Below are 53,417 nucleotides of genomic sequence, written 5' to 3'. Positions count from 1 at the left end.
ACGGAACGATATAGGTACATCCATTGACCTTTGACTTTCACATACGTCTCATCGACTCGCCAAGAATCATTGGTTGGATTAAGATGACACCTTAATCGCTCATCTAATTCAGGGCCATATTGATGAGCCCAGCGCATGATGGTTGTATGAGCAATAAATAGCCCGCGTTCTTCCAACATTTCGACTAAATCACGAAAACTGAGATTGTACCGTAGGTACCATCTTACAGTTAATAAAATAATATCAGGTTGATAATGCTTCCACTTGAATAGATTTTGCTTTTTCATACTGATCACGTCCTTTTTTAGAGTACTAGTATCAGTATGTCCAAGTTTGGGAGATTACTTCCAGATATTTTGAATTTTTTGCACCAGAACCCCCTAGATATGTTACTAGGACATCCCTTTTTGTTTTAATAAGTTTTAATCTAATATGATGTATAGGGTACTTATTGTATGTATTTTTTATCATTAAATCACTTCATGATTAATGACAATCGCTTATGTCTTGAAAAGCTATTCAGTTATTTGAAATATAGTTTCATCAGGTCTAGAGAATCCATACAATTTCCTTGCGAACTTTAAAATGCCTTCTTCGCTCTCTGTTAAAGTTTTAATATCGTTTTCATAATAACGTCCTATGATTTCTAATTCAGACAATCTTTTCTTTTCTTTATTTAGTGTAATTTGTTTTTCTTGAATCATTTGTTCTTGCTTATAAATGGAGATTTGAATGGAAATAACCATAGGTAGCATAAAAGCAAGTGCTAATAAAAGGCGACGTCTTAGCTTTTTATTCGTTTGTGGATTCTTGTTAGGATTAATTTGTATTTTTGAGATTGATTGTTGTGGTAGTGAATTTGGGATACTCCCCATTTTAATGCCTCCATTACCTATGTATAGAATTTAAACTGCTTAAAAGTATTATATATGCTAAATAGATAATTTTGAACTTATTTGTGTAAAGAGAAGTTTTATGAAATTTAAATAAAATCCTTATTTAGTTGCAAATAAAAAGCACCATAAAAGGTGCTCAATGACTACCTCTTGAGTTGATCATGATTATTTTACGTATGTTCCTGATAAATGTGCATTTTTGTATAAAAACCTTATTTTATTAATTTGTAGGTTGATACAGCTCCCCAAACAAAAAGAACCAAGTAAAAAAGTCTTTGTAGTAGACCTGCAGGTAAGGGGAAAAGAAAAACAAGTGAGATAAGGATTGTTATTACTATTAAGCTTAGTAAACAGAAATATGTCCATTTTCCAGCTTTTTTAAGATTCTTAGCAAAAATAAATAATCCTGGAAATACAGTAAGCATACCTATCCAAATTGGAATAGAATGTCCAATTAGGTTTATATCTGCAGGAATTAATCCTGAAACTATAGTAGAGACTCCTATTATAAGTATAAAAAATGTTGCTATTTTATTAATTTTTGTTTTTTCTAGATGTTGTGAAATATAAAGTACTCCAATACAAAATGTTATTCCATTAAGAATAAAGAGTAAATTCATCCAAAAGTGATTAGGGGAGCATATTTCATAAGGCGCTATTTCGTAGGTGAATTCTCCGCAGGTTGTTACACCTAGATCATTCATTGATTCATTGCATGATGCAAATAGTTATAAGGTGCTGTAGAAGTGAAAATAAAGAAAGGTTCAATTAAAAAGTATAGGCAAGTTGCAATCCAGCTTAATAAGCCAATCCTATTTGATATATACATTAGATTCCTCCCTTGAAAAAGTATAGTTCTATTATAGATGGTTACATTATTGAAAGTGAAAAATTGTAAGTTGAGAGTCGATAATTCTGTTCAATAATATAGGATTTTCTGGACAAATATGCTTAGCGGAAAGACGTATAAAAAATGGATGGAGCAAAACTTAACAAAATAGTTATTTGAAAATAAATAACGGCAAAAACGTCAGGCAACCAATTAAGTTGCCTGACGTTTTTGCACGGTAAAGGATAGATTGCTCTACAAAAGGGAGAAATAAAGAAAAATGTTTTTAAATGAAATTCATAAAAGATTGATAGGCACTACCGAGGGAAAATACCGTAGCTACCGCATGGGCAGTCCATTTAGGCATATTTAATTTTAATATGGTGTTGTATAAGATTCCGTATACGATACAAATGATCAATACAAATGCAATTAATTGAAGTGCTAACAAAAATAGTGGTTGTTCTAAAGCACTAAATTCAAGTTGTTCCATTAATTTATCACACCCTTTATTTAATATATTAATATAATCAAATTGGAAGTAAAGGTTTTTTCTATAAAGTTTCAAATCTGTAGATATTTGACGGGCGATAAGTGAATGTTAACCAAAACCCTACTGTATAAAAAAAGAGAAGCGCTTAATCGGGACGCTCCTCTTAATGCCAATATACAATAACTATTCCATTATAATGTATAAGCGTAAAATATTTAACAATTAGCTATGTGGTAAAAATTTCATTTTGTGTTAGTTTAAAAACAAAAAAGAGCACTTAATAAAGTGCTCTCGTGACGAGATTCATTTTGTAAAGACTATTTTATAAAGAAAGGAACACTGAATATTATATGTGCGTGCAGTTAATTGTGTTCGTTTTTTACAAAAAAAGAGCAGTTAGTAAAAGCTAACTGCTCCAATCATGGAATATGGTTCGAAATGGGTTGTCTATATTATTGACGGAATATTGAGTTTTATTCAGGGGTACCTAAAGGTTTTCTTTTTAACTTAATCCACATCCCACAAACAAAATAATGGCTAAAAATACAGATAATGAAAATGTCAGAAAGACTGTTATTATACTCCTGAGCATCGCTTTCAAGTTGCTTACTTTAGTTGTGTTCTGCCATTATGCTGAGATTTGTAATTCTATTAAAAATAGTAACAGCTTGTCCAAACTTATCTAATCTATCTTACATAGTATGTAGTAATAAATTTAAAGGAGGAATCTAGTATGTCTTATTACTACGATGATTATTGTAAGGATTCCAAAAAGAAATATCATGATTGTCATAAAAGCAGTAAGAGTTATGACAAATGTGATAAAAAACATGAGGAAAAGCCTTGGTTTAATGTAAAAGTGAATTGTTGTTCTGATGATAACGGATATAATCTTGTAAGAGCATCTGCTTTTAGAGCTGTGAGTACAGTTAATCTGAACTTGCCAGCAAATACATTTGTTAAAGTTTTATTCCAAAATGAACAATTTGATTTAGCAAATGAATATAACCCTGCAACATCCATTTTTATACCAAAGACAAGAGGTGTTTACTCTGTTATTGGAACAATTGCGTTCATTCCCAATAATCTAAACGTAAACTATAGAGCGCGGGTTGAAATTCGAGTTAATGGAAATCCGGCAATTGCAATAGATAATGATTTTTTTGGCCCAATAAACTTTGCTAATGTTGTAGCTGTTTCATCGATAATTCAATTGAATGCAGGGGATATAGTTGAGGTTTTTGCACAAAGTAGCGTAGCTGGAGTTATTTCAAATGTAGAAAATAGTACGCATTTTGAAGCTGCAAGATTCCCGTCTCCACAAGTATAAGTAGTATGAAATCTTGTCAGTAATTTTATCTAAGTAAAGTCCCTAATTTATATTTGACCTGCATAAATGCAGGTCTTTTTTTTCGATAAAAAAGGGATGTTTCCACATCGCTATCAAGCTAAGCTTATGCAAAGTTAATTTTAGGCGAGATTGTTTCTTTTTCTAAAGGGAAAGTGTAGATGATTGAAATATTTACATACGAAATAAACCCTAATGGGTTTCACTTTTTTGAATTAAGCGGCTTGATTATCAGACATGGTACAATTGTAAACGACACCTAATATATCAAAGACCGTTTTTTTCTCATATCGATGAGATTTCCGCCCGTTTTGCTGTAGGAGATTGAACAGGCGAAGTAACACCTTTGATAGCTCTTGGGTGTTTTTTTGTATAGTTTGGAATAGAAGAAGAAAATAGTCTCTAATCATATATATGGCTTTATACTCACTAAGCTCTCGTTTTTTCTTCATGAGGAGCAATTGGCGCATTTGAAACATGATAGAAGAACAGAGTAGGATGGCAATCAATTGACTATATAAATGGCACTCCAATCGTTCTGGCTTTATCTTTTTACAATGATGGATTTGAAAGAATGACTTCCACGTTTTAAATAAAATTTCGATTTGCCAACGCAAAGAATACCAGTCATGTACCTGTCCCATCGGGACAATATCTGTAGAGGTATTTGTCATATATACATTGATACCACTGAGTCGTTTACTACGAGAAGAATACTTCATTCCTTTCTTTTTTTCTCTTACAGCTTGATCTTGTAATCGTTTTTGTTGCTGTTGTTTTGTTGATCGATGAACAATTACACGAGCTGGCACTTTATCAATCATTCCTACATAAGCATCAGCTATTTCACATGTTTGTCCTGGTTGAAGGGAGTTCATTAACGTCTCCATATCTATCTGTATATACTCCGTACCTTTCTTAATTCTTCCATCTTGAAAATAATCAGGGTTAGGATTTTTTTGATAAATACGTGTATTCGACTTGATACGAGAGATATAGTAGGCCTCTTTATCTTGTATATATTGAAGATCTTTTAAATGAAAATAGCCTAAATCTCGGATACATAAATCATTCGCTGTCACAGTTTGGGCACACAGAGAGCCGTAAGTGCGATCATGTTGTTTACCTGGACCTGTATGAATATGTAGGAACTGTCCACTTAACAAATCATACTCAAGTTGAATTTTTATGCCAGCTGTATGGCTGCATCCACCTGCACCTGGATAAACCGATGAAAATACATCCGGGAGTTGAAATGCGGTTGAATCTAAAATACGAATACGCTTGAAAACAGAAGTGTATGGAGAAGAAATCGGCATAGATGCGGCCAATTTTTTGTTTAGTAGTTCGGCTAGTAGGTGTTGTAAAAGTTGGACGGCCGCCTTATTAAACCGTTGATTCAGTCCCTCAGGACTGATGAGTACTTCTGTTGATGCTTCTAAACAGCTAGATAACTGAGTTAAAGAAGTCATAGCTACATTTTTGCTCACCCATACACATAAAGCTACTAAATCTTTTGCTTGATACTTACTGGTTCGTTGTACAAAACCAACATCTCTAGCAAGATCCCGTAAGGTATTTGGAGATAAAAAGCTTTGAATCTCTTGAGCAAATAGTTGTAATTCGTCAGACACAGAAACAGACATAAAAAACGCCATCCTTTCCTATGATTCTACAGAAAGCATAGCGTATTTTTTCATTTTAGGGGGTATTTTGTTTTGTTAGCTTGATAGTGATGTGGTATACCCCATTACGTAAGTGTGATAATGAATCAAATCCCAAATTTGTATTGTTTTTGTTAAAGAAAGAGTACTGGTAGTATGAAGAGAAAATAGATTTCTAAAGTAAAAGAATATGTTATTAAAAGTAAGGATTTTTTATTTATTTGAATAAATAGGTAAAATATGATAATATATCCATCTGGTTTAAAAGATGTAAGGGGGGAAACGGTATGCAAATACTATTAATTAGGCACGGGGAATCGGAAGCGGATATTTTAAACGTGCATGAAGGAAGAGCAGATTTTGAATTAACGGGAATGGGTAGAAGACAAGTGGAAGGTTTAGTATATAAAGTGAAAAATGACTTTCCACCAGATTTTATATGGGCAAGTACATTAAAGAGGGCGCGAGAAACTGCTGAAACATTAGCGAAAGCCATTGGTTGTCCAGTGAAATTTGAAGAAGAATTAATGGAATTTAATAATGGTATACAGGCTGGCATGTCTTTTGAAGACGCGAAAAAGTATCCGGAGCCAAAATTTCTTCATGATCGTTTTGAAAATGGGGAATCATTCATTGAGTTTCGAATGAGAATTGAAACGATATTTTCTAAAATTGTGACAGAAAATAAGTATGAACGGATTGCGATTGTAGCTCATGGCGGGGTAATTACTAGTATATTACGCGCTTTTTTCCAAATGCCAATTAACATGGATTACTATTTTAAAATAGGGGATACAGGGATTAGTATGATTGAACTTACGGATAAAGAAAAAGTAATTCATTTTATCAACGATACGAATCACTTAGAATGTATATAGGCGAAAATTCCATTATATTTTAGGGATACTTGACATTTGTTTCATTCATCATATTGAAGAGAATATAGTTGGGAAATCAAAACACATTGGAAAATGGAACAACGTAGCAAATCATTGTTAGAACTGGTACCGTAAAAAAAATGACCATTTTTGTTACATTAATAAGTTTATTGCGAGTGGTGACAGCTTCGCTGGTACTATCCCATGCCCATCAAGCTAATATTTTGAAACATCTCCATTACGAGAAATTTACTTTTTTACAGTTATTTATGAGAATTCGACTCATTTTTTTCGTTTTGGGGGACAATCAATTTCTTAAGATGATGGCGATGGGGCGGTACCCCTATTATTAGTGATATTATCAACAAAAGAAAACAAACAATGTAATTAAATCATTTTATCATATTGTACATACTGCTCAGTAAGACCATAAAAAATATTTTGGATAAGTTAGAAACTTCATTGAAAAATATCCCTTTTCTTTTAATATTTATTATCAATATGAAATAATTGGTAAATTAACTTTGTGGTTCTATCTATGTATATAGTTAAACATCTGTAATTGACGAAAAAAATATATATTACATCTTTACACTCACTATCAAGGAATCTATTTTGTTATTTTACAATGATAATTTGATGTTGAAATAACTTGATTAAAATAGATCATGATGTATTTAGGATTTGTTTCAGAGAAAATCAAAGGAGAATATACCAAGTACTTAATAATATCTCTCAGATCCCCATATATACTTTTGACATAAACAGAGAACACAATCCGCATGATTATTGTTTAAACCCACCTGCTTTAAGCTGGTGGGTGTTTAAATCAGTTCTCTAAAAAGAGTTAAATAACAATAATTAATAGAAAATAGATAACTGATATTGCCTATATTTATTGAAAAAAGGTTTATAGTATTTATCATCCATCGTTGATTAATAAAAGTATTATTATATTAACACCCTTGAATTTGACGTAATATTTAATCTCATAATAGTTATTAGACAGGAGTATGGTATGAAAATTGAAGAAAAAATAAGTCCTAGACGATCAGACATGTTTGAAATTTATCGTTGGTTAGTTTCATTTATAAAACCATACAAAGTTAATTTTATAATTCTTATCTTTTGTGGTTTATTAATATCCATTAGTAGCCTTTTAATACCTAAAGTAATTCAAATTTTAATAGATAACTCGTTAGTAAACAAGAATTTGACAGAGTTTTATACTATTTTAATAGGGATTATGTCCATCGTTTTAATTATAAATTTTATAATTATTCCAATTCAAAATGTTAAACAACGTAAACTACGAGAATATTGTTCCCGAGACTTACAATTACATATTTTACAACACTTAAGAAAATTAGATATACACTATTATGAAAATAACCCTTCCGGAAGACTGCTGTCTATTTTAAGTACTGAAGTTAAAAATGTCCAAAAATTATATAGCTCGTTACTTCCTATGTTTTTTCAACAACTATTATTCGCTGTTGTTTCCTTGGTTTTCATGTTAATAACTAGCGTTAAATTAACATTAATTATTATTCCAACTTTATTGATATATTATTTATTCGGACCTTATATTGAAAGAAAGGCATCCGTTAGTGGGAAAAATATGTCTAATGCCAGGATTTCTTTAAATCAAAAAGCATATGAGAGTATATCAGCTATTAGAGAACTAAAAATCAACAATGCACAAAAATGGGACTTAGAAAACTTCTTGACCAAACATAACGATTTTAACAAACATCTGATACATATGTATTTTTTCTCTTATTTAAGAGGTACAATTCGAAGAATGTCTTACTATTTAGGAGCTATTGTTTTAATTATATTCGGGTATTTTTTAATTAAAAATAATGATATTTCCCTAGGTATATTTGTAGCATTTTTTCTATACTACTTTATCGCAATTCATAGAATTACTGCGGTAATAACATCTATTACTGAACAGAAAGTTTTAATGTATCAGGCAATAAATCTATATAAGTTTTTAAGCGAAAAACCTAAAGTACAAAATTTCATCACTGAATCTAATGATTCTACAATTTTTAACAAAATAGAATTTAAAAATGTAAGTTTTAGTTATAATTCAAATCAGCCTATATTAAATGACTTTAATTTGACAATAAAAAAAGGGGAACGAGTTGCAATTGTAGGTAAAAGCGGAATTGGTAAAACAACTATTTTCAAGTTACTTATGAGAGCCTATGATTCAGAAAGCGGAGATTTATATTGGAATGGTAAACCTATTGATCAAATTTCATTTTTGAATCTAAGAAATTCTATAGGATACGTGCCTCAAGAAACTTATTTGTTTGGATCATCCATCTTAGATAATATTAAGTTTGCAAATCCGAAAGCTTCTGATAAACAAGTGATAGAAGCAGCAAAATTAGCTAATGCTCATGAGTTTATAAATAAGCTAACCTTAGGCTATAAAACGTTACTAGGCGAAAGAGGAGTTAAACTATCCGGGGGGCAGAAACAAAGGATTGCATTAGCAAGAATATTTTTGAAAAACCCAAGCTTAATTCTATTAGATGAGGCAACCTCTTCACTAGACAATACTAGTGAAGAAAAAATATATTCTTCACTAAACAATTTGTCTACAGAGAAAACTATAATTGCTATTGCTCATCGAATATCTTCTATAAAGAATTTCAATCGTATTATTGTTGTAGATAACGGACAAATCGTGGAATCTGGTACTTATGAAGAACTAGTACATAATCAAGGATCTTTTTCAAAATTAATCAATAGCGACAATGAGTGTCTGGGGGTATAAATGAATAGTCTAGTTTGGGTTTTAAAGAGAGTTGTTAATAAGAAGTATCTATATGCATTTTCTATTATATTATTATTTTTAGAATCCATTGCTTATATTTCTTCTACTGTTTTACAACAAAAATTAATAGATAATGTATTTATAAAGAAAGAATATGATCAATTTCCTTATATTCTTTCTTTAATTGTCCTATCTTACTTAAGCTATTCTTTGCTGTTTACAATAAGTTCATATTTTTTAGTGAAAAATATGTCTCATTTTTTATTATCTTTATCTAAAGATTTTATGAAGCACCTTTATAAAATGCAAACAGTACATTTCCAAAGAAGGCGTGTAGGGGAATATGTACATCATTTCACTGTTGACATAGGAAAGACAGCACGTTTATTATCGTGGGATATCCCACGATTGTTACAACAATTACTTAGTATAGCACTTTTAGCTTTAATAATTGGTTTCACTAATATATATGTATTAATATTTATTATTTTATTTAACATTCTTTATATATTACTAGCTAAATACCTAACAGGAAAACTAAGAAAAATATCTAGAATAATAAATAAAAAAGAATCGAAAATATTAGTTCGCTTAGAAGAATGTATATCATCTACTAGAGAAGTACTTAGTTTTAATCGAATGAAATGGGAACAAGAAGTTTTAAAAAATTTATTTGAACGTTACTACGTTCATGCTTTTAAAGAAGAAAAGATTCGAAGTAAACAATTAGTTGCAAATGAATCTCTTAAATGGCTTACCAGCTTAATAGTACTTATAGTAGGAGCTTTCAAAGTATACGAAGGCTCAATGTCTATTGGGTCATTAATTGTAGTTTTTCAATTATCTTTACAACTAGCAGACGCAATGAAAAGTATGTATGATTTGATTTTTACAACAACTAGAGGTGTTGCATCTATCGATAGTCTTAAACAAGAATATAATAGAAATAACAACCAAGAGACTATTCGAAATGACATGTTATTACATAGCGACGAAATCAAAATAAGTTTAGAAGACATATCTTATAATTATACTAATAACAATAGCTATTCATTGCATAATTTATCACTGGAAATATCCCCTGGGGAAAAAATTGCATTTGTCGGATTAAGTGGTTCTGGTAAATCAACTGTCGTTAATTTATTGTTAAAGTTTGATTTCTTAAATTTTGGAGATATAAAAGCTAATAATCTATCAATAATGAAGATGAAAAATGAATCATGGTTTAAAAATATAGGAGTAGTTTTCCAAGAACCATATTTATTCTCAAATTCTATACGAAATAATATCACTCTAGGAGCTACTGTTTCACGTGATAAACTTGAAGAAGTTATTAAAATTGTTTGTTTGGATGATTATATAAGTCAATTACCAAATGGTTATGAAACGATTATAGGAGAAAGAGGCCTAACACTTTCAGGAGGCCAAAGACAACGTTTAGCAATGGCTAGAGCATTGCTAAAGAATCCTAATATATTAATCCTGGATGAAGCGACTTCAGCATTAGATATTGCTACTGAAGAAAAAATAATGAATAATATTGATAATATCCGGAAAAATAAAACTACTATCATTGTTGCACATAGATTATCAACAATCGAAAATTCTGATTATATATGTGTGTTGAAGGATGGAATACTCGTAGAAAAAGGAAAACATCAAGAATTATTGAAAAATAACTCATTATATACAGAACTAGTAAAAAAAGATATGAGTGGGAATACAAAAAATGTGGTGAAGCTAAAAAGCTAGACACACTTTTTTAAAAAATTGTGAGAACTAAGCTCTGTATGAGCTTCCCACTATCAAGTAGAAAGACTAAGCAGACCATCGGGGACTCGATACTCTATAGGAGCTCGATGAGCATGGGGCGGTACCCCACATCCATCAACCTAAGGTTTTGGTGGTGGCTTCGCCTTATTGGTTGTGCTCTTTATTTTATTAATTATAGTTGGAGCTAGCTGTTGTGGCGGTGGATTTGCCTGCTAAAGAGAGACACTCTTGAGAGTGTCTTTTCTTTATTTCTAAACGGATCTGCTCATTCTGTTCATAAAAAAATAAAATAATGTGAATCCATTAAAATAATAACGTACCCATTGTTCTATCTCCTAATTGAAGGAGGAAAAAATATGAGTTTTGGCGGTTCTTGTGGTGGCTTTGGCGGCGGATTCGGATAGTGAAAAAAGCAGGCGCTCATTTGAGTGTCTGCTTTACAATTTTACATACTATATCTGATTGATAAAACCAATCTCAGACGTTCCTAGATAGTACTACTGATAAGTGGGGTTATGTTAAGTTGATGGGCATGTGGTGCTACCCCATCGCTATCAAGCTAAGATTATACAATGTCAAGTATAGTAGAGATTATTTCTTTTTTCTAAAAGCCAGGCTTAGAGAATTTAAAGGTTTGCATGCGAAATAAACCCTATCGGGTTTCATTTTTTGAATTAGGCCGCTTGATCTTCAGAAATGGTATAATTGTAAACGACACCTAATATATCAAAGACTGTTTTCTTCTCATATCTGTGAGATTTCCGCCCATTTTGCTGTAGGAGGTTGAACAGGCGAATGAGAATCTTTGATAATTCTTGGGTGTCTTTCTGTATGGCTTGATAAATAAGAAAAAAATAATCTCTAATCATATATATGGCCTTATATTCACTCAGCTCTCGTTTCTTTTTCATAAGAAGTAATTGACGCATTTGAAACATAGTAGAAGAACAGAGGAGAATGGCGATCAGTTGCCCATACAAATGGCATTCTAATCTTTCTCGTTTTATCTTTTTACAATGGTGAATATGAAAGAATGATTTCCATGTTTTAAATAAAATCTCGATTTGCCAACGTAAAGAGTACCAATCATGTACTTGTCCCAACGGGACAGTATCTGTAGAGGTATTTGTCATATATACATTGATACCACTGAGACGTTTACTACGAGGGGAATACTTTATTCCTTTCTTTTTCTCTCTTACAGCTTGATCTTGCAATCGTTTTTGTTGTTGTTCATCTGTAAGTCGATGAACAATCACACGAGTTGGTACTTTATCAGTCATTCCTACATAAGCATCGGATATTTCATAGGTTTGCCCTGGTTGGAGAGATTTCATTAATGCCTCCATATCTATCTGTATATACTCTGTACCTTTCTTGATTCTTCCATCCTGAAAATAATCAGGTGTGAGATTTTTTTGATAAATACGTGTATTGGATTTAATACGAGAGATATAGTAAGCCTTTTTATCTTGTATATGTTGAAGATCTTTTAAATGAAAATACCCTAAATCACGGATACATAAATCATTTGGTGTTACAGTTGGAACACACAGAGAACCATAGGTTCGATCATGTTGTTTTCCTGGACCTGTATGGATATGTAGGAATTGTCCACTTAATAGGTCATATTCAAGTTGAATTTTCATCCCAGCAGTATGGCTACATCCTCCAGCCCCAGGATAAATGGTTGAAAATATATCTGGAAGCTGAAATGCAGTGGAATCTAAAATGCGAATACACTTGAAAACAGAGGTATATGGAGAAGAAAGTGGCATAGATGAAGTTAATTTTTTATTTAGAAGGTTAGTCAATATATGTTGTAAAAACTGAACAGCTGATGTATTAAACCGTTGATTCAGTCCTTCTGGACTGATGAGTACTTCTGTGGATGCTTCTAAACAGCTAGATAACTGAGCTAAAGAGGTTGTAGCGATATTTTGACTCATCCATATACATAAAGCGACTAAATCTTTTGCTTGGTATTTACTAGTTCGTTGTACAAAACCAACATCTCTAGCAAGATCCCGTAAGGTATTTGGAGATAAAAAACTTTGAATCTCTTGAGCAAATAGTTGTAATTCATCAGACACAGAAACAGACATAAAAAACGCCATCCTTTCCTATAATTCTACAGAAAGGATAACGCCTTTTTTGCTTTATGGATAGTGTAAAACCTTAGTTTTATAGCGATGTATCGGTACCAAATAGCCATTTAATAATTATTTATGCTACCTTTATATATCTATATGATTAAACATTATTACTCATTTTTAATTGCTCTAAAAGATAATCACAGACATTCACAAAAATACATTGTTTTTTTAAACTTAATAATAAGTACTTTAATTCAAATTCTTGATAAAAAATCTTAGTGATATATAGTTTAAACTCATCTAAATTAGGCTTTTCTGTGTTGTATAGCATATCTAAAGGAAGTTTAAATTTAGAAAATAAATGATCGTTTTGGGCAAAAATCGAAACTTCTTCTCTATTTAATCGATCATTAAATGCAATTAAAATTTTTCTTAAGGCATTTACTTGTTCTTCTTCAAATTCATGATCTATAACAAATCTATAAAATGGGAATTCATCTGACTGAATCATACTTTGCATAAGTCTAAATTGATATCTTAATAAAGTCACTTCTTTGATTAAATCCATATTTCCCCTCCTTTATTTCCCTAAATTAACCAGTTTATCATAACAATTTATAACTTGAAATACAAATAATTATGATATATCACTCATACAGTTTTTATTAACATAACCTATCATTATCAATAGTTAACGATGCATAAAATTTTCGTTATGGGGGTAATTAAAACTATTAGCTTGATAGCGATGTGGTGCTACCCCATCGCTATCAAGCTAAGCTCATACAACGTCAATTATAGTAGAGATTGTTTCTTTTTTCTAAAGGTTATGTGTAGGGAATTTAAAGATTTGCATACGAAATAAACCCTAACGGGTTTCATTTTTTTGAATTAAGCTGCTTGATTATCAGACATGGTACAATTGTAAACGACACCTAATATATCAAAGACTGTTTTCTTCTCATATCGATGAGATTTTCTCCCGTTTTGCTGTAGGAGGTTGAACAGACGAATTAGAATCTTTGATAATTCTTGGGTGTCTTTCTGTATGGCTTGATAAATAAGAAAAAAATAATCTCTAATCATATATATGGCCTTATATTCACTCAGCTCTCGTTTCTTTTTCATAAGAAGTAATTGACGCATTTGAAACATAGTAGAAGAACAGAGTAGAATGGCAATCAGTTGCCCATACAAATGGCATTTCAATCGTTCTCGTTTTATCTTTTTACAATGATGAATATGAAAGAATGATTTCCACGTTTTAAATAAAATCTCGATTTGCCAACGTAAAGAATACCCCTAAGTTGTTTACTACGAGGAGAATACTTCATTCCTTTCTTTTTCTCTCGAACAGCGTGATCTTGTAGACGTTTTTTTGTTGTTCTTCTGTAAGTCGATGAACAATCACACGAGTTGGTATTTTATCAGTCATTCCTACATAAGCGTTGGATATTTCACATGTTTGTCCTGGTTGAAGAGAGTTCATTAAGATCTCCATATCTATCTGTATATACTCTGTACCTTTTACACTTTAAGGGGGGAGTGAGAAAAAAATCCAAAAGAAAAGTCGATTTCCAAAAAGGATTTTGAATACTTGATAAAATACAAACCTAAAAATTGTTATTATTTTTGAATATTACCTACTCCTTTATCTAATCCTTTTACTAATTCTTTCTCCGAACCTTTATCTAATCCTTTTACTAATTCTTTCTCTGAACCTTTATCTAATCCTTTTACTAATTCTTTCTCTGATTCTTTTACTAATCCTTTCTCCGATTCTTCATTCTTCTTACTATGCCCCTCTAACATTCCCACTAATATTTCTGTTATTATCGACATAGGTACACCTTTATCCAATAACATTTTAAGAAATTCAAATATAGAGAGACCTTGTGAGCTAATTGAATTATATTTGTTATTAATATGTTGTTCTATATTTTTTTCAGAAAGTTGATTATCCCTAGTTTTATTTTCAGGAATATGTTTTTGATTATTGTTCACTATACGTGAATTTGTAGTACTTGGAGCTGTATTATTTAAAACTGTAGTATTTAAAGGGTAAGGCCTGTTATTTATGCTTGAACTGATTTTCATCTCTCATTTTCCTCTTTCTTTTGTGATAAATTTAATATGAAAGTGTCACTCCTAGCTAATACAAACGTATAAACATTTCATATTCTCTTTATACATATTCTTTATGCCATAGTGTTATATCGCATATCTGCTTATTATAATATAAATTACGTTTAAACTAAATAGAACAGTATATAAATGTATAATGTTCTATTTTACAATGTTTTAAAAATCACTATAAATAGATTAAATTCCATTCTTATTTGAAGGAAACCTATAGGAATGAAATGCGTTTGAATCTAAAATACAAATAGGTTTAGAATCGATATTTATTGGTTCGTTGTACCAAACGAAATCCCTAGCAAGATCTCGTAAGGCATTTGGAGATAGGACACTTTGAATCTTTTGAGCAAATAGTTGTAATTCGTTAGACACAGAAACAGACATAAAAAACGCCATCCTTTCCTATGATTCTACAGAAAGAATAGCGTATTTTTTCATTTTAGGGGGCATTTCTTTTTATTAGCTTGATAGCGATGTGGTGCTACCCCATCGCTATCAAGCTAAAATTTTATAGTACCCCCCATAATGAAAATTCTATTCATTATTAACTACTGATAACGAGAATTATGTGAAATATGCCCTTTTATAAAAACTATTAAGGTAGGATTTTTATTTTTGGATATATAAACCATTTATTTGAAGGTATAATATGGTTTATATTCTATGGACTGGGGTTGAATGAGTGAGTATTATAAATACAAAAGGTAAAATTAAAAAAACAAAAAGAAAAGTATTAATAACTATACTTACTATGTTAGTAATTATAATTGGATTTGGATATTGGAAATTTTTTAGTTTGCAAGGTGTTCCAAAAGGTGAATTAATTCGAACAGTGAAATCTCCAGATGGAAAATATCTCATTAAGACTTATTTTCATAATGCAGGATCATTAAGTGCGGATGCTGTTAGGGGTGAATTAGTTAACCTTGATACAGATTCAGAGAAAAATATATATTGGAACTATCCAGATACGGATCCATATATCCAATGGGTAAATAAGAATATTGTTAGAATTGGAGATCAAACTTTAGATATTTCACAGAAAGAAACCTATGATTGGCGTGATGATGATAAGCACGTTAAAGAAATGCCTAAACAATTTATTAGATAAAACAAGAAAAATTAAATTTATTCAATTTTATTTGTTTAACCATAGATAGGATTATATGAGTGAAAAGTCCCTTTAGATCTTCTAAATGGACTTTTTTAGGTTTCTAGATACGACTACTGATAAATTGATGTTATATTAAGAAGTCTCGCTACATCGTCATCAAGCTTTGAAACCGATGGTTCCCCAAAACGAAAAAACGAGCTAACTTCTCATAGTTAACTGTGGAGAGATAATAATTTTGTTTTGTGAGTCCTTCAAAATATTGAAAAAATGGAGATGGTGTTATTTGTTGTTTAAGTTGATGACTCTAAGATACCAGGTTAATTGACCTGATAGCGATGTATCTGTATTCCTAAAAAATTTACCTTTGACATTAGGAAATTTTTTAGGGGAATAATTATTACAAGTGGATTAGGTTTCTTGTGAATTTTAAATTAAAGGTCTTATCCAAAGTTGAGAAAAATCCACATACCCAAAATATTTCATCTTAATATTCGTTAAATCTGATGAAAAAGGAATTTGACGTGTATCATAGTATAAGGGAATCATAATAGAGGATTCTATCAATTCTTTTTCAAGATTCTTATTTAATAAAGACCACTCTTCAAAATGTGTATGTTTGTATTTAGATAGTTGTTTTCTTAGTGATTTATTTGTTTTTAAAACTTTAGCCAATGGTGAATATCTAGCTGTTAAAAAATAATAAAATGATATCTCTTGATTCATCTCGAATACTTCACCATGAATAAAAAGGTCGACTTGTTCATTAAGTTTTTCATCACTAAGATAGTTTTCAAATGGAACCCATTTAACTTGAAAAGGTATATTTTCTTTTTCTAAGATATTCATTAACCATTTTGTAGTTGCTTCTGTATACTGAGTAGCTTTTATAATAAGTGGTTCTTTAAATTCGGGACGTTTTCTTTTTGGAATATTGACTTGATGATCTATGTTTTTTAAACAGCTTTTAATATTTGGTTTTTTTTGAGAATCATATTCATGAATATGATTTATATTGTTAGCGATAATAGAATGTAAGTAATTACGAACAGCTATGTGCTGAATTGAAGAATCGCGCCAAGCATTCATAATTATAACGCCAAAACCGGAATTCCTTTCTACTTGAAAAGTAGAATTACATTTATGGTGTTTGGAAGATTGATAAATAGTATCAAATTCTAGAGGGACCTGAATGAATTCTACCGTATCTAGCAAAGGTCTTTCTTGAAAATAATCATGAAATGCTATCAATGATGTTTTCTCCAGATTATTCTCTCCTATATAAAAACCACCGGTTCCTATGATTTGACCGTTATTTTCTTTATAAATACTTGTATTTATCATACATAACATTTGTAAACAATAACTACACCCCTTTGGGTAATGTATATCAATAATTAATGGTGATACAACTTCTATTTTTTCTATGGGTGCCCATAAATCTTTATAGTATGTATGACTGCGTAATTTTGAGAGACATATTTTCACATCAGACGCTGTTAAGATGGATCCATCATGAAATTTTATAGACTTTTTTAAATATAGTCTAAGCGTAGATTGAGTTAAATCCCAACTATGAGCTATTTCAGGGAGTATGTTCCCCTTTTCATCCATATAAACAAGTCGATTGAAAACATTTGCGACAATATGTGCACTATGTACATCGGCAGCCTCGAGCGGATGTGTTGTTAAAAAGGGCTTTCTTCTAGGAATAATTAATTTATCATCTGAATTATGTATATAGCCAAATTTTGAATGAAACTTAGTCATTAAGCGTAGTTTACTGTTTGGAGACCAATTATATAGTAAATATTTACTACTTTTTTCAACAGGCTGTTGGTCCATAATTTCCATTACTTGTAACTCATAGATTTGTTCTATATTTTTCAACCATTGGAGAGAGGAGTGATTTCCTCTACCTTTTCCAGAAATGAAAGTCAGCCAACCTTCATCCATCCATTTATGTAAGTAACGTACTGTTTGCTTTGTACTTAAATTTAAAAAATCTGCTAGGTCTTGTATTTTTATATTTCCTGAAGAAAATGATTGCCATAGATTCAGTAAAGTTTTATCCATTTTCCTATCTCCTTTTATAAGTGGACATGTTTTTCTGAAGTTGTCCATTTTTAATTTGATAAGTCTAGTTTAATATAACATTAGACAAGGGGAGGAGATACGATGAATTGGAAAGAATTTGAGCAAAATATAAAAGTACGCTTAATTACATCATTTTTTAATCGTGCTGTTACATCAGCAGTAATGCCTTTTATGGCATTGTTTTTTGCTCAAGAAATAAATAAAGTATGGGCCGGGTTATTTTTAATCTTAACGGTTATTTTAAGTTTTTTTTCAAATTTAATTGGAGGTTACATTTCAGATCGATTTCAGCGAAAGACAATCTTATTGTTAACTTCTTTTTCTAGTACTTTGATGTTTTTATTCATGACTTTAAGCTTATATCCGAAAGATAAGATGATTTGGTTATTTGCAATCGCTTATGTAGGTTTTATAATAACTAGCAGTCTTGGGCGACCATCCATGCAAGCTATCATCATAGACTCAACTACACCGGAAAATCGAAAGGCTGTCTATACAATTGACTATTGGCTTATGAATCTTTCTATGGCAATTGGTGCAGCATTAGGTGGTTTTTTATACATTAATCATCAACAAGAGTTGTTTATACTACTGACTTGTGTCTCTGCTACAGTACCGATTGCTTATAAAATTTGGCTAGTTACAGAAGTTAAAGAGTGCTTAGAAAAAAGGCAGGAAAATATAGTACTTGATCTAATTCAAAATTATAAAATTGCTATTCAAGATAGAGCATTTTTAAGAGTTGTAATAGGGTCTACCTGCATATTTGCGGCAGAGTTTTCTTTAAACAGTTATATTGGTGTACGACTTTCAGAAACATTCAATCCAATAAGCGTTGGGAACTTTGAAATAGTAGGAGTGAGGATGCTAAGTATTCTTAACATACAAAATATGCTTTTAGTAGTATGTTTAACATTTATTATAAATAAAATTACAGATCATCTAAGTGGGAAAAAAGCGTTACTTTTAGGTCTTGTGCTCTATGGGATAGGCTATGTGGCAGTAACATCTTCAAACACTTGGTACGTACTAATTATTTTTAACTTTATTGCTACTGTTGGTGAACTTGTCTACTCACCAATCAGAAATGCAGAACAAGCTAATATGATTCCGGCTGACAAGAGAGGATCATATTCAGCCTTTGCGGGTCTATCAGATATTGGGGCGGACCTAATTGCAAGAATGACTATTATCGTCGGTGCATTCTTAATTCCTACGATGATGTCTGTGTATATTGGTATGATTGTAATAATAGGTGCATTTTTCCTATATAAGGGTCTGTTTGCTAGAACTAGTAGTCAATCACAGGGAAGATTGGATAAAATTTCAATATAATATAATGCCTAAAATGAAATATACACTATTCTTTTTATAGAATCGTAGGATAAGTGTGTAAAGAGGGGTTATACAACTTTGGAGGAATTATCATGGTAAAATATATTTCGATTCTTGGTTCAACTGGCTCAATTGGTACGTCTGCATTAGATGTAGTCACTTCTCATCCGGAACATTTTAAAATTATTGGTTTAACAGCAAATCACAATATTGAACTTCTTGAACAACAAGTACATACATTTCACCCTCGAATTGTAAGCGTGAGCACAAAAGATTTAGCAGATGTACTTCGGAAGCGAATTTCTACGGACACAAAAGTCACATATGGAACAGATGGATTAATTGAAGTTGCCACTTACCCTGATTCTAATCTTGTATTATCTTCAGTTGTCGGTGTCTCTGGTCTCCTTCCAACAATTGAAGCATTAAAAGCGAAAAAAGATATAGCAATTGCGAACAAAGAAACATTAGTTGCAGCAGGGCATATTGTGACAGATTTAGCGAAACGAAACGGCTGCTGCTTAATTCCAGTAGACAGTGAGCACTCTGCCATTTTTCAATGTTTAAATGGGGAAAATACTCAAGAAATCGAGAGGCTTATTGTTACTGCTTCAGGCGGTGCATTTCGAGATAAAACGCGTGAGGAAATGGAAATCTTACAAGCTAAAGATGCCTTGAAGCATCCCAACTGGTTAATGGGATCAAAACTAACCATTGATTCAGCTACATTAATGAACAAAGGCTTTGAAGTCATGGAAGCACGTTGGTTATTTGATATTCCGTATGAGAAAATTGATGTTTTAATTCATAAAGAAAGTGTTATTCATTCTTTAGTTGAATTTATAGACGGATCCATCATGGCACAGCTCGGTGCCCCTGACATGAGAATGCCGATTCAATATGCATTCCATTATCCAACTAGATTACAATCAAACTATAAAAAATTAAATCTACTAGAGATAGCTAGCCTACACTTTGAAAAACCAAATTTCAAAAAATTCCCTTGCTTACATTATGCGTATGAATCAGGAAAAATTGGTGGTACAACACCTGCTGTCTTAAATGCAGCAAATGAAATTGCAAATGCGCTATATTTACAAAATAAAATTTCATTTTTTGATATTGAAAAAACAATTTATTCTACTCTTGAAGCTCATCATAGCATTGCAAATCCAGATTTGGAAACAGTATTAGATGCCGATCATTGGGCTCGTGAATATGCAAACGAATTATTAATTAGAAAATGAAAAAAAGAGCTAGAACAGAATTCGTCTTTTTTAGCTCTCCATTCTACGTGTTCTTTTGTTTTAATACATTTACGTTCACGGAATTGTAAATTAATGTATTTAAGATATCGCATGCAGAAGGATTTATAGTAATTATTAGTTATGGTCATTGGGAAAGTCCATTTTATTAATATAAGCTATATACGGAATAAAGAAAACTAAAATAAATGGAGGGAATTATGAAAACTTTCATATATATGGTAAGACACGGGGATTCACCAAAGTTTGGAAAAGAAAAAACAAGAGGATTAACTGAAAAAGGAAAATTAGATGTTCAACGAATAACAGATGCATTACAAGTTGAGGGAATCGACGTTGTTATCTCAAGTCCATACAATCGTTCAATTCTAACTGTTCAGCAGTTAGCGAAGCAAATAGGACAAGAAGTTTTAGTATTTGAGGACTTAAAAGAGAGAATTTTTATTGCTGAAGAGGAACGAATTTCGGATAAAGAATTATTCCCTTTGATAAAAAAGTCATTCTTAGACCCCGACTTTGCTTTAATGGGAGGAGAATCTAATGGCGACTGTCAGAAACGTGCTATAAAAGTCTTAAAAGAATTATTAAACACCTATCGAGGACAGAAAGTAGTATTAGGCACTCATGGAGCTATAATGACTTTGATGATGGGGTATTATGATAGTAAGTATGACTTGAATTTTTTACTACAGACATCAAAACCAGATATATATAGGATGGAATTCAATGGACAGGAATTGGTGGAGGTTAAAAGATTGTGGGAAATTTCATAGATTGACTTTATTCATCCATAGCTTCTCCCAATGACGTGTATTATAAAAAATAGGGTTACTTCGGTAACTCTTTTTCTTATGGAACTGATGGGGGATTGAGTTCAACAATCTAAAAATTTCGGTTCCTTAGCGCACAAAATTCACGTTTTGTTCTTGCTATCCCGAGATGAAATGGGAGGGAATGTTTTTTGGGAAAGGTACTTTTAAAGTTATTTTTTAAATCAATCCTATTTTTTTTCTTATGCAGTATGGTTGTTTATTCTATATTTCAGATTATTTTTGTCTTGAGTGTTTCGACAGGATTAGGGAGGGATGATATAGTCGGGTTTTCTGATAATAAGTATGTAATTGGCCGTCCACCTGTTAGCTATAATTTATATAAAAAAGATAGTGGAAAAACTATATTAGATAATGTTATTGGTTATAAAAAGGGGAAAACCAAAAGCTATGTTCGGAATGAAGTTGAATTTGTAGTGATAGATGAGATAAAGGGTAGCTATGAACTGTATAAAATAGAAAATGCTTCAGAAAAGGATATAGAACGGCTGAAAGAAATGAAGAAATTAGAATAAGATTGAAAGAGATACTTTGAAAATTTTAGAAGATCATAGTGATGATATCTATCTCGAACAATTCAAGGGTGCATATATTGAGCAACATCCAGAAGTAGTTCAAGTGATGAAACAAGTCATAAAAAAATATGGGATAATAAAATATCCTGATAAAGCAGACCAAGAAGAAAATGGTCCTATTCGTATATTTCCTTTTGACAACATTGAGTTTAATATAAATAATTCTCAAGAGCTACTTGATGATTTTAAAAAGACTCAAAAAATTGATACTACTAAACTATTACCTACATTAATACCAAGTGATCCTAAAAGTGAGAAATATAATAGCAGGCATGAAGGTGTGGTGAATTTTCTATTTAGATTTGATATGAATAAAAATAAACATCCTATTCCAAAGGCCAAAGATCTAATTGAGGACTTCCAAAAAAATGGGGTATTAACAAAGGGGATATACAACATAGATATGTTTGTAGATGATTCAAATCCAGATCACTTTGTTGGATGGGAATATAATAACGTGGCTTTGTTTGAAGTCGATGAAAATGGTAAATATACCGTAATTGCTACTCCTAATTATGATGAGATACGTGACACTTACATTTATGGTGATTACGCAGCTAAAAAAAATATAGAATAGAATTTTAGGTTGAATTATCCCAAAGTCCAATCGCTTATTTAATTATGTAGACGAAATAATTATTTTCCTTAAAAAGTATTGGGGACTTAAGGGGATAGAATGAATCTTCTTCAACAATTGGGCGCTATTTTTGAATAAACCTTAGATTTTTAAACGACTTTATTGTTATATTTTTGAGTACAGTTAAGTGTCTTATATCGAAAATTAAACAACTATATTTTAACCCCCTCCTAAATTTAGAACGGGGTTATGTTTGTTTTAGGTTTTAAAATTTAATAGCTTTATTGTCTTTTTACATCGGTAATGTATTAAGCAATGTATGATGCTGATGTTAGATATCTTTATAATTTACGCCAATCAATCTATTGGTAAAGAGCCAGAAAAGACAAACTATGAATTTCGTGAAAACTTCATATATAAAGAGAAAAATAGCAGGCAAAAAGGACAATCAAAAACGAAGAAAGTTCTTTTACTAGTATACAGACTGTAGTTAATAAGGAATATGGATTGCTCGAAGACTTTAAACCATAGGATCTAGTTGTACCAAATGTACCATTCTCATTCAGTGGAACGTTAGAAAAGAACCACCTTCTTAAAAAGGCAGCAGAAGCACTAGAAAAGTTGTTTGATTTAGCAATGTAAGAAGGAATCCAGTTGAATGCCGTATCAGGACTTAGTTCCTATTTATCAAGAAAAACTGTATGCAAACAATGTAAAAAGAAAAGGACAAGAGCATACATAACGATAAAAGGAGCAAATTAATTTGCCCCTTTTTCACTTGAATTCTACATAAAATTTAGTATCAATGATTCCAAAAGCAACTATACATGGGAACGGATTTCTCCCTGTTGAAGCAGCACACATACATGAAAGTACCCAATATTCCAATTCTACAGGTAAGCGGAATGCTTGGATACTACCATCATTGTTTTTTACTGTTACGATCGGTGTATTTGCCCTAGTTGTAGCGAAACCATCTGTTGTTATACTTTATGTATGTCGCACAATTAAGATGGCTTCCTGCCATCCCTTGTTCGAAGCCAATTCATCTCCCACCTACTCACTTCGCGTTCCTTGAGGAAGGAGTCTTCTTGGCTAAAATGATAAAAGCTTCGAAAATCAACACATAAAATGATTCTATTCGGTAAAATTGAATAGTCATACACTATAACTCCTCCTAACAAAATAAGAACGTTTGTTCTTATTTTGTTCTTATTATACACGAACTTACATTCTTTTATGAAGTGATTTTTGAAAAAATATTTAATTATATGTAGTAGAAATAAGTAGAACGACAGAGAGAAGTAACGGCCAAATGTTATTGAAATTTCTAGGATATAAGCTGTATTATTTATATTGGTTAGTACAGGAAGAAAATGATGGGAGGATGTAAGGTATATTATCCTTTCAAAAAGTGATAGTAATTTATCGTAAAAAGAGGTTTCTATTACGAGATTATGTGAAAATATAATTTTAAATAATAGATTTAAGGAGAATGTTTCATAAATGGAGCAGGTTATACAAGAGTTTTTTTCTCCAAGTAAAAACTATAAGGTTCAAATCATTAAAAGAAAAGATGGGCTATATACGGCAGAAGCTTATAGATGGATGGAGGATTGTGGATATGAATTTTGGAGTTATATATCACAAGGATTGACTTTGATAGATAGTGAGGAACATGCGCGTAAAATTGCTATGGAACAACTAAAGGAATGTTCAAAAGATGAGTTTTAATAATACGCTATTTTATTTGTAAAATTATAAGGGAATATGATATTTTTTGAAAATATAGAAACAAAATTTATTTAATCTTATTTATTTTATAAGAATTGTAAGGTATACTAAAAGTAGGTGCAAAAATGCACTATTTGAAAAAGAGTGCAAGTCAAAAAGGAATCCGTAAAGGATTCCTTTTTTGTTTTTTAGAAAATGGAGCAACTTCCTAATTATTTCTTTTTTATTTATGAGTGTATGACCTTCCGTTTTATAAAAATAAAAGGTATTTTTGGAAAATTGCCATATTCCTGTAACAAAACACAGGTATGTTATGTGTGTAAAATATAAAGAGAAAGAAGGAAAAGTTGTGAAGAAATTTTTACCAATTGTTGCGTTGTTAGGCATGATGAATTTTGGAGTACAGGAAATGAATGTAAGAGCTGATACCTATTACAAGAGCGATTCAAAAATTAGTTTTTGGGATTCAAAAAGGAAAGGTACTAATTTCATGAATAGTACGTCATTACCTGAGAACTATAAAAGTGCAAAAGAAGCTAATATTGAATATGTTCGTTTAGCACCTGATAAATGGGCAAAGGATAAAGATTTTTTATTTGAGGATAAACCAGATACCTCTGGAAAGGATTTTCTGATAGGTAATGCAGATAACTATCAGGGATTAGTAAAGGAGGATTTAGAAAAATTAAAAGCGGATTTAGATGCCGCGCAATCGCAGGGAATGAAAGTTGTTCTTACAATGTTATCCTTGCCTGGTGATCGATGGCGCCAATTTAATAATAACAAGAACGACGACAGAATATGGGAAGAAGAGAAATATCAAGATCAAGCAAGTCAATTTTGGAAAGACCTTGCATTTGAGCTAAAAGATCACCCTGCAGTGGTCGGTTATAATATTATAAATGAACCGCATCCAGAAACAGCTAAAAATAATAGATATAATGACTTTTGGACGGAAGATTACGAGAATTGGTATGCAAAAGTGAAAGGAACGACAGCAGATTTAAACAGATTTTATGAAAAGGTGATCAATTCCATTCGAGAAGTGGATCAAGAAACACCGGTTATATTAGATTCAGGTTTATATGCTACTCCATGGGCCTTTAAATATTTAAAACCAGTAGAGGATAAAAAAACACTTTACGCATTTCATATGTATGAACCATATGAATTAACGAGTCAAGGTGAAAAACAAAATAAGGAATATCAATATCCAGGATTAGTAAAAGTAGGAGATTTAGAGAAACCTGTAATGTGGAATAAACATGGATTAGAGAAATTTTTAAAGCCGATTCAACAATGGTCTAAGAAAAATCGTGTACCATCTAATCGAATTATTGCAGAGGAGTTTGGAATTAATCGTACCGTTCCAGGAGCTACCCAATACATGCAAGATCTTATTTCTATCTTCAACCAAAAAGGTTGGCATAAATCATTCTATGCATTCCGTGAAGACACATGGACGGGAATGAATTATGAATTGGGAACAGGAAAAATAAAATGGGACGAAGAGGGTAAACCGATACGTCAAGATAATCCACTATGGGATGTAATAAAAAAAGATTTACAGGGGCATAAGTAGTTTAGAATGCTTGGTTTAAGAACTAAATGTAAGCATCTAATTCAAATAGAATTAGATGCTTTTTATATCAAAAAAGGCGGAGTCATATTAAAAATTCCGCCTTTCTTTTACATATAGAGTAGCAACCTGGTTTATTTACAATAAATAATAGGATTCTTAGAGAATAGCTTAGAAAAAAGTTGAGGAAGTTTAAATAAAAGTGGTTGCAACTATTTAAACCTTTGAAGTTAAAAACTTTTATGAATTTTTCGCTAGATTATAAGCTTTAAATGTTGAAATTCATTTACTTATTTCTCCAAATTAATACATTTATACAATTAGATGGAAGTTAAGGGTGTTAAATCAAAACATAATAGTTTGTTATTTTAATAATACGTATGCGAGTATCAAAGTACAGAATTCATCCGGTAGTGTTGTGTACAATAAAGAAATAGTGGGAAATAGACAGCAAACGGCTGAAAGCCAAACTGTGCCAGTCAAAATGGGAGATTATATTGAGTTTACCCATATAGAAGGGGAAGCAGTGAATGAAAAGACTTGGGCTACACTTACTAACCTTGAGAATAATAAACAAGAATATATAGGCAAAAAAAGAATCTATCAAGTTACTTCAACGGGATTAAACAAAATAGATTAACATGAAAAATATTCAAATTTTTAGTTAGATGCTTAATAGTCGTTCATTATGAACGGCTATTTGGCTTTTATTTAAAATAAAGTGAAATTAATTTTAAAAATATGTTTGAGGACCGAGTGATGTTTAGGTGCTATAGATTTGAGAAAAAAGAAACAGAATAATAAGGTATTTGTTGATAAAGACTCTCTTGTATTACAATATTTTACATATTTGGTATGATGTATATGAGTGTTATATATTAAGGGAGGAATGGGAATGAAGAGGTTCATAACTCATGCAAATGGTAATAAGATCTTTAAAAAGTTGGTTTTAATGGTGTTGCCAATGGTTCTAATGATAATGATGATAACCCCATCGAATGATGCATTGGCAGCCAACCAATCAAATGCAAGTTCACTAAAAGGTGTGAATCTATTTAATGGAAGCTGGACTGTTGCTATACAAGCTGCAAATTTACAATATGTGTCTGCTGAGCCATCGGGAAATGTAGTAGCAAATCGTAGTGTAGTTAATGAATGGGAGAAATTTGAATTAATTCCGACTGGGGAATTATATACGTTTGCTTTAAAAGCGAAAAGTAATGGAAAGTACGTTTCGTTTGAGCCAAATGGTAGAGTAGTAGCAGATCGTACATCAATTGGGGCGTGGGAAAAATTTATTTTATATAATGGTGGAGACAATAGGATATATGTATTACAAGCGTTAAGTAATGGTAGATTTATATCAGCAAATGGTGGTAGAGAATTAACAGCTAATAGTTATGTAGCTGGAAGCTGGGAAAGATTTGTTATTGTGTACTTCTAAATTTGGAAGTGTTATATTTCTAAATGATAATGACATGTTTAGTTAATAATAATGCATAATAAATAAAGGATTAAGTACTTAAGACAAGTGTATATTTAGGTACAAAAAGGACTACAAGTAATTGTCAGTCCTTTTTGTATGTTAAATAAGTAACTGCTGTAGATGTAATAAGAAGAAAAAGAACCCTATAGGGTTCTTTTTCAAGGCATATTAACTGTAAGGAGAATCATGAAATGCTACTTCAAATCTTTATTAGGGGAAAGATTTTGAAAAAGCTTAACATACATCTATTTTTACATAAATGTAAGATATAGTAAATTGATAATGTTTATACTTACTATTATTAATATTCAATTAAAATAGTTAACACTATGCTTATAGTGTTAACCGGTGTTTAGTGAAGTATACATTGAGATATCTAGTATTAGATTACAATTTTCAAAAAAGCTAATAGATTTATCATTTCAAATTTTAACTAAGATTTAAACGATTTTAATTGAAATTGGGTGTGTATTAACTCTTATAAGCCAATGAAAGTAAATAAAATCAACAAAGACCCTGTAAAAAATACAGGGCCGGATACAGGGTTAAGGGAACACATAGTTTCTTAAAAACATAATAGCATATATTTTTTGTATAGCTATATGAGGATTTTGACAAAATTAAGAACAAGACAGAAAATCTTTGAGAAAGCAAATATAGTAGTGGAAATATGATTTGGAAGTGAACTAATAACATGTTGATATTGATGAAAATTCTTAAGCATACTGATCAAAATGTTTTTAAATAAGAGGTTTAGGTTTGTGAGATCATTGAATCTTCCTGAAAAAGAAAAATGTTTTTAGATTATAAGAAGAAAAGACACCTTTCGGGTGTCTTTTCTTTTGGTATACAGCTCACATATTGTTGAATTAGATACAAAACCATAATTCGACTATGAAATAAACAACATAAGAAATTTTAACATAATCTGGACTGAACAGAATATGTAATAGTACATTTTTAGTTTTCATTTGGTTTATTGGATAGAGAACAGCAATATAAATAAAAAAGGGCATGCAGTCGTATCTGCCGCCCTTTTTTAGGAGGAATTTAAGACACCAATAGGACACGTAATGGTAAAAAGGCTCAAAAATAGTATATGTAAAAAGAAAATGTCCTATACCAAAAGTGGACTGAGCTTTATCTTTTTTACTTATTCAAAATCAAATTCCGTCCTTTTCAAAATCAGTAAAGCAAACGTATGGTTTGGAATGAAATTAGAAAAAGTATACATGAAAATGGCAGACAACAATTTTGTTGCCTGCCAGTGCCAATGGACTGAATGAGTTAGTCAATTACTATAAATTGCAACCCCATATCAGAAGAGTGAAGCCGCTAGTTCAAACGGCTTAAACCTAGTTTGCCTAATAAAGAGAAAATTATGAGAGGAAATTTTGTTTGCACTATATGAAAAGATAAATAGATATTCATCAGACAAGGATAATACAGCATACCTTGAATAGGGTGTAGGAACGAATTAAGGAAAAGAATGTAATGTTATTAGGGAAGGGATTGAATCAGGAGTGGGAATTTCGGACAGGATTTGGGGAGCCGTGGTTGCCTTTGGTATTGCGACTAATATCACTGCTTGTATAATGGCAGTATACATTCAAAAGTATGAGCTAATGATAAACTGCCTTATAAATATTTTATTTTTAATACTTATAGCTAAAACGTTTATTAAGATGAAAATTAACAAATGGATGGCATTAGGATTTACGTTGGTTGTAATAGAAAAAGGTATTAAGGCAGGTTATGACTTCTACACACATAATTATTATGGTGTCAGTTGGAGTTTAGCTATCATTGTTTATTGCATATACGAGATGGAAAATTATTATGTTGAAACAAATAATTAGCCCCCAAAATAAGTGTTAGTAGGTGGAATTCTTGTTAAAGTATACAATTTTTTTGAACAATGATATTACGGTCCTGTTTTTTACTTCAAGAGAATAAAAAAAGACGCCATAAGGCGCCCCCAATTGGGTAAATGAGGTTTTAGCTTTTTAATTTAAAGAAATTATGTATCAGCTCACAATGAAATTATATCATAATATGCAATCAAAGTAATATGCATTATTACATATCTGAATTTAACAAATGTAAGATGAGAGTAAATCAAAATATTATAAAAAAGACACTACAAGAGTGTCTTTTTGGGGAAAATACTCTATAATTAGCTTTGGGGAAGGTAATGTTAGAGTATTCGTTTAGCATTATCTTTATATTTGATAAACCATGAAATCAAAAGATTTTGTGGTTTATTTTTTGAACAATAGATATTACAGTATTGGCAGTGCGCTATTGATCATTATAAGAGGTAGGATTAAAAATCTAACATCGAATAACGGTTCCAGAATATAGCGTTACAAAATGATTTCCCATATCCAAAACGGTACTTGCCTGTATATAGCCCTTAAAACCTTCTGAAGAATAATAAATTTCTTTTGGTATACTTTCTTTAGATTGGAAATGTGTTTTAGAGTATTTTACATAATGGTTTTTAATAACTTTTGATTCTGGAACAATAGTGTTTTTTTGTTCCAATGTTTGCCTAGCACTAGAAGGTGGTATGAAACTTACAGTGTCTTGGTAATTATGATCTAAGGTGTCAGCCTGTACACTGTGTGACGACACAAAGACGCTTAAACTACTTCCCACAATTAATGTTGCAAATGCTAACTTTGAGAATTTTGTTAATCTAATCATTTTATAATCTCCTTTTCATTATTTTGCAAGGTACCTCCTTACACCTCACAGTCTATATCCACTACATAAGGGTGTACATACATATTGATAGACAAAATTCTACAAAATACTTCGTGTTTTTTGGTTTGTGAATAATAATTCAATGTTCAAGAATTTATCAGAAGTGAAAATGTAGGCCTTATATAAATGAAAATGAATAATTTATGCAGATCTTGTATATAAAATTATTGTTCAAATATTCTAAAATGAGTTGATAAAGATGATGTGGTATTATTAGACAATAATTGATTCGATAGGATGATTTTGAAAAGTGAATTCTCTTTTTGAGTTTTTATCATTTAAAATAACTAAAGAATCAAGACCACAATTTAAATAAAAAAAGTGAGAAAAATGATACACATTTTTCTCACTTTCATCAATTAGGGTGGCATATACATAAATATGCGTTTAAGAGGATTTTTGGATGAAAAATCCTCATGCATAGTATAACAGAATATTTAAGACTCTTCGCATGTAATATTGCATATGAAGAGTTGGTAGATATAATAGTTAGTCTATTTTTATTATTTAACGGATTTTCCGAAAGAGTTCTCCTGTCTTAAGAGAGTGCTGGGTGATAGATGAGAGAAGAATTTTGGTTTGGCGTAGCCAAAAAGAACAATACATATTTTGATATTTAAAGACCTTCCAAATGGAGGGTCTTTAAATACACTTATATTAATTTTGTTGTGGTGCACCACCATGATCGCCAACACTATATGAAGGAGCAGGATAATGTCCATGGGTAGCAAGCTGATCTGTTTTAGAAAACTGAGAAATTCCCACCGTTAGAACCCCAATAAAAGCAACACCTGATAATAATAGGCTGATTTTTTTCATTATTTGAACACTCCTTTTTCAATTGATTTTCTTCTTGCTTGGTAACAAATATGGAAATAGTCACTTACCTTTTGGTGGTTCTCTAATTGTCTACATTTTGTAGCAAATAATTCAGCGTATTCGACAACAAATTCCCATAATTCTTCTTCCTCAAAGTATAAGATTCCTTCTTGAATGATTTTTTCTAATTCTTCCAATGGAATATTTTCGTTTAATCTTTTTAAAATAGAGAAGTGGTGTGTGTATTCTTCGTTATGAATTCCTCTGCAGATTTGTAATCCCTTATCAATGAGTTTGTTAGCTGTCGATTGTTCTCCTATTTTATAATGTTCCTTAGATTGTAGGAAGATAGCCTTGAAGTGTGTAGGGATTTTCTCTGTTACTTCTGAAAGGTGACGAATAGCTAACGTAGACATACTTTGATCAGAATACAGCCACCCCATAGTACTTTTTACGTATAACACAGAATCTTCTTCCTTATTCTTTTGTAGTAATTCAATTGCACAATGTAGATATTCTTCTGCTTGTTCGTACTGCTTTAAATAGATACAGCAACCACCTAGCAAACTATTACAAAAGGCTGTTTTTACTTCATAACCTTCATACTTCAAAAAGATTGCTTTCGATTTATTTGCGTATTCGATAGAAGCTAGCATGTTATAGGTATGGTGATAAAAAGTAGCAATTCTATAGTAGAATTCAGCGTGTTCAATTTCATCTGGAATGTCTACTAATATCTTTTCTGCCAGTTTATAATGTTCCTCTGCCTCAGTAAAACTTGATATAAAAGTGGAATGAATGGATTTAAAAAAGTGATAATAGAAGCGTAGAAAATGGTCTGTAGGCATATCATAATCACTAATAGCATCAAAACTATTTTGTTGAATACCGAGGCTATCTGTTAAGACCGTGTAACGAAATTCAAGTAGTGAGTAATAAAGTAACAAATTTTGATCCTGATGTTCTTGATTTGACTCAATGCTTAACTTATTAATTTTTTCATCAATTTTCTTTTTCAGATTAGTAGCTTTTATAACTTGTTGAGATAGCATAGATCGATACCAGTCGTTCAATAGAGAGGTTAATTCTTCATTTCTCTTTAATGAAACACTCATTATATACTCCCCCATCCTATAGAAATATCCTAATCCAATTTAATTGTAACTATCATAGCAAAATAGTAGGGAAAATGAAGTGATTTTACATTTTTTTCAATAATTTTCAGAAAACAATCAATTGTTGTCGAATGTACTTATAATTTAAGTTATTTGTTTGGTAAATGTCATCAATTTAACATGATTAATGTTCATAATAATTAATCTTTTTTATATACAGTATACGATTAATTATTTTTTACTTTATTGTTAGAATGGATACCAAATGATAGGGGGTGATTAACATAATTTACAATTCAACCCTTTCAAGGATTTCATTTACAATTAAGGGAGGGAAAAAGATTGCAAACTAATATATTTTTCTTTGATTAGATTAGTTAACAAAATAATAAAACATATATTTTATCTTTTGTATATAAAGAATAAAAGTTTTATGGTGTGAAGTATAAAAGGGAGATGCTTATAAATGAAAATACCTTGTTTTATCATGCGAGGAGGAACGTCAAAAGGCTTCTTTTTTTAGATAAAGATTTGCCTTCCAATCAATCTATTAGAGATGAGATTATTTTAAAAGCATTAGGGGCAGGGAATGCAAGAGGTGTTGATGGAATGGGTACATTAGATCCTTTATCAAATAAAATTGCGATTATTCGGGCGTCTACTACACCAGGGATAGATATCGATTATTTATTTTTGCAAGCAGATCTAAAGAGAATGATATTAGATGATAGCATAAACTGCGGAAATATAATTGCAGCTGTTGCACCGTATGCAGTAGAGAGTGGACTGATTAAAGTTGGATCAGGAGAAAGAACCATAATGATACGAAACCTAAATACAAATGTAATCGTTGAATCGACAATAGCAACTAAAAATGGAAATGTTGTATATGAAGGAGATATTAAGATAGATGGTGTTCCAGGGACGGGCGCTCCTATTGCTCTGAATTTTAAAAATTCAATAGGATCAGTTACGGAGAAATTATTTCCTACCGGAGAAAAACTGAATGTTATTAATGGAATTTATGTGTCTTGTATCGATGTATCTGTACCTTTAATTATCATTCGGGCCAATGAATTGGGTATTATAGGAGATGACCCCCCCGAGGTGTTAAATTCGAATAAATCATTTTTACGTAAGATTGAATTGATTAGAAAAGAAGTAGCTTATCTTGCAAATTTAGGGGACGTATCTAATAAAGTTATTCCTAAGATTGCAATCGTTTCAAAGCCAAGGAAATCAGGAACCATAACATCTAGATATCCCAATGTCATAGTACTCATGCAGTAACAGGATCGCTTGCATTATCAGCAGCTATAAATATTCGTGGTACAACTGCATATCATGTTGTACATAATAATTATCAAAACAGAATGCTAAAACCGAGCCAAATTATAATAGAGCACCCAGCTGGGAAAATTCAAACAGAATCTGTTGTTGAGGAATCAAATTGTGGATATGTAATTAAAAAGTCTAGTGTTACTCGGACAGCAAGATTACTTTTTACAGGAGAATTAATATTGCCGTAATTTCTGAGGAATCTTCCTCTGGCATTAATAGAAATCTTACATTACTTTAAGACCGAGAAATATAATAAATCTGTTTCTCGGTCATTTTATTTACCAGGTGTTTGAGAAGACAACATTCTATAAACACAGAGTAAAAATGGGAATTCAATGAGGAGGCATAAATCGAATGGATAGCCTAAAAAAAGCGACCTTTTTTATGATTCTTTCAGGCATTAGTTTTTCACTATCAGGCTTCTTCGCAGAACATGCTATTGTCTCGGGTTATTTCTTTTCAACTCTTACAGCAAGGTTTTTAATTCCTTTTTTATTATTAATTCCTTTTATTATAACAAGAATGAAGAAAATCTCCTTTTGGATAAATAGTTATAAACAATTACCAAGAGCTTTTTCTATTACATTATCACAAGCATTATTTTTTCTATGCGCGGCTAAGACTTCACTTTTCATAGCAATGGTTTTATATAATACAGGACCAATTTTTATTTGCCTTATTACACTTTTTTCGAAAACAAAGCGTGTAACAGGGCTAGAAATAATAGCGGCATTTGTTGGCTTTTTAGGAGTCTTTCTAATACTAAAAACAGGTAGTATAGATTATGAATCCTTCTTTTATTTAGGAATAGGAGTATTTTCAGGAGTATCTTTAGCATTTTTTTTACATAAAAGTGCACAAACGGATGATAATTTATCAATTATGACCTATACGTATTTATATGGAACAATAATAGCAGGTATACTATCTGCATTATTTTCAAAGGAGAGTTATAGTGAAGTATTTACTACTACTCCAATCGTACTCTTATTTTTATTTCTAATGGCAATGGGAAGTCTAGGAAATCAATGGTTTAGAGGAAAGGCATATAAGTTAACAGCAAGAATATCAAATTTGTCTGCATTGTTATATCTAAACATTTTGTTCTCATTGATACTAGATATAATATTTAATAAAAGCATTCCATCATTTATTCAAATTACAGGTGCAATTTTTGTGATGGGTATCGCTGTTATTCCAGTTATACAACGCGGAAATAAAAAGAACACAGAACAAAGAAGAGCAGTCAGTTCATGACTAATAATATTTATCATTTTAGCCAAGAAGACTCCTTCCTCAAGGAGCGTGAAGGGTCACAGCTCAGTGAGTAGGTGGGAGCTGAATTGGCTTTGAACAAGGGATGGCAGGAAGCCATCTTAATTGCTCGACATACAGAAGGTGTTACTTTACTATCTATCGAATATATGTTTGGTGTATAATAGTTATATACAGAAATGGAGGTGAATGAAATGATGACCAATAAAGCCTATAAGTTTCGTATCTATCCAAATCAAGCACAAGCAATTCTAATCAACAAAACGATTGGTTGTTTTCGCTTTGTATTCAATCATTTTCTATCCCTATGGGATTACGCATACAAAGAGACAGGAAAAGGCTTGACATATGGTACATGCTCTGCCAAACTCCCTGCCATGAAGAAAGAGTTTGTTTGGCTAAAAGAAGTGGATAGTATTTGGTTATCTCAAATTGCTTACTTTACGCCACCTTCAAAAAAAGAACCAGTGTTTTCTGATGTGAAAAACCATCCGTATGCACCACATATTCAAAAGTTATATGAAATTGGTATTTTATATGAAAAAGAAGGGGAACAATTCCATCCAGACCGTGCAATTACTAGACAAGAAGCAGCATGGATTACCTGGCAGTATTTAAAAATGTTAGGAGCGCCATCTGCAGATGCAACATTAAAAGGAGAAACTGATGATTGGGCAATAGAATCCGTGAAAAACATTGTAGGTCATCGTTTAGTAGGGCCTGAGGTTATATATAATGAAGATGGATCAGCAGATTATCTATCAAAACAAAGTATGAAACGACAAGAGGCAGCTGCATTGTTATTTTACGTTTTGTTATCTAGTTAATTTGTTTTGAGGTAAATTTCACAAAAAGAAAAAATCCAAAAAGCTTGAAATAATACACAGAAAAAGAATAGTCTTCGACCAATGATTTATCGTAACAAACAGGGGTGGATGAGTTATAACCATAATCCAAATCCTAAGTATAGCTGTTATTAGAAGGATTTCTTAAGTGTTTTGTAATGTAAGGAGCTCCTTTCAGGGGAGCTTTTTTCATTTTATTATTAATAATTTCATGTACCGTAATTATTAATAATAAAATGAAAATACATCAGGGATTTGAAATGCAGTTGAATCTAAAATACGAATACGCTTGAAAACAGAAGTGTATGGAGAAGAAATCGGCATAGATGCGACCAATTTTTTGCTTAGTAGTTCGGCTAGTAGGTGTTGTAAAAGTTGGACGGCCGCCTTATTAAACCGCTGATTCAGTCCCTCAGGACTGATGAGTACTGCTGTTGATGCTTCTAAACAGCTAGATAACTGAGTTAAAGAAGTCATAGCTACATTTTGGCTCACCCGTACACATAAAGCTACTAAATCTTTTGCTTGGTACTTACTGGTTCGTTGCACAAAACCAACATCTCTGGCAAGATTCCGTAAGGTATTTGGAGATAACAAACTTTGAATCTCTTGAGCAAATAGTTGTAATTCGTCAGACACAGAAACAGACATATAACACGCCATCCTTTCCTATGATTTAAAGAAAGAATAGCGTGTTTTTTAATTTTATGGAGAACTAATTATTTCTTTTTTTATAATAAGAAAGGAAATTTATTATCATATTAATTAAACATATAAAGATAAATGAGTACTTAAAAATAGTACTTTTATAGTTTCCAAAAAGCAAAAATAGTATAGCTAAAAGTGATAGTATGCTAATAATTAAATGATACAAATATTGAGACTGTTTCTTCATTAATCATTCCCACTCTTTATTTAATATAAAAATATATAGATTATATATTATCATAGAAGAAATTAAAGTAAATAGAAAATGCCTAATTGCATATCTAAATAGCAAGATACCACCACATATCTCATTAACTAAAAAAATAAGCTGACCTTTCAAAGAAATTACCTGTAAAAAAAGAAAAATTTTATTTAGGGGGTATATCAAAAACTTAGCTTGATGGCGATGGGGTAGCACCACACATCCATCAACTTAAGGATTTAGACTATTTTTGAATTTAAAAGCACGTTATTATTTTCTTATGTTAATGAGAAAGGGTGACGTGCTTTTTATGAATATGCACCAAAAACAAGAGTTATCTTTATTTGCCGAAGAGCTATATCAATATATGTCTCCCGCTACACTTAATCAATTAGCTATAGAATCAGGCGGGATGAAACGAAAACGTAAGTGCCATGGGCACCATTTCTTATCTTTGTGTGTATGGTTAAATCAACAAATCGCTACTATCTCTCTTACTCAACTTTGTAGTCAATTAGAAACTTCAACAGGAATTTTATTAAGTCCAGAGGGACTTAATCGACGATTTAATTCGGCTTCTGTAACCTTCTTTCGCACTGTATTTACTACACTTCTACAAGCTAAAATTGGAGGAGTATCTAAGATTTCTCATTTTCTTTCTTCTTATTTTGAACGGATTCTCGTCCTTGATTCTACAACCTTCCAAGTTACAGATCGATTCACTACTTATCCTGGTGCCGGAGGATGTAGTCATACAGCTGGTGTGAAAATTCAATTAGAGTATGACTTGTTGAGTGAAAAATTTTCTGATGTGGAAATTGAACCAGGAAAATGAAGTGATCAGGCATATAGTGCGACTCGAACAGGCATGGCATAAAAGAATGAACTGTATATCAGTGACTTAGGATATTTTCGTCTACAAGACTTTAAGTCTATTCAAGATAAGCAAGGATATTATTTATCACGTCTTAAGTTACCAACTAAAATATATAGAAAAGAATTCGAAACAGTCGTATTTAAAACAAAACCCGCTTAATTGAGACCGGTATATATACAAATTCATTTGGAAGACTTCATGAAACAATTACAACCTGGCCAAGTGTATGAATTACATGATGTATATGTAGGGAGTAAAGACAAACTGCCTACTCGCATTGTGGTTTATAGATGTACCGAGGAACAAAAACATAAACGCCTACGTGATCGAGCTATTCGCGAAAAGAAAAAAGGAATTACATATACAGAGCGTACAAAACTTTTACAAGGTATTACGGTATACTTTATGGACAACTCATTAGTATTCTATCATGTTCTTCTACTATGTTTAAAATGCGAGAACTCCTGTTGCGTAAGAAACAGAAAGAGCTAAGTGAATATAAAGCGATGTACATAATTAAGGATTATTTTTTACTTTTTTACCAAGCATTACACAAAAACAACCAAGAATTATCAAAGGTTCTCCTTCGTCTGTTTAACTTCCTACAGCACAACGGACGAAAATCTCATCGATATGAGAAAAAGACAGTCTTTGATATTTTGGGTGTTGTATATGAGTATACAACTTCTACTCATCAGGTAGCATAGTAAAAAGATTAAATCCCGTCAGGGTTTATTTGATATACCCACTTTTATAAAATCTATAACAGATAATAAAAAACTATATGGAAAGACCACATTTTGTATAAAAATATACCTTAAGTTGATGGATGTGTGGCAATACCCCAGCATACAGTATAAATTTCAAATTCGTACATAATTATGTACGAAAATTAGAAATTTTCGTTTTATCTATTTTTTCCGAATAACATATATTGACAAAGCAACAGTGACGATATAGAATTGGTTTTGTTCACCGGTGAACATTAAGCTGGATTTTTGATTAGTATCATTTTTATTAATCTTATATAACATCAAGATATTCTATCTCTATTGTATGTAGTTTGATATATTATTAGTTATTTAAAATCAATAAAACGGTTTATATTGATAAAATTATTTAAAGGGATGATTGTATGACAAATGCTATAGCGGTAAGAAAGGTTCAAAAGTTTAGTTCTCACCCCTTATCTACTAATTGTGCTGAGATATTTAAACGTAGTAACCATGCATTAATAGGTATTAGTCCGTTTAATAGTAGATTTTCAGACGAATATATTAATAGACTGATTGAATGGGCATTACATACTTTTGATGATGTCAGTGTTTTATTAGCTGGAAAAGAAGCTGCAAATTTACTTGAGGCTTTAGGAACCCCAAAAGGTAAGGCGGAAAGAAAGGTTAGAAAAGAAGTATCACGAAATAGAAGATCAGCTGAAAAAGCACTAAAAGAGCATGGGGGTAATGTAAATGCTATCCATACTTTTTCTGATTTTAGTGATAATTATGCATATAACAGCATGAGAGCAGAAGCGGAACATACCTTTGTAAACGAAACTCATTTTCGAAATGCTTGTTTAGAAATGTCACACGCTGCCATTCTAGGTAGGGCAAGGGGTACCAATATAGATATTGATCAAATTTCAAATGACATGCTAAATATTGCAGTAGAATATGTCATTGCAGAACTTCCATTTTTCATTGGAGGAGCTGAAATTTTGGGAACTCAAGAAACTGTACTTATTTATCATAAACCATGGGAACTTGGTGAACAGATAGTTAGAAATGATTTTTCTATCAAGATGAAACCAAATCAAGGATATTTGATGGTTCAAGAAACGGAAGATTTATCTTAATAAATATTAAGTATCCAATACAAGGGGGAAGTAATATGTCAAATACAGTGCAAACGGTAAATATATTATCAGAAGAATTTCAAGAAAATCCATATAAGTATTTTTCATACCTACGTCAGAATGACCCAGTGCATTATGAACCTGAGATTGATAGTTATTTTATTAGCAGATATCAAGATGTTCGTAATATATTAAATGATACTGATACATTTACAACAAAATCATTAGCTGAACGTGCTGAACCAGTAATGCGTGGGCCAGTATTAGCACAAATGCGTGGAAAAGAGCATGTAGCTAAAAGAAAAATTGTTTTAAGAAGTTTTATGGGAGATGCTTTAAAAAAATTAATGCCCTTAATTAAAAAGAATGCAGAAGATTTACTATCTCCAAACCTTCCAAATGGAAAGATAGATATAATTAATGATTTTGGCAGAACATTTGCTGTTTATGTAACAATGGATATGATTGGATTAGATAAGAAAGATCATAAGAAGATAGGTGAATGGCATAGCGGTGTAGCTGAATTTATTACCAGTATAAATCAACCACCGGAGGCAAGAAAACATTCTCTCTGGTGTAGTGAACAGTTAGCTAATTATTTAGAACCGATTATTAAAGAGCGGCGGTTAAACCCGCAGGAAGATTTAATTTCTAAATTATGCAGTGCTAAATATGAAGGCATAGCTATGACTGATACTGATATTCTAGCATTAATTTTAAATATACTATTAGCTGCAACAGAACCTGGTGATAAGACTCTTGCTTTATTAATCTATAATTTAATTAACCAACCGAAACAATTGCAAGATGTATTAAATGATCGTTCATTAGTACCCTTGGCTATTGCTGAAACTTTACGTTATAATCCACCAGTGCAATTGATTCCTCGTCAATTAGCAAAAGACACGGAAATAAGTGGTATCCAATTATCAAAAGGAACTACTGTATTCTGTATGATTGGAGCGGCGAATCGTGATCCTAACGCATTTGAAAGACCTGATGAATTCAACATTTATCGTCCAGATCTTGATATTAAAAAGGCATTTAGTGGTGCTGCAAGACATCTTGCATTTGGATCAGGTATTCATAATTGCGTAGGGGCAGCGTTTGCAAAATCAGAAATTGAAATAGTTGTAAATGTAGTCTTAGATAATATGAAAAACATTAAATTGGAAGAAGATTTTCAATATGTTGAAAAAGGACTTTATACACGTGGACCTATTTCTATGCCTATTCTTTTTGATAAGTTAGTTTAAAAATCATTGCTATTTTGATTGTTAATAAAATCCGATTTTTGCTAAGGGGCTAAAAGCCCCTTAGTTTTTCTATTTTTATGGAAAGGTTAAACATATATACTTTTTAAGCTGAAATAACAAAGCATTAAATACATTTTTTCCAAGCTTCTAAAAAATTAGTTACAACTTGTAACTCGGAGTCATTAAATTGTTGGAATAACTCATTGTAACGTTCATGTGCAATTTTGTGTAACCTCTTATGAACAATAGCTAACTGAATTCCTTTATCAGTTAAAGTATAAAAGATTTCCTTTTTATTATCTGCATTTTGATGCGGTAATAAAATTTTATCATCTATAAGAACGCGAATAGCTTTAGAAATAGTTGCTTTAGAAATATTTAATTCCATAGATAATAGAGTGTTATTCATTTGTTGTTTATTCTCATGAATTACCGAAACTATATGTAGTTGCGTCAGAGTCCAATTTTTATTTATGTTCTCAGATTCACTAACTAATTCTTTTATCATTTCTTGAGATGCATATTTTTTCTTTTCTCTTGTTATGACAAAATCTTCAATAGCTTTTAAGGTTTGTTCATGGACAATATTTATCATTATAAATTCCCCCTATCTAGGATTATTGTTTACCGGTTAACTATATATAAAGTTTACCAGTAAACAATAATCCGGTCAAGAATTTTAAAAAGTGACTTGTATGCATTAAAAATAACTTTTATAAAATAATAGAACTTTATTAAGTTTGTTTATGAAAAGGGTATACAGTTAAAATGCTTATGTAATAAGATAAATTCTAATTTTGCAATTGACAATTGTTAGGTGAAGATATAAAATCAAAATAGTTTACCGGTAAACAAAAAAGATAAAGAAGGGTAGAAGTATTTAAATGAATAAGGGCATAAAACAGAAAATCTACGATAATTATTTACATTTATTACATCTCAATGAACAAAAGGCAGATAAGGACGTTGAGACTTTTTTTAAGCAGGCTAAAATGGAACAAATAGAACATGTACCGACAAATATGACAAGTATACACGTAATAGCCTGTATTGGTGAAAACCAACCAATAAATAATATTACAATTGCAAGGAAAATGAATTTATCTAAAGCGAATATCACAAAAATTAATACCAAATTAATAAGAGAAAATTTAATCACTCGTTTCCAGTCGATTGATAATAAGAAGGAGGTATATTATGAACTAACTCCAGCAGGACAATCACTTTGTGAATTGCATCAGAAAATCCATGATCAGAAAGAGAATGAATTTTATCAGTTTGTCGATTCATTTTCCGAAATAGAACAAAATGCAATATTAAAATTTTTACAGAATACAAACGAAAGAATGTTGGGGAAATAAAGTTATTTCACCTTAAATTAGTTAGCTGATTATTAATAATCTTTTAGGAGGGATAGTATGAATCGCGTTAAATCAAGTACTTCTTTTCTTTTATATTTGTTGTGTATTAGTGCTTTTTTCGCTTCTTTAAACCAAAATATTTACTCTCCAATAATCCCAATAATTCGAGATTCATTTCATGTTTCTATAACAATGGTTAATCTTTCAGTCTCAATATTTATTTTTATTACGGCAATTATGCAAATTGTTTTTGGTTCTATAATTGATTTTAAAGGGGCTAGGACTATTCTTATTCCTAGTATTATTTTAACAATTATAGCGAGTATTGGTTGTGCGATTACAAGTAACTTTACAGTGTTTTTAATTTGTAGAATTTTACAGGCTATAGGAACAGCTGCAATACCACTTATTGCGGCAACTACAATTGGCTCTATATTTCAAGGAGAACAACGAGGAAGTGCAATGGGTACATATCAAACAATGTTATCTATTGCGCCTGCTGTTGCACCTGTACTAGGAGGTTTTATTGGCGGAAAATATAACTATCCGGGTGTTTTTTGGCTACTTGTAGCAGTATCTTTAGTTCTGTTTATTATTAATTGGTTATATTTTCCGAAAGATCAGGTGGAGAGCAATAAAGCTTTGAATGTTAGAACTTTACTATCGCACTATGCTTCTATATTTAAAAGTAAAGTGGGAAGTTCTATATTAATATTAAGTTTCTTTGCATTTTTTCTCTATTTTTCTTTCATCGTTTACTTACCAATTTTATTAACAGATTATTACCAATTAAGTTTACAGATAGTAGGTTTACTTTACTTACCGATGGCAATAAGTTTAATAATTGGCAGCATGACTTTTAAAACTATTCAATCTAAAATTTCAATAACTAAACTTTTTATAACTGGAAATGTAGTCTTATCTTTGAGCGCTATATTATTTGCTGTGACACACTCGAATACTTTAATTGGCGTAACAATTGCTTTAATTCTCCACGGAATATCAATTGGTATCCTCACTCCTTTATTTGCTACTATGATTGCAAATGAATTTGAACATAATAGAGGAAGCGCGATGGGAATGTTTAACTTTATTAGATATATGGGAATGGCAGTAGGACCAATTGTTTCGGGGGTATTATTAACATATTTCCAACCTACATTTGTATTTGTTATATTTGGAGGGTTTTTTATCTTCCTCACTTTTGGTATGCTTATTCGAATTAAGAAGAGATTTATTAAAATTGTGACAAAAGAAGAAACTCTAAAATAAGAAAAACATTTAAGATTCCAGCATAGAAAGTGGGGTAGTTGGTAGTTCCAGTTGATCTTTCTTTAATCTGTAATAACTGTTATAAATTAATTTTAATCATCTTATGAATTAGGAGAAATAATTATAAGTTATAATTATTAATTGTTTTTTTGTTTTACTTGTTCTTTTAATTCATCAAGGTTCTTACTGCTAATATTGTCAGTAATAGTTTCATGTCTTTCATTTTTTAATACAATTGTTTTTCCGACAATTTGTGCCTTAGAAGACATCTTATTTTCATTAATAGTTTCTATGTTTGTCTGAAAATCTGCTTTGTTATTTTCAGCAAAGATAATGGCGAATGGTTCAATTGATCCGTAGTAGTTTCCAAATAATTGATTCTTTTTCAAAAACATCATATATTTTTTATTAACTTTAGGTTCGATATATAAAGGATCCTTATTTTGAACATCTTTAGTAGTTACCTTAGTAGCTTTTTTTGTAACTGTGCCATCTGGTGCAACAGCTGTAGGAAGACATAAAAGTCTAAACTCAAATCTCATGAACAATCGTTGATAAATAGCCATTATCATAAATTTTGTAGGTATTTTCTTGTCTCAATAACGGGACATGAAAGTCTAAACCTTTTGAACATAGGACAATAAACTCTAAACTACTTAGCCAATAATAATAAAATGCTCATGAAATGTTTTGATTTTAATTGTATGCACTAGTATAAAAATCAAGTGTAAATAAATCAGAGTATGCTCTAATCAGTCTGCATTATAGAGGTATTACATACGACATTCATTTTAAAAATCATATTCACTTATATGAGAGATAAAAGCCCTCCTACAATTAGGAGGGCTTTTAAATACCAACATATTAAATATTTTGTAAAAATTTATAAATTTTTAATCAATGATGACTGTATTCCAATAATATCAATACCTGAAATATGGTACGATTTAAAGAGGGAGATATATGAGAATGATACAGGAAGATATGTATACAGAAATAATAGATACAAAAAGAACGGTTACTATATTTTTGAAAAGTGGTGTTCCGATACGAGGACAAATACTTTCAATGGATACATACTCTGTTCTTGTAATGGTTCATAATAAACAACAATTAATTTACAAACAAGCCATTTCCACTATTACTAAGTAATTTTTGATAGCTAAAAAATTTTAAATAACAAGATGAGAATTACCCGTAAATTGCACTAACTAAAGGAGTGGTTACCCATATGGAAAATAAGTTAAACTCTGGTTCAAGACCACCAAAAATATTCATATCATATGCTTGGACATCTCAGGAATACCAAGAGAAAGTCATCAGATTTGCACAGCGTCTAAGGGAAAATGGTATTGATGTTGTGGCAGATTTTTGGGATTTAAATCCTGGTAATAGTCTGTTTGCTTTTATGGAAAGTATGGTAACAGATCCTACGATTGATAAAGTATTAGTCTTATGCAATAAAATATACGCTGATAAAGCTGCTGCTTATACCGGTGGAGTCGGTACAGAAACACAAATAATAGGACCACACATATATAACCAAGTGCGACAAGAAAAGTTTATTCCTATTATTTTAGAAAGAGAAGAATTAGATACGGAGTATATTCCTGTTCATATGAACGTTTTAATATATATGGATTTAGATCGAGATTTTGAAAAGGGTTTTGAAAAATTACTTCGCTTATTGTATAACAAACCATTATTACGAAAACCAGAATTAGGAACGGCTCCAAGCTATTTATTTGAGGAAAAAAAACGAGATTTAGGGTAGATGGAATTTTATCCTCTATGCAGGATGCTATTATTCACCGACCTGGAAGAATAGCATCCTTGTCTTATGACTATAAAAGAGCTTTTTTAGAGGATTTAGAAGAATATAGAATAATGGAATTATCCGAACCATATGATGAGCAAATTTATAACCTAATTCATGAAATGATTCCCTTGAGAAATAACTATATTAAATTCATTGAGTTATTATGTAGTAATCATACATTATTTGATACTAAAACGCTGATCGATTTTTTGAAACCCTGTATGCTTATTCTGGTCCATATGGAACAACAGGACCCGTTCAATTTGAACATTATAGATATTTTATTCATGAGCTATTTCTATATACTACAACAATATTAATTTGCAGAAAAATGTATGAGAAACTCAATGAAATTTGTAAGCATAGATATTTTGTAGAATATCTGAATTATAATGAAATGCAAGATGGAAGTTATGGATTCTTCTATTTTTATTTACATAGCCTAGTAGACACCCGAAATAGAAGATTACAATTAAACCGTACAAGTGTACACGCTGATTTAATTAGGGAGCAATCTATTTCCTCCGGATATTCATGGGAGAATCTAATAGAAGCGGACTGTATGTTGTATTGCATAAAAGATATTCAACGATTATTAGGAAAGAAGCAAGAATATAGTAAACGTTGGTATCCTGTAACATATGCTTATTTCCAATTCTCAGACCCTATATTACCTATACTTCAAAGATTAAAATCAAGAGAGCACTTTGATGAAATAAAAAACTTGTTAGGGGTTAAGAGTGTAGGACAATTAGAAAGTGTAAAAAGAGTATCAGCTGAAGAATATAGATCAAGTGTTCCATCACTATATAATTTACTTCCAAGTGAAATAGCAATATACTAACAAAATGTGAAATGTAAGTAATTAAAGGGGACTATTATATGTCAAAAACAATTAACCTAACAAGACTTTTTTCATTGTCACATTCAATGTTAAAACAGCAGCTTGATTACCAAGTTATAAATGGAATTCAGTACAAAAATGATCTGCAAATATGCGCTATATTTAAATATGATTACATAGATTTAAAGAAAAAAAAGTACAATGAATCTTCAGACAAAGAATATGTATTAGGATTATTTAAAAAAGGAACCAGAGAGTATATAGAATTACCACTAAAACATAAAAAAACGAAGCAATTTGAATCATTTGAATTACCAATAGAACTTGATAATAATTTGTACAATAAACTTAAGATTTTTCTAGAAATTGATCAATCGAAACATGGGAATTTTCATCCATGGCACTTTTTTAAAGCCTTAAATGCTGCTATACCAACAAAAGCTAGTCAAGACAACCTAGATAGAAGGGTTTGCTCATACTCATACCCTACAAGTCAGGATAATGAACATGAAAAAATTTATTTTCTCAGTTTTAGGGATAATGATAAAAGAGGGGAGAAACGCAGCCTAGAAAATTATGCGAAAACACAAAAACTCTTGCCTCATGCTAACAAAATTATTGGAAATAGAAATATATCAGTATGCTTTACCACTATGCCAAAAGATATTAATAAAGAAATAAAAGAAATGGATAATAAAATAAACGATTTATAAGTTTTATTTGTGTTTGCGATAAATTGAGATATTCCCCCAATTTATCATCATCGAGATATAGATCTACTTGATTTGAGTCTAATTTAGAAAGGATATATAAATCTTTTTTATTATGGCAATTCGAAAAAGTTTACATTAAAACCATTGAAAATAAAGGGATTGAAAAGTAGATGGATAAAAATAACTGAAATTATATGTTTTATAAAGGGGTATTACATTGGAAAAAATTGCAGAAAAAATTTATAAGGATAGAAAATTTTATAACATATCACAAGCTCAATTATGTGAAGGAATTTGTACAAAGTCTTATTTAAGTTCACTTGAAAATAATAAAATAGCCCCTAACCCCCTAGTTACTAACTTACTTTTAGAACGGCTAAATCAATTCAAAGATAAATCAGAAATAATTGATTACAATATAAAAAACTCATTCCATAGGGTATTTCTAATATAAAGAGAGAATATCGGAATCAACGAAATCAACGAAATTCGACAATAGAAGAGTGGCAATTATATACTCTAAAAATACAAATAAAGTTCGCGCGAAATACCAATTTTACGAACAATAAGATATTTAAATATAAATCTAATACCGTGTTTAGGGATTTCAAGCTCAATTGCATAAGTCTTGGTATATTGGTATGCGGCTATATAATTCATATTTTATATAGAAATTATTAAATACTGAACTATTCATTGAAAAATTTCATAGTAAATTACCTTTTAATATATAGGATTTGTTCTTATGTTAATCAAATTAATTCCTCAAAATCATGATTAAATTAACTAATACATGTTAGATAACGAATTTTAAACTGTTTTCATATATTGATTTTTTGCATGAATTTATACATATAAATTGTTTTATTTTAAATACATTTATATGTAGTTTTTCCACCATTTTTTATGGTTAAATACAAATTTCTCACTTAATTATCTATAATTTTTATTTGAGTAAATACATTATTCCTTTCATTAATGATTATATTTTAGCATCTCATAATTTAATTATGTAAATAAGTTTGTGTAAAAATTGAATTTAACGCGAACTTGTGTTCGCTTCTATTTTCTGTTATATTATATATGAGGTGATTTTTATGGACTACAGCAAGCAACGTCAAAAATCCGTACATCGTAAAAAATTATACGAAAATCTAAATGAAATGCCTTTTTACATAGAAGAATTTGTGGAGTATAAAGAATTGCATGATGCCTCTCCCTCCACCCTACTGAATTATGTATATGATTTTAGAGTCTTTTTTAATTGGCTATTATCCGAACAAATTATTGAATTAAAGCCCATTAAAGACATATCCTTCTCCGATTTAGAGAATTTAAAGAAAAAAGATGTTGAGAACTTCATGAGGTTTCTAAAACTGCAACAAAACATGCAAAATTCCTCTGTTAACAGAAAAATTTCGGCCTTAAAATCTTTATTTAAGTACCTTACCTCCCTATCAGAAAATGAAGATGGAGAATGCTATTTTTATAGAAATGTAATGGCTAAGATCGAAATACATAAAGATAAAGAAACATTAAATGCCCGCGCAAAACGTATGAGATCTAAAATATTTCATAATGATGACGATCAAGAGTTTTTAAATTACGTTAAGTATGAGCATGAAAAATCTTTAACAAAACATCAGTTGTTCTATTTCTTGAGAGATAAAGATCGGGATGTAGCAATCCTCTCCCTTTTTCTTGGTAGTGGTATTCGTGTAAGTGAATTGGCTGATCTTCGTATGGAAGATATAAATATAAAAGAAAGGCTAATTGATGTGATCCGAAAAGGAAACAAAGAAGATTCTGTATGGATTACCCCAATCGCATTGAACGATTTAGAAAAGTATATGGGAATTAGAGATAACAAATATGCTCCAGGGAAAGAATTAAAAAATGTATTTTTATCAAAGTATAAACATACTGCACAACCTCTTTCGGTTAGAGCTATCCAGGATATAGTAGAAAAATATACTAAAGCCTATGGTAAAAAAATGTCTCCTCATAAATTAAGACACACATTGGCAAATAAATTATACATGGAAGAAAAAGACTCGTTACAAGTGATGCAGCAACTTGGGCACACGAGTCAAGATACAGCTTTGTTATACACTCAGCTTGGAGAAACAACTATTAAAGATAGTTTAGGAAGAATTGGAAAAAATAAAGAATAAAAGTTCAGCGATATATAATTGCTGAACTTTTATTCTTTTCCTTCTCCTTAATAAATCGATTTGACTGCTATATATAATTCGCATAAAAATTGATTTTATTATGTAAAAAATACATAGTTTAAATTCTAATTTAATCAGGATTTAAAAACTCTCTTGTTAGAAAAACGAGCTGAAATATGAAGGTCTAAATTCTCATAATTATTGATTATGTTAAATATATTTTTAACAAATGTTTAAGTATTTGTTTATGTAACTTCAAATGTTGAAATACATAAACAAAATAAGGAAACTAATGTTGCTTTTCCTATTTATTCTTTTTAACCTTGTGTTACTTCTATTAAATTAATAAATATTACTAAGTGCTGATTAACCCAAAAGTCGATTGTCTGCTGACAATCGACTTTTAATTCTAATCGTTATTGTATTCGTTAAATAGGAATTTAACGAATACTTCTGGAGATGAGAGTTAACCCCTTCCCCCATCTTTTTGTACAAAGACATGAAAATGGATACTTTTTAGACAAGAAAGTGGGTACTTCTAATTCTATCATTGTTTTAGGACAAGAAAGTGGATACTTTTTTTATAAAGGAATTACTTTAGTTATATATATCTACGTACATCTTTACCATGATTTTTAATAGCAAATCTGTTAATTAAAAGGTACAGTTGCGTATAACGATTCTTTCTAAAATAAATATATATGTATTTAAATTTGTATTAGGATTTAAACAAACAAATTTCAATTGTATTTTACTTAGTCCTTATAATTTCTTAATTTTGAGTAACCATAAAATGGTTAATTGTTTATAAATAATGAAGAATAAAATAAAAAAAGTGCTACATTATTAAATGAGCACTTGTAAGATACCTTTGATTACTGCCTTTACTTATTATTAGAGATGTCATTGGTTCACAGGATAAGACAATTGTTTTAAACGTTAAAAGTGAAATGTTCTTTTCAATAGTTCTTTCCATTTGTTTGGAAAACAGTAGGAAAGAACTATACATACGGTACCAAAAGATAAAAAAATTTTCATATCCTTAAGAGACCTTGAAAAGGTATAGGGACGGTTACTATAATGTCCTAATATAAAACTGATCCAAGCTGTTAAAATAAATACAGATATTGTAATTACTCCTACAAAAGCAAGCCATCTATTTTTGTTCTGTTTATAAAACTTTCTGTTCAGCCAAATTAAAGTAACGCACATCAAAAATATAGGAATTGCTATAGTAACAGACCAATTTATTTGATTATCAACCATATCTAATGCAAGTAATAAACATATAATTGTAATATTTAATATGAGGGCTTTTCTTTTAATTTTCTTAGAGAAAATATACATTACAATCCAAATAGAAATGACTGAACTGCTACTATATAGAGACCATGTTAACGTTTTAGCTAATATAAAATTAATTAAGGTTGGAATGAAAAGAGCTAAAAGAGCCCCTACGCTAAAGATACGAAAGATTAGCTTTAATACGTTATCTCTTACATTTTCATACATACTATAATAGTGAGGAAAACCATTTTCTTTAAGAAGCTGTTCATCACTTGAGACTTTAGGGATATAGGTAAAGCATAACGGGCAAGGGATTTGATCCCTTTCTACCTGAATACCGCACTTTGGACAATATGCCACTAGTATCCCCTCCTGTTAGATTCTATTTTCACATTAATGCCCTCTTTTTTTAGTTTTCTAAAGAATTCCCGTTCTACAATTTGAATATCAGATATATTTCCGAAAGTGATATACATGTAAGAGCCAAAACTAATAACCCCGGCTTTTATTTTATTCCCTACACTGGGAGGTGGATAGAATTCAAATCGTTCAATAAACGGCTCTATGTCCTTATTCAGAGATACTACTCCTAAATTAGAGATAGAGCTTGTATACAAACTTTCCCCAAATTTTGAGTGTATAATAGGTGCCAATTGGTCCTTAATAGTAAGTGGCAAAAGTCGTAGCAAGACATTTCTTTCTCCACGAACATTTCGAGCAATAAGTGGTTTCAGTTGTTTGCTGTTTAAATATCGTTTAAATTCTATTTGAACCTTCTGTACAATCTCATGAAATGTGTATTCTCCTAAACGAGGATCAATTGTTATGGGTATACTGACAAAGAAATTGCGAAGCGTTTGACTTTCAAAAAAGTTCCGCAAGTTAACAGGTACATTAATGGTGATAGGTTTAGTATTAGCTGCTAGCGCAGACTGGATTTCAATTAATACCTCTATGTATTTAGATGTTAAATAAGTAGTAATGCTTATATCTTGAGATTTAGCTAATTGTTTAATTTCCCTTATATCGATCTCTCCAGTAGTAATATGATATATTCCCTTTTTATCAAACTTAAATGGAAGTTTGTATGCATAATCAAGCCCTTCTTGCCAGCTTGGTACATTTTCTTCGTAATATGTTGCAAAAGAATCTTCAAACTCTAAGTTAATTCTATTTTTCGTTTCCATTTGCAAATCAAGAGATTCTTTCCTTGTAACATAATAAGTCACTAAAATTTTTAAAAATTCTAAAGCCCCTGTACCGTCTGTCAGCATATGTGAAACTTCAAAAGATATTCTTCTATTATAATAAAGAATACGATAAGGAAATGTATTATGACTGGTGAAAAACAAATTAGAACAAGGATAGTAATGCTCTATTGAAGCAATAGGAATTTCATTCGTTTTTTTAAAATAATTCCAGAAAATCCCCTTCTTTACGATTACTTTAAATAGAGGGAGTTGTTCTAAAGTTTGTTCAATAGCCCATTGTAAAACTTCAGGATTAACCATGCTTTTAAGGTTAACTGAAAGTCTAAAAACCGTAGAAACTCTTGATGTAACAGTTGAAGCATATAGCTTTCCAGCATTATCTAGTTTGTACCACTCTGCGTTCATTGTTATCTCCTTTGCATAAAGAAAGAATCTAACAGTTTGTATTCAATGAATATGCACTATAAGTAATGATGTACAGAAATACATACAGCAAGTGCATTCATCTAGATTCCTCCTAGTTTTATATTTTCACAAACAAGGTCTCTTTATTCCTCTCCAACAAGTCCAATGAAGAAATCTTGTAAAACCAATGGTTAAATAATTACCGGCTCTGTACCCTGTATCCTCAATTGGCTTGCCAAAAACATACTGCGATACAAATCCACCCATTTTGAAAAAATCAATCAAAATGGGTAGAAGGTTTTTGAGTTTTGAAATTTTTAATATTTAAATGAAACTACATTATTTTCTTTGTACATATTTTCCTAGGATACTTAGAAATTTTAAGATTAACGAACAAATTTAAGGTTTATGTCCCCATTATTAGCATTGACATCTAATTTTTTATCACCACCACTTTTATTTTCTGGCAGATTGTTTTTACCTTTAGAAGCTTTGCTCGAAATACTAAATACATCATACGATCCTACTATGGTTCCATTTATACCACCATTTTTTGAATCTAATTTCAATGTATCTTCAACTGCAACTTTTTCTATATCTAGGTTACCATTTGAAACTGTTGCATCAACGGAACCTTTCACGTTCACATTTGATAAATTGATATCGTCATTTTTCGTTTCCATTTTGAAGCTTTTTTCAATTGCTACATTAGAAGCTTTTATTTTCCCATTGGAAGTTATTGCGTCAACGGATCCAGATATATTTATTTCTGATAGATTAATATCTCCTTTAGAGGTTTTTATTTCCATACCGCTTTCCATACCGCGCGGAACTGATATCTTAACATTTCTATGTGTTTTATCGGAATTGAGACCAACATAATCTTTCAATTCTTTATTAGTACTGGCTTTCATTATTAAATTCTTTTCATCTGAAACATTTATTTCATAGGATTCTTTATCATTTTCAAAATACGTAATATGAATTTCATTATCGTTTGATTTTACTACATCAACACTACGATCCATATCAGACAGAGATATTTGAGAAATCTTACCTGCTTCTATTGAATAGCTCTTTTCCTCATATTTTATTGGATGTTTTTGCTTATCAGAACTAGCATCATTTGTACACGCAGAAGTAAAAGCTAGTACTGAACCAACAAGAACAGTGACAGGTAAAACTCTTTTAAAAGGTTTTTTCATAATTTATAACACCACTTTCTAAATAAATACATAAATCAATCTTCATTTTTGTGATTTCAAGATTTAATGCATAAATTTTTATATTTGGAATTCGACCAAAATATTTGTCTCTTGGCCGAATCCATACTTTTCTTTACAAGAGAGTAATATTTCGCTCTCATTTTGAGTGAATTAATGTTGAGCGTTAATCCATCCTGAGATATCTTCTATCACTTGAGAATCTACATGTGCTGGTTTGTTATAAATACTACCATCAAATTTATCTGCGGAACCGCCTGGCATAAACAAATGACTCAGCCCTGGATAAAGCTTGAAACTGACATTGTCTTTACCAGCAAGTGTTTCTTGCCACAGTTTATAATCCACTTTTTCTAAGACATGAAAATCAGTTGTACCTTGCATGATGAACATCGGGATATTTAGATTTTTAACAATACTTACTCCATCGATTTTATTCAAACTATTCCAATAGCTAGCCGGATAACCAAGTATAACTTCTGTTTTATCAGCGGAGTTGAGTTTCTTGATTTTTTCTACTCCCGCTTTCGTATTATCCAGTTCCTCT

General features: G+C 31.0%; 45 protein-coding genes and 9 pseudogenes (1 of these 54 cut by a window edge). 32 read left to right on the top strand and 22 right to left on the bottom strand.

Annotation, left to right across the window (positions count from 1 at the left end; all coding sequences use genetic code 11):
* The 4 genes and pseudogenes from FS802_RS18650 to FS802_RS18635 all read right to left on the bottom strand — a co-directional run.
* Positions 1 to 287: IS6 family transposase (locus FS802_RS18650; RefSeq protein WP_144525355.1), on the bottom strand; the 287-nt coding region annotated here is incomplete at its 3' end.
* 228 nt (positions 288 to 515) lie between these two features.
* The gene (locus tag FS802_RS18645) at positions 516 to 875 is read right to left on the bottom strand and encodes an FtsB family cell division protein (RefSeq protein WP_098102022.1); all 360 of its coding nucleotides are present in this window, start codon (positions 873 to 875) and stop codon (positions 516 to 518) included.
* A gap of 233 nt (positions 876 to 1,108) precedes the next feature.
* Positions 1,109 to 1,725: pseudogene (locus tag FS802_RS18640) on the bottom strand (DUF998 domain-containing protein).
* Between the two features lie 286 nt (positions 1,726 to 2,011).
* On the bottom strand, positions 2,012 to 2,218 hold the full coding sequence (locus tag FS802_RS18635) for a hypothetical protein (protein WP_098655207.1): 207 nt from the start codon (positions 2,216 to 2,218) through the stop codon (positions 2,012 to 2,014).
* 733 nt (positions 2,219 to 2,951) lie between these two features.
* On the opposite strand from FS802_RS18635, the gene FS802_RS18630 reads away from it, so the two are divergent.
* Entirely contained in the window at positions 2,952 to 3,548 is a 597-nt protein-coding gene (locus FS802_RS18630; RefSeq protein ID WP_144525353.1) for a complement C1q domain-containing protein, read from the top strand.
* Between the two features lie 233 nt (positions 3,549 to 3,781).
* On the opposite strand, the gene FS802_RS18625 is transcribed toward FS802_RS18630, so the two are convergent.
* Positions 3,782 to 5,212 (bottom strand): IS4 family transposase, encoded by a 1,431-nt coding sequence (locus FS802_RS18625; RefSeq protein ID WP_144525351.1) that lies wholly within the window; start codon positions 5,210 to 5,212, stop codon positions 3,782 to 3,784.
* Positions 5,213 to 5,517: 305 nt separating this feature from the next.
* Here FS802_RS18625 and FS802_RS18620 point away from each other — a divergent pair, with 305 nt between their 5' ends.
* The 4 genes and pseudogenes from FS802_RS18620 to FS802_RS18600 all read left to right on the top strand — a co-directional run.
* Positions 5,518 to 6,108 carry a histidine phosphatase family protein gene (locus FS802_RS18620; protein WP_098708083.1) on the top strand — a complete coding sequence of 197 codons (591 nt, stop codon included), beginning with the start codon at positions 5,518 to 5,520 and terminating at the stop codon, positions 6,106 to 6,108.
* A 1,018-nt stretch (positions 6,109 to 7,126) separates the two neighbouring features.
* Positions 7,127 to 8,902 (top strand): ABC transporter ATP-binding protein, encoded by a 1,776-nt coding sequence (locus FS802_RS18610; protein WP_255291357.1) that lies wholly within the window; start codon positions 7,127 to 7,129, stop codon positions 8,900 to 8,902.
* Positions 8,903 to 10,654: an ABC transporter ATP-binding protein gene (locus FS802_RS18605; RefSeq protein WP_098708085.1), complete on the top strand. Its 1,752-nt coding sequence runs from the start codon at positions 8,903 to 8,905 to the stop codon at positions 10,652 to 10,654.
* A gap of 144 nt (positions 10,655 to 10,798) precedes the next feature.
* Positions 10,799 to 10,891: pseudogene (locus tag FS802_RS18600) on the top strand (YjcZ family sporulation protein); the annotation flags it as partial.
* 458 nt (positions 10,892 to 11,349) lie between these two features.
* Here FS802_RS18600 and FS802_RS18595 read toward each other — a convergent pair.
* From FS802_RS18595 to FS802_RS18570, 5 genes and pseudogenes are all read right to left on the bottom strand, one after another.
* On the bottom strand, positions 11,350 to 12,780 hold the full coding sequence (locus FS802_RS18595; protein ID WP_144525349.1) for an IS4 family transposase: 1,431 nt from the start codon (positions 12,778 to 12,780) through the stop codon (positions 11,350 to 11,352).
* Between the two features lie 148 nt (positions 12,781 to 12,928).
* On the bottom strand, positions 12,929 to 13,339 hold the full coding sequence (locus tag FS802_RS18590) for a DUF1878 family protein (RefSeq protein WP_044798450.1): 411 nt from the start codon (positions 13,337 to 13,339) through the stop codon (positions 12,929 to 12,931).
* Positions 13,340 to 13,662: 323 nt separating this feature from the next.
* Positions 13,663 to 14,299, bottom strand: a pseudogene (locus FS802_RS18580) (transposase); the annotation flags it as partial.
* Positions 14,300 to 14,397: 98 nt separating this feature from the next.
* Complete coding sequence (locus tag FS802_RS31200; RefSeq protein ID WP_176547025.1) at positions 14,398 to 14,868, bottom strand: hypothetical protein; 471 nt, start codon at positions 14,866 to 14,868, stop codon at positions 14,398 to 14,400.
* A 225-nt stretch (positions 14,869 to 15,093) separates the two neighbouring features.
* Positions 15,094 to 15,294 (bottom strand): hypothetical protein, encoded by a 201-nt coding sequence (locus tag FS802_RS18570; protein ID WP_098655107.1) that lies wholly within the window; start codon positions 15,292 to 15,294, stop codon positions 15,094 to 15,096.
* A gap of 298 nt (positions 15,295 to 15,592) precedes the next feature.
* Between FS802_RS18570 and FS802_RS18565 the strand changes: the two genes are divergently transcribed.
* A complete protein-coding gene (locus FS802_RS18565) occupies positions 15,593 to 16,021 on the top strand; it encodes a DUF5412 domain-containing protein (protein ID WP_000022547.1) in 429 nt (142 codons plus the stop codon).
* A 429-nt stretch (positions 16,022 to 16,450) separates the two neighbouring features.
* Here the strand turns inward: FS802_RS18565 and FS802_RS18560 are convergent, their stop codons facing one another.
* Entirely contained in the window at positions 16,451 to 18,097 is a 1,647-nt protein-coding gene (locus tag FS802_RS18560) for an ABC transporter substrate-binding protein (protein ID WP_098708272.1), read from the bottom strand.
* A gap of 102 nt (positions 18,098 to 18,199) precedes the next feature.
* Between FS802_RS18560 and FS802_RS18555 the strand changes: the two genes are divergently transcribed.
* From FS802_RS18555 to FS802_RS31705, 6 genes and pseudogenes are all read left to right on the top strand, one after another.
* Positions 18,200 to 19,453 (top strand): MDR family MFS transporter, encoded by a 1,254-nt coding sequence (locus FS802_RS18555; protein WP_098655109.1) that lies wholly within the window; start codon positions 18,200 to 18,202, stop codon positions 19,451 to 19,453.
* A gap of 92 nt (positions 19,454 to 19,545) precedes the next feature.
* Positions 19,546 to 20,700: a 1-deoxy-D-xylulose-5-phosphate reductoisomerase gene (locus tag FS802_RS18550; protein WP_144525347.1), complete on the top strand. Its 1,155-nt coding sequence runs from the start codon at positions 19,546 to 19,548 to the stop codon at positions 20,698 to 20,700.
* A gap of 218 nt (positions 20,701 to 20,918) precedes the next feature.
* Complete coding sequence (locus FS802_RS18545) at positions 20,919 to 21,491, top strand: histidine phosphatase family protein (RefSeq protein WP_098655111.1); 573 nt, start codon at positions 20,919 to 20,921, stop codon at positions 21,489 to 21,491.
* A 188-nt stretch (positions 21,492 to 21,679) separates the two neighbouring features.
* Positions 21,680 to 22,063, top strand: coding sequence for a hypothetical protein (locus FS802_RS18540; RefSeq protein ID WP_098655112.1), 384 nt, complete (start codon positions 21,680 to 21,682; stop codon positions 22,061 to 22,063).
* 1 nt (position 22,064) lies between these two features.
* A pseudogene (locus FS802_RS18535) lies at positions 22,065 to 22,700 on the top strand (hypothetical protein); the annotation flags it as partial.
* A 319-nt stretch (positions 22,701 to 23,019) separates the two neighbouring features.
* Positions 23,020 to 23,439: pseudogene (locus FS802_RS31705) on the top strand (D-alanyl-D-alanine carboxypeptidase family protein); the annotation flags it as partial.
* A gap of 35 nt (positions 23,440 to 23,474) precedes the next feature.
* Here FS802_RS31705 and FS802_RS18525 read toward each other — a convergent pair.
* A pseudogene (locus tag FS802_RS18525) lies at positions 23,475 to 23,687 on the bottom strand (hypothetical protein); the annotation flags it as partial.
* A 519-nt stretch (positions 23,688 to 24,206) separates the two neighbouring features.
* Here FS802_RS18525 and FS802_RS18515 point away from each other — a divergent pair.
* From FS802_RS18515 to FS802_RS18490, 5 genes are all read left to right on the top strand, one after another.
* Positions 24,207 to 24,434, top strand: coding sequence for a hypothetical protein (locus FS802_RS18515; RefSeq protein ID WP_070169061.1), 228 nt, complete (start codon positions 24,207 to 24,209; stop codon positions 24,432 to 24,434).
* A gap of 313 nt (positions 24,435 to 24,747) precedes the next feature.
* A complete protein-coding gene (locus FS802_RS18510) occupies positions 24,748 to 26,016 on the top strand; it encodes a glycoside hydrolase family 5 protein (RefSeq protein WP_144525345.1) in 1,269 nt (422 codons plus the stop codon).
* A 307-nt stretch (positions 26,017 to 26,323) separates the two neighbouring features.
* Positions 26,324 to 26,653 carry a putative mucin/carbohydrate-binding domain-containing protein gene (locus FS802_RS18505; protein WP_255291370.1) on the top strand — a complete coding sequence of 110 codons (330 nt, stop codon included), beginning with the start codon at positions 26,324 to 26,326 and terminating at the stop codon, positions 26,651 to 26,653.
* A gap of 255 nt (positions 26,654 to 26,908) precedes the next feature.
* A complete protein-coding gene (locus tag FS802_RS18495) occupies positions 26,909 to 27,457 on the top strand; it encodes a fascin domain-containing protein (protein ID WP_098708937.1) in 549 nt (182 codons plus the stop codon).
* Positions 27,458 to 29,022: 1,565 nt separating this feature from the next.
* Positions 29,023 to 29,358 (top strand): hypothetical protein, encoded by a 336-nt coding sequence (locus tag FS802_RS18490; RefSeq protein WP_144525343.1) that lies wholly within the window; start codon positions 29,023 to 29,025, stop codon positions 29,356 to 29,358.
* A gap of 475 nt (positions 29,359 to 29,833) precedes the next feature.
* Here FS802_RS18490 and FS802_RS18485 read toward each other — a convergent pair whose 3' ends face one another.
* From FS802_RS18485 to FS802_RS18480, 3 genes are all read right to left on the bottom strand, one after another.
* Positions 29,834 to 30,208, bottom strand: coding sequence for a hypothetical protein (locus tag FS802_RS18485; RefSeq protein WP_070169573.1), 375 nt, complete (start codon positions 30,206 to 30,208; stop codon positions 29,834 to 29,836).
* 717 nt (positions 30,209 to 30,925) lie between these two features.
* Positions 30,926 to 31,087, bottom strand: a complete 162-nt coding sequence (locus FS802_RS31195; protein WP_081339476.1) for a hypothetical protein — start codon at positions 31,085 to 31,087, stop codon at positions 30,926 to 30,928.
* The gene (locus tag FS802_RS18480; protein WP_144525341.1) at positions 31,087 to 32,202 is read right to left on the bottom strand and encodes a response regulator aspartate phosphatase; all 1,116 of its coding nucleotides are present in this window, start codon (positions 32,200 to 32,202) and stop codon (positions 31,087 to 31,089) included. Before FS802_RS18480 ends, FS802_RS31195 begins: the two co-directional genes overlap by 1 nt.
* Positions 32,203 to 32,658: 456 nt before the next feature.
* Between FS802_RS18480 and FS802_RS18475 the strand changes: the two genes are divergently transcribed.
* From FS802_RS18475 to FS802_RS32090, 4 genes are all read left to right on the top strand, one after another.
* Positions 32,659 to 33,492 (top strand): PrpF domain-containing protein, encoded by an 834-nt coding sequence (locus FS802_RS18475; RefSeq protein WP_260989085.1) that lies wholly within the window; start codon positions 32,659 to 32,661, stop codon positions 33,490 to 33,492.
* Positions 33,462 to 33,731 carry a PrpF domain-containing protein gene (locus FS802_RS31700; RefSeq protein ID WP_313960237.1) on the top strand — a complete coding sequence of 90 codons (270 nt, stop codon included), beginning with the start codon at positions 33,462 to 33,464 and terminating at the stop codon, positions 33,729 to 33,731. The genes FS802_RS18475 and FS802_RS31700 overlap by 31 nt, the downstream gene beginning before the upstream one ends.
* A gap of 166 nt (positions 33,732 to 33,897) precedes the next feature.
* Complete coding sequence (locus tag FS802_RS18470) at positions 33,898 to 34,800, top strand: DMT family transporter (protein ID WP_144525339.1); 903 nt, start codon at positions 33,898 to 33,900, stop codon at positions 34,798 to 34,800.
* Between the two features lie 212 nt (positions 34,801 to 35,012).
* The gene (locus tag FS802_RS32090; protein ID WP_481168592.1) at positions 35,013 to 35,645 is read left to right on the top strand and encodes an S-layer homology domain-containing protein; all 633 of its coding nucleotides are present in this window, start codon (positions 35,013 to 35,015) and stop codon (positions 35,643 to 35,645) included.
* A gap of 246 nt (positions 35,646 to 35,891) precedes the next feature.
* Here FS802_RS32090 and FS802_RS18455 read toward each other — a convergent pair.
* Positions 35,892 to 36,314, bottom strand: a pseudogene (locus tag FS802_RS18455) (transposase); the annotation flags it as partial.
* A gap of 569 nt (positions 36,315 to 36,883) precedes the next feature.
* Here FS802_RS18455 and FS802_RS18445 point away from each other — a divergent pair.
* The 3 genes and pseudogenes from FS802_RS18445 to cypX all read left to right on the top strand — a co-directional run bounded on the left by FS802_RS18445 (position 36,884) and on the right by cypX (position 40,561).
* Positions 36,884 to 38,157, top strand: a pseudogene (locus FS802_RS18445) (IS4 family transposase).
* 428 nt (positions 38,158 to 38,585) lie between these two features.
* Complete coding sequence (locus FS802_RS18440; protein ID WP_070169559.1) at positions 38,586 to 39,305, top strand: tRNA-dependent cyclodipeptide synthase; 720 nt, start codon at positions 38,586 to 38,588, stop codon at positions 39,303 to 39,305.
* A gap of 35 nt (positions 39,306 to 39,340) precedes the next feature.
* Positions 39,341 to 40,561, top strand: coding sequence for a pulcherriminic acid synthase (gene cypX, locus FS802_RS18435; RefSeq protein ID WP_098654341.1), 1,221 nt, complete (start codon positions 39,341 to 39,343; stop codon positions 40,559 to 40,561).
* A gap of 124 nt (positions 40,562 to 40,685) precedes the next feature.
* On the opposite strand, the gene FS802_RS18430 is transcribed toward cypX, so the two are convergent.
* Positions 40,686 to 41,156: a MarR family transcriptional regulator gene (locus FS802_RS18430; RefSeq protein ID WP_070169561.1), complete on the bottom strand. Its 471-nt coding sequence runs from the start codon at positions 41,154 to 41,156 to the stop codon at positions 40,686 to 40,688.
* Between the two features lie 289 nt (positions 41,157 to 41,445).
* On the opposite strand from FS802_RS18430, the gene FS802_RS18425 reads away from it, so the two are divergent.
* On the top strand, positions 41,446 to 41,922 hold the full coding sequence (locus tag FS802_RS18425; RefSeq protein ID WP_046956890.1) for a MarR family transcriptional regulator: 477 nt from the start codon (positions 41,446 to 41,448) through the stop codon (positions 41,920 to 41,922).
* 57 nt (positions 41,923 to 41,979) lie between these two features.
* The gene (locus FS802_RS18420; protein WP_070169562.1) at positions 41,980 to 43,194 is read left to right on the top strand and encodes an MFS transporter; all 1,215 of its coding nucleotides are present in this window, start codon (positions 41,980 to 41,982) and stop codon (positions 43,192 to 43,194) included.
* A gap of 137 nt (positions 43,195 to 43,331) precedes the next feature.
* Here FS802_RS18420 and FS802_RS18415 read toward each other — a convergent pair.
* Positions 43,332 to 43,697 (bottom strand): annotated as a pseudogene (locus FS802_RS18415) (cardiolipin synthase); the annotation flags it as partial.
* A gap of 460 nt (positions 43,698 to 44,157) precedes the next feature.
* On the opposite strand from FS802_RS18415, the gene hfq reads away from it, so the two are divergent.
* The 6 genes from hfq (at position 44,158) to xerS (ending at position 48,744) form a co-directional block, all read left to right on the top strand.
* The gene (gene hfq, locus FS802_RS18410; RefSeq protein WP_098654340.1) at positions 44,158 to 44,346 is read left to right on the top strand and encodes an RNA chaperone Hfq; all 189 of its coding nucleotides are present in this window, start codon (positions 44,158 to 44,160) and stop codon (positions 44,344 to 44,346) included.
* A 79-nt stretch (positions 44,347 to 44,425) separates the two neighbouring features.
* Positions 44,426 to 44,968: an SEFIR domain-containing protein gene (locus FS802_RS31695; RefSeq protein ID WP_260989084.1), complete on the top strand. Its 543-nt coding sequence runs from the start codon at positions 44,426 to 44,428 to the stop codon at positions 44,966 to 44,968.
* Positions 44,969 to 45,410: 442 nt separating this feature from the next.
* Entirely contained in the window at positions 45,411 to 45,857 is a 447-nt protein-coding gene (locus tag FS802_RS31690; RefSeq protein WP_255291804.1) for a hypothetical protein, read from the top strand.
* Between the two features lie 38 nt (positions 45,858 to 45,895).
* Complete coding sequence (locus FS802_RS18400) at positions 45,896 to 46,570, top strand: DUF6037 family protein (protein ID WP_098654339.1); 675 nt, start codon at positions 45,896 to 45,898, stop codon at positions 46,568 to 46,570.
* Positions 46,571 to 46,787: 217 nt separating this feature from the next.
* On the top strand, positions 46,788 to 47,024 hold the full coding sequence (locus tag FS802_RS18395) for a helix-turn-helix domain-containing protein (protein ID WP_260989083.1): 237 nt from the start codon (positions 46,788 to 46,790) through the stop codon (positions 47,022 to 47,024).
* 643 nt (positions 47,025 to 47,667) lie between these two features.
* Complete coding sequence (gene xerS / locus FS802_RS18390; RefSeq protein WP_098654338.1) at positions 47,668 to 48,744, top strand: tyrosine recombinase XerS; 1,077 nt, start codon at positions 47,668 to 47,670, stop codon at positions 48,742 to 48,744.
* Between the two features lie 939 nt (positions 48,745 to 49,683).
* Here xerS and FS802_RS18385 read toward each other — a convergent pair.
* From FS802_RS18385 to FS802_RS31685, 4 genes are all read right to left on the bottom strand, one after another.
* Positions 49,684 to 50,391 carry a DUF6320 domain-containing protein gene (locus FS802_RS18385; RefSeq protein ID WP_000312746.1) on the bottom strand — a complete coding sequence of 236 codons (708 nt, stop codon included), beginning with the start codon at positions 50,389 to 50,391 and terminating at the stop codon, positions 49,684 to 49,686.
* Positions 50,391 to 51,647 (bottom strand): hypothetical protein, encoded by a 1,257-nt coding sequence (locus FS802_RS18380; RefSeq protein WP_000990901.1) that lies wholly within the window; start codon positions 51,645 to 51,647, stop codon positions 50,391 to 50,393. The genes FS802_RS18385 and FS802_RS18380 overlap by 1 nt, the downstream gene beginning before the upstream one ends.
* Positions 51,648 to 52,033: 386 nt before the next feature.
* Entirely contained in the window at positions 52,034 to 52,852 is an 819-nt protein-coding gene (locus FS802_RS18375; protein WP_000742824.1) for a DUF4097 family beta strand repeat-containing protein, read from the bottom strand.
* Between the two features lie 171 nt (positions 52,853 to 53,023).
* On the bottom strand, positions 53,024 to 53,417 hold the final stretch of the coding sequence (locus FS802_RS31685; protein WP_260989082.1) for an alpha/beta hydrolase family protein. The gene runs 464 nt beyond the window's last position; only the last 394 of its 858 coding nucleotides appear in the window; its start codon lies off the right edge, out of view; the stop codon is at positions 53,024 to 53,026.

This window comes from Bacillus sp. DE0042 (genome assembly GCF_007680225.1).
GTDB classification, from domain to species: Bacteria; Bacillota; Bacilli; order Bacillales; family Bacillaceae_G; genus Bacillus_A; species Bacillus_A wiedmannii.
The sequence above is the reverse complement of the archived record's forward strand: the minus strand, read 5'-3'. Positions and strand labels throughout refer to the sequence as shown.

Bases quoted from the DNA above. Each gene is read 5' to 3' on its own strand.
- FS802_RS18645 (WP_098102022.1), bottom strand. From the start codon at position 875: ATGGGGAGTATCCCAAATTCACTACCACAACAATCAATCTCAAAAATA.
- FS802_RS18635 (WP_098655207.1), bottom strand. From the start codon at position 2,218: ATGGAACAACTTGAATTTAGTGCTTTAGAACAACCACTATTTTTGTTA.
- FS802_RS18630 (WP_144525353.1), top strand. From the start codon at position 2,952: ATGTCTTATTACTACGATGATTATTGTAAGGATTCCAAAAAGAAATAT.
- FS802_RS18625 (WP_144525351.1), bottom strand. From the start codon at position 5,212: ATGTCTGTTTCTGTGTCTGACGAATTACAACTATTTGCTCAAGAGATT.
- FS802_RS18620 (WP_098708083.1), top strand. From the start codon at position 5,518: ATGCAAATACTATTAATTAGGCACGGGGAATCGGAAGCGGATATTTTA.
- FS802_RS18610 (WP_255291357.1), top strand. From the start codon at position 7,127: ATGAAAATTGAAGAAAAAATAAGTCCTAGACGATCAGACATGTTTGAA.
- FS802_RS18605 (WP_098708085.1), top strand. From the start codon at position 8,903: ATGAATAGTCTAGTTTGGGTTTTAAAGAGAGTTGTTAATAAGAAGTAT.
- FS802_RS18595 (WP_144525349.1), bottom strand. From the start codon at position 12,780: ATGTCTGTTTCTGTGTCTGATGAATTACAACTATTTGCTCAAGAGATT.
- FS802_RS18590 (WP_044798450.1), bottom strand. From the start codon at position 13,339: ATGGATTTAATCAAAGAAGTGACTTTATTAAGATATCAATTTAGACTT.
- FS802_RS31200 (WP_176547025.1), bottom strand. From the start codon at position 14,868: ATGAAAATCAGTTCAAGCATAAATAACAGGCCTTACCCTTTAAATACT.
- FS802_RS18570 (WP_098655107.1), bottom strand. From the start codon at position 15,294: ATGTCTGTTTCTGTGTCTAACGAATTACAACTATTTGCTCAAAAGATT.
- FS802_RS18560 (WP_098708272.1), bottom strand. From the start codon at position 18,097: ATGGATAAAACTTTACTGAATCTATGGCAATCATTTTCTTCAGGAAAT.
- FS802_RS18555 (WP_098655109.1), top strand. From the start codon at position 18,200: ATGAATTGGAAAGAATTTGAGCAAAATATAAAAGTACGCTTAATTACA.
- FS802_RS18550 (WP_144525347.1), top strand. From the start codon at position 19,546: ATGGTAAAATATATTTCGATTCTTGGTTCAACTGGCTCAATTGGTACG.
- FS802_RS18545 (WP_098655111.1), top strand. From the start codon at position 20,919: ATGAAAACTTTCATATATATGGTAAGACACGGGGATTCACCAAAGTTT.
- FS802_RS18515 (WP_070169061.1), top strand. From the start codon at position 24,207: ATGGAGCAGGTTATACAAGAGTTTTTTTCTCCAAGTAAAAACTATAAG.
- FS802_RS18510 (WP_144525345.1), top strand. From the start codon at position 24,748: ATGTGTGTAAAATATAAAGAGAAAGAAGGAAAAGTTGTGAAGAAATTT.
- FS802_RS18495 (WP_098708937.1), top strand. From the start codon at position 26,909: ATGAAGAGGTTCATAACTCATGCAAATGGTAATAAGATCTTTAAAAAG.
- FS802_RS18485 (WP_070169573.1), bottom strand. From the start codon at position 30,208: ATGATTAGATTAACAAAATTCTCAAAGTTAGCATTTGCAACATTAATT.
- FS802_RS31195 (WP_081339476.1), bottom strand. From the start codon at position 31,087: ATGAAAAAAATCAGCCTATTATTATCAGGTGTTGCTTTTATTGGGGTT.
- FS802_RS18480 (WP_144525341.1), bottom strand. From the start codon at position 32,202: ATGAGTGTTTCATTAAAGAGAAATGAAGAATTAACCTCTCTATTGAAC.
- FS802_RS18475 (WP_260989085.1), top strand. From the start codon at position 32,659: ATGCTTATAAATGAAAATACCTTGTTTTATCATGCGAGGAGGAACGTC.
- FS802_RS18470 (WP_144525339.1), top strand. From the start codon at position 33,898: ATGGATAGCCTAAAAAAAGCGACCTTTTTTATGATTCTTTCAGGCATT.
- FS802_RS32090 (WP_481168592.1), top strand. From the start codon at position 35,013: ATGATGACCAATAAAGCCTATAAGTTTCGTATCTATCCAAATCAAGCA.
- FS802_RS18440 (WP_070169559.1), top strand. From the start codon at position 38,586: ATGACAAATGCTATAGCGGTAAGAAAGGTTCAAAAGTTTAGTTCTCAC.
- cypX (WP_098654341.1), top strand. From the start codon at position 39,341: ATGTCAAATACAGTGCAAACGGTAAATATATTATCAGAAGAATTTCAA.
- FS802_RS18430 (WP_070169561.1), bottom strand. From the start codon at position 41,156: ATGATAAATATTGTCCATGAACAAACCTTAAAAGCTATTGAAGATTTT.
- FS802_RS18425 (WP_046956890.1), top strand. From the start codon at position 41,446: ATGAATAAGGGCATAAAACAGAAAATCTACGATAATTATTTACATTTA.
- FS802_RS18420 (WP_070169562.1), top strand. From the start codon at position 41,980: ATGAATCGCGTTAAATCAAGTACTTCTTTTCTTTTATATTTGTTGTGT.
- hfq (WP_098654340.1), top strand. From the start codon at position 44,158: ATGAGAATGATACAGGAAGATATGTATACAGAAATAATAGATACAAAA.
- FS802_RS31695 (WP_260989084.1), top strand. From the start codon at position 44,426: ATGGAAAATAAGTTAAACTCTGGTTCAAGACCACCAAAAATATTCATA.
- FS802_RS31690 (WP_255291804.1), top strand. From the start codon at position 45,411: ATGCAAGATGGAAGTTATGGATTCTTCTATTTTTATTTACATAGCCTA.
- FS802_RS18400 (WP_098654339.1), top strand. From the start codon at position 45,896: ATGTCAAAAACAATTAACCTAACAAGACTTTTTTCATTGTCACATTCA.
- xerS (WP_098654338.1), top strand. From the start codon at position 47,668: ATGGACTACAGCAAGCAACGTCAAAAATCCGTACATCGTAAAAAATTA.
- FS802_RS18380 (WP_000990901.1), bottom strand. From the start codon at position 51,647: ATGAACGCAGAGTGGTACAAACTAGATAATGCTGGAAAGCTATATGCT.
- FS802_RS18375 (WP_000742824.1), bottom strand. From the start codon at position 52,852: ATGAAAAAACCTTTTAAAAGAGTTTTACCTGTCACTGTTCTTGTTGGT.